At 42.8% G+C, this 57,671-nt stretch carries 47 protein-coding genes and 4 tRNA genes (1 of these 51 running past the window's edge); 24 read left to right on the plus strand and 27 right to left on the minus strand.

Going from position 1 to position 57,671, the window contains the following annotated elements; translation table 11 throughout:
- Positions 1–65 precede the first annotated feature (65 nt).
- The 5 genes from ACT3QR_RS02635 to acs form a co-directional block, all read right to left on the minus strand.
- Positions 66–479, minus strand: a complete 414-nt coding sequence (locus ACT3QR_RS02635; protein ID WP_444519854.1) for an antiterminator Q family protein — start codon at positions 477–479, stop codon at positions 66–68.
- A 106-nt stretch (positions 480–585) separates the two neighbouring features.
- Positions 586–1,593: a hypothetical protein gene (locus ACT3QR_RS02640; RefSeq protein ID WP_444519855.1), complete on the minus strand. Its 1,008-nt coding sequence runs from the start codon at positions 1,591–1,593 to the stop codon at positions 586–588.
- 113 nt (positions 1,594–1,706) lie between these two features.
- Positions 1,707–3,041: a tyrosine-type recombinase/integrase gene (locus ACT3QR_RS02645; RefSeq protein WP_444519856.1), complete on the minus strand. Its 1,335-nt coding sequence runs from the start codon at positions 3,039–3,041 to the stop codon at positions 1,707–1,709.
- 231 nt (positions 3,042–3,272) lie between these two features.
- Positions 3,273–4,475: an NAD(P)/FAD-dependent oxidoreductase gene (locus ACT3QR_RS02650; protein ID WP_444519857.1), complete on the minus strand. Its 1,203-nt coding sequence runs from the start codon at positions 4,473–4,475 to the stop codon at positions 3,273–3,275.
- A 274-nt stretch (positions 4,476–4,749) separates the two neighbouring features.
- Entirely contained in the window at positions 4,750–6,711 is a 1,962-nt protein-coding gene (acs, locus tag ACT3QR_RS02655; RefSeq protein WP_444519858.1) for an acetate--CoA ligase, read from the minus strand.
- Between the two features lie 443 nt (positions 6,712–7,154).
- On the opposite strand from acs, the gene ACT3QR_RS02660 reads away from it, so the two are divergent.
- Together ACT3QR_RS02660 and ACT3QR_RS02665 are read left to right on the plus strand one after the other, a co-directional pair.
- Complete coding sequence (locus ACT3QR_RS02660; protein ID WP_444519859.1) at positions 7,155–8,438, plus strand: NAD(P)/FAD-dependent oxidoreductase; 1,284 nt, start codon at positions 7,155–7,157, stop codon at positions 8,436–8,438.
- Positions 8,439–8,679: 241 nt separating this feature from the next.
- On the plus strand, positions 8,680–9,726 hold the full coding sequence (locus tag ACT3QR_RS02665) for a pirin family protein (RefSeq protein ID WP_444519860.1): 1,047 nt from the start codon (positions 8,680–8,682) through the stop codon (positions 9,724–9,726).
- 85 nt (positions 9,727–9,811) lie between these two features.
- On the opposite strand, the gene ACT3QR_RS02670 is transcribed toward ACT3QR_RS02665, so the two are convergent.
- On the minus strand, positions 9,812–10,915 hold the full coding sequence (locus tag ACT3QR_RS02670; protein WP_444519861.1) for an alkene reductase: 1,104 nt from the start codon (positions 10,913–10,915) through the stop codon (positions 9,812–9,814).
- 244 nt (positions 10,916–11,159) lie between these two features.
- Complete coding sequence (locus ACT3QR_RS02675; RefSeq protein WP_444519862.1) at positions 11,160–12,089, minus strand: DMT family transporter; 930 nt, start codon at positions 12,087–12,089, stop codon at positions 11,160–11,162.
- Positions 12,090–12,694: 605 nt separating this feature from the next.
- Here ACT3QR_RS02675 and ACT3QR_RS02680 point away from each other — a divergent pair.
- A complete protein-coding gene (locus tag ACT3QR_RS02680) occupies positions 12,695–13,108 on the plus strand; it encodes a hypothetical protein (protein WP_444519863.1) in 414 nt (137 codons plus the stop codon).
- 210 nt (positions 13,109–13,318) lie between these two features.
- On the opposite strand, the gene ACT3QR_RS02685 is transcribed toward ACT3QR_RS02680, so the two are convergent.
- Positions 13,319–14,125: a DUF2971 domain-containing protein gene (locus ACT3QR_RS02685; RefSeq protein WP_444519864.1), complete on the minus strand. Its 807-nt coding sequence runs from the start codon at positions 14,123–14,125 to the stop codon at positions 13,319–13,321.
- Between the two features lie 236 nt (positions 14,126–14,361).
- Between ACT3QR_RS02685 and ACT3QR_RS02690 the strand changes: the two genes are divergently transcribed.
- The 3 genes from ACT3QR_RS02690 to ACT3QR_RS02700 all read left to right on the plus strand — a co-directional run bounded on the left by ACT3QR_RS02690 (position 14,362) and on the right by ACT3QR_RS02700 (position 16,888).
- On the plus strand, positions 14,362–15,366 hold the full coding sequence (locus ACT3QR_RS02690) for a lipoate--protein ligase (RefSeq protein WP_444519865.1): 1,005 nt from the start codon (positions 14,362–14,364) through the stop codon (positions 15,364–15,366).
- Positions 15,367–15,575: 209 nt separating this feature from the next.
- Complete coding sequence (locus ACT3QR_RS02695; protein ID WP_444519866.1) at positions 15,576–15,992, plus strand: VOC family protein; 417 nt, start codon at positions 15,576–15,578, stop codon at positions 15,990–15,992.
- A 38-nt stretch (positions 15,993–16,030) separates the two neighbouring features.
- Positions 16,031–16,888: a lysozyme inhibitor LprI family protein gene (locus ACT3QR_RS02700; RefSeq protein ID WP_444519867.1), complete on the plus strand. Its 858-nt coding sequence runs from the start codon at positions 16,031–16,033 to the stop codon at positions 16,886–16,888.
- A gap of 145 nt (positions 16,889–17,033) precedes the next feature.
- Here the strand turns inward: ACT3QR_RS02700 and ACT3QR_RS02705 are convergent, their stop codons facing one another.
- Positions 17,034–19,169 (minus strand): FAD-dependent oxidoreductase, encoded by a 2,136-nt coding sequence (locus ACT3QR_RS02705; protein WP_444519868.1) that lies wholly within the window; start codon positions 19,167–19,169, stop codon positions 17,034–17,036.
- Between the two features lie 390 nt (positions 19,170–19,559).
- On the opposite strand from ACT3QR_RS02705, the gene ACT3QR_RS02710 reads away from it, so the two are divergent.
- Complete coding sequence (locus ACT3QR_RS02710) at positions 19,560–21,224, plus strand: AMP-binding protein (protein ID WP_444519869.1); 1,665 nt, start codon at positions 19,560–19,562, stop codon at positions 21,222–21,224.
- Between the two features lie 108 nt (positions 21,225–21,332).
- Here ACT3QR_RS02710 and ACT3QR_RS02715 read toward each other — a convergent pair whose 3' ends face one another.
- The 4 genes from ACT3QR_RS02715 to hemA all read right to left on the minus strand — a co-directional run bounded on the left by ACT3QR_RS02715 (position 21,333) and on the right by hemA (position 25,432).
- A complete protein-coding gene (locus ACT3QR_RS02715; protein ID WP_444519870.1) occupies positions 21,333–21,752 on the minus strand; it encodes a DUF6691 family protein in 420 nt (139 codons plus the stop codon).
- Between the two features lie 95 nt (positions 21,753–21,847).
- On the minus strand, positions 21,848–22,285 hold the full coding sequence (locus ACT3QR_RS02720; protein ID WP_444519871.1) for a YeeE/YedE family protein: 438 nt from the start codon (positions 22,283–22,285) through the stop codon (positions 21,848–21,850).
- 235 nt (positions 22,286–22,520) lie between these two features.
- The gene (locus tag ACT3QR_RS02725; protein WP_444519872.1) at positions 22,521–23,657 is read right to left on the minus strand and encodes an aminotransferase class V-fold PLP-dependent enzyme; all 1,137 of its coding nucleotides are present in this window, start codon (positions 23,655–23,657) and stop codon (positions 22,521–22,523) included.
- Between the two features lie 365 nt (positions 23,658–24,022).
- Positions 24,023–25,432, minus strand: a complete 1,410-nt coding sequence (gene hemA, locus ACT3QR_RS02730; RefSeq protein WP_444519873.1) for a glutamyl-tRNA reductase — start codon at positions 25,430–25,432, stop codon at positions 24,023–24,025.
- A 549-nt stretch (positions 25,433–25,981) separates the two neighbouring features.
- Between hemA and ACT3QR_RS02735 the strand changes: the two genes are divergently transcribed.
- From ACT3QR_RS02735 to ACT3QR_RS02780, 10 genes are all read left to right on the plus strand, one after another.
- Entirely contained in the window at positions 25,982–27,922 is a 1,941-nt protein-coding gene (locus ACT3QR_RS02735) for a tetratricopeptide repeat protein (protein ID WP_444519874.1), read from the plus strand.
- 192 nt (positions 27,923–28,114) lie between these two features.
- A complete protein-coding gene (lolB, locus tag ACT3QR_RS02740; protein WP_444519875.1) occupies positions 28,115–28,747 on the plus strand; it encodes a lipoprotein insertase outer membrane protein LolB in 633 nt (210 codons plus the stop codon).
- Between the two features lie 82 nt (positions 28,748–28,829).
- Positions 28,830–29,798 (plus strand): 4-(cytidine 5'-diphospho)-2-C-methyl-D-erythritol kinase, encoded by a 969-nt coding sequence (ispE, locus tag ACT3QR_RS02745; protein ID WP_444519876.1) that lies wholly within the window; start codon positions 28,830–28,832, stop codon positions 29,796–29,798.
- Positions 29,799–29,949: 151 nt separating this feature from the next.
- A tRNA-Gln gene (locus ACT3QR_RS02750) sits at positions 29,950–30,025 on the plus strand.
- A gap of 239 nt (positions 30,026–30,264) precedes the next feature.
- Positions 30,265–30,340 (plus strand) — tRNA-Gln (locus tag ACT3QR_RS02755).
- 109 nt (positions 30,341–30,449) lie between these two features.
- Positions 30,450–31,397 (plus strand): ribose-phosphate pyrophosphokinase, encoded by a 948-nt coding sequence (locus tag ACT3QR_RS02760; protein ID WP_444519877.1) that lies wholly within the window; start codon positions 30,450–30,452, stop codon positions 31,395–31,397.
- A gap of 421 nt (positions 31,398–31,818) precedes the next feature.
- On the plus strand, positions 31,819–32,502 hold the full coding sequence (locus ACT3QR_RS02765; protein ID WP_444519878.1) for a 50S ribosomal protein L25/general stress protein Ctc: 684 nt from the start codon (positions 31,819–31,821) through the stop codon (positions 32,500–32,502).
- Between the two features lie 176 nt (positions 32,503–32,678).
- Entirely contained in the window at positions 32,679–33,260 is a 582-nt protein-coding gene (gene pth, locus ACT3QR_RS02770; protein ID WP_444519879.1) for an aminoacyl-tRNA hydrolase, read from the plus strand.
- Positions 33,261–33,359: 99 nt separating this feature from the next.
- On the plus strand, positions 33,360–33,740 hold the full coding sequence (gene panD / locus ACT3QR_RS02775; protein ID WP_010196068.1) for an aspartate 1-decarboxylase: 381 nt from the start codon (positions 33,360–33,362) through the stop codon (positions 33,738–33,740).
- Between the two features lie 188 nt (positions 33,741–33,928).
- Complete coding sequence (locus ACT3QR_RS02780; protein ID WP_444519880.1) at positions 33,929–34,927, plus strand: calcium/sodium antiporter; 999 nt, start codon at positions 33,929–33,931, stop codon at positions 34,925–34,927.
- A 61-nt stretch (positions 34,928–34,988) separates the two neighbouring features.
- Here ACT3QR_RS02780 and ACT3QR_RS02785 read toward each other — a convergent pair whose 3' ends face one another.
- The 3 genes from ACT3QR_RS02785 to ACT3QR_RS02795 form a co-directional block, all read right to left on the minus strand.
- The gene (locus ACT3QR_RS02785; RefSeq protein ID WP_444519881.1) at positions 34,989–35,651 is read right to left on the minus strand and encodes an RDD family protein; all 663 of its coding nucleotides are present in this window, start codon (positions 35,649–35,651) and stop codon (positions 34,989–34,991) included.
- A 244-nt stretch (positions 35,652–35,895) separates the two neighbouring features.
- Positions 35,896–35,972 (minus strand) — tRNA-Arg (locus ACT3QR_RS02790).
- A gap of 181 nt (positions 35,973–36,153) precedes the next feature.
- Positions 36,154–36,243 (minus strand) — tRNA-Ser (locus ACT3QR_RS02795).
- Between the two features lie 351 nt (positions 36,244–36,594).
- On the opposite strand from ACT3QR_RS02795, the gene ACT3QR_RS02800 reads away from it, so the two are divergent.
- Positions 36,595–37,389 (plus strand): hydroxymethylpyrimidine/phosphomethylpyrimidine kinase, encoded by a 795-nt coding sequence (locus tag ACT3QR_RS02800; RefSeq protein ID WP_444519882.1) that lies wholly within the window; start codon positions 36,595–36,597, stop codon positions 37,387–37,389.
- Between the two features lie 108 nt (positions 37,390–37,497).
- Here ACT3QR_RS02800 and ACT3QR_RS02805 read toward each other — a convergent pair whose 3' ends face one another.
- The 5 genes from ACT3QR_RS02805 to ppx form a co-directional block, all read right to left on the minus strand.
- The gene (locus ACT3QR_RS02805) at positions 37,498–38,067 is read right to left on the minus strand and encodes a YggT family protein (protein ID WP_444519883.1); all 570 of its coding nucleotides are present in this window, start codon (positions 38,065–38,067) and stop codon (positions 37,498–37,500) included.
- A 119-nt stretch (positions 38,068–38,186) separates the two neighbouring features.
- Positions 38,187–39,020, minus strand: coding sequence for a pyrroline-5-carboxylate reductase (gene proC, locus ACT3QR_RS02810; RefSeq protein WP_444519884.1), 834 nt, complete (start codon positions 39,018–39,020; stop codon positions 38,187–38,189).
- Between the two features lie 177 nt (positions 39,021–39,197).
- Positions 39,198–40,775, minus strand: a complete 1,578-nt coding sequence (gene tilS, locus ACT3QR_RS02815) for a tRNA lysidine(34) synthetase TilS (RefSeq protein WP_444519885.1) — start codon at positions 40,773–40,775, stop codon at positions 39,198–39,200.
- A gap of 244 nt (positions 40,776–41,019) precedes the next feature.
- On the minus strand, positions 41,020–41,823 hold the full coding sequence (locus ACT3QR_RS02820; protein WP_444519886.1) for an acetyl-CoA carboxylase carboxyltransferase subunit alpha: 804 nt from the start codon (positions 41,821–41,823) through the stop codon (positions 41,020–41,022).
- Between the two features lie 177 nt (positions 41,824–42,000).
- Complete coding sequence (gene ppx / locus ACT3QR_RS02825) at positions 42,001–43,566, minus strand: exopolyphosphatase (protein WP_444519887.1); 1,566 nt, start codon at positions 43,564–43,566, stop codon at positions 42,001–42,003.
- A gap of 459 nt (positions 43,567–44,025) precedes the next feature.
- Between ppx and ACT3QR_RS02830 the strand changes: the two genes are divergently transcribed.
- Positions 44,026–44,361 (plus strand): Mpo1-like protein, encoded by a 336-nt coding sequence (locus tag ACT3QR_RS02830; protein ID WP_444520098.1) that lies wholly within the window; start codon positions 44,026–44,028, stop codon positions 44,359–44,361.
- Positions 44,362–44,481: 120 nt separating this feature from the next.
- On the opposite strand, the gene ACT3QR_RS02835 is transcribed toward ACT3QR_RS02830, so the two are convergent.
- From ACT3QR_RS02835 to ACT3QR_RS02845, 3 genes are all read right to left on the minus strand, one after another.
- Positions 44,482–46,203 (minus strand): AMP-binding protein, encoded by a 1,722-nt coding sequence (locus ACT3QR_RS02835; protein WP_444519888.1) that lies wholly within the window; start codon positions 46,201–46,203, stop codon positions 44,482–44,484.
- A 265-nt stretch (positions 46,204–46,468) separates the two neighbouring features.
- A complete protein-coding gene (hemL, locus tag ACT3QR_RS02840) occupies positions 46,469–47,770 on the minus strand; it encodes a glutamate-1-semialdehyde 2,1-aminomutase (protein WP_444519889.1) in 1,302 nt (433 codons plus the stop codon).
- A gap of 137 nt (positions 47,771–47,907) precedes the next feature.
- A complete protein-coding gene (locus tag ACT3QR_RS02845; protein WP_427566095.1) occupies positions 47,908–48,261 on the minus strand; it encodes a zinc ribbon domain-containing protein YjdM in 354 nt (117 codons plus the stop codon).
- Positions 48,262–48,560: 299 nt separating this feature from the next.
- On the opposite strand from ACT3QR_RS02845, the gene ygfZ reads away from it, so the two are divergent.
- Both ygfZ and ACT3QR_RS02855 read left to right on the plus strand, forming a co-directional pair.
- Positions 48,561–49,313, plus strand: coding sequence for a CAF17-like 4Fe-4S cluster assembly/insertion protein YgfZ (gene ygfZ / locus ACT3QR_RS02850; protein WP_444519890.1), 753 nt, complete (start codon positions 48,561–48,563; stop codon positions 49,311–49,313).
- Between the two features lie 93 nt (positions 49,314–49,406).
- Complete coding sequence (locus ACT3QR_RS02855; protein WP_444519891.1) at positions 49,407–50,732, plus strand: D-amino acid dehydrogenase; 1,326 nt, start codon at positions 49,407–49,409, stop codon at positions 50,730–50,732.
- A 111-nt stretch (positions 50,733–50,843) separates the two neighbouring features.
- Here ACT3QR_RS02855 and ACT3QR_RS02860 read toward each other — a convergent pair whose 3' ends face one another.
- The gene (locus ACT3QR_RS02860) at positions 50,844–53,042 is read right to left on the minus strand and encodes a molybdopterin oxidoreductase family protein (protein WP_444519892.1); all 2,199 of its coding nucleotides are present in this window, start codon (positions 53,040–53,042) and stop codon (positions 50,844–50,846) included.
- Positions 53,043–53,106: 64 nt separating this feature from the next.
- Positions 53,107–53,847 carry a TetR/AcrR family transcriptional regulator gene (locus tag ACT3QR_RS02865; RefSeq protein WP_444519893.1) on the minus strand — a complete coding sequence of 247 codons (741 nt, stop codon included), beginning with the start codon at positions 53,845–53,847 and terminating at the stop codon, positions 53,107–53,109.
- Positions 53,848–54,015: 168 nt separating this feature from the next.
- Here ACT3QR_RS02865 and ACT3QR_RS02870 point away from each other — a divergent pair, with 168 nt between their 5' ends.
- Positions 54,016–55,257, plus strand: coding sequence for an NADH:flavin oxidoreductase/NADH oxidase family protein (locus tag ACT3QR_RS02870; protein ID WP_444519894.1), 1,242 nt, complete (start codon positions 54,016–54,018; stop codon positions 55,255–55,257).
- A gap of 435 nt (positions 55,258–55,692) precedes the next feature.
- The gene (locus ACT3QR_RS02875) at positions 55,693–55,896 is read left to right on the plus strand and encodes a CsbD family protein (RefSeq protein ID WP_444519895.1); all 204 of its coding nucleotides are present in this window, start codon (positions 55,693–55,695) and stop codon (positions 55,894–55,896) included.
- A gap of 523 nt (positions 55,897–56,419) precedes the next feature.
- Here the strand turns inward: ACT3QR_RS02875 and ACT3QR_RS02880 are convergent.
- The gene (locus ACT3QR_RS02880) at positions 56,420–57,127 is read right to left on the minus strand and encodes a ZIP family metal transporter (RefSeq protein WP_444519896.1); all 708 of its coding nucleotides are present in this window, start codon (positions 57,125–57,127) and stop codon (positions 56,420–56,422) included.
- A gap of 503 nt (positions 57,128–57,630) precedes the next feature.
- Here ACT3QR_RS02880 and ACT3QR_RS02885 point away from each other — a divergent pair.
- Positions 57,631–57,671: the beginning of a hypothetical protein gene (locus ACT3QR_RS02885; RefSeq protein WP_444519897.1), read on the plus strand. It continues 334 nt past the right edge of the window; only the first 41 of its 375 coding nucleotides appear in the window; it begins with the start codon at positions 57,631–57,633; its stop codon lies beyond the right edge, outside the window.

Consider the following 57,671-nt stretch of genomic DNA (forward strand, 5'->3'; position numbering starts at 1 on the left):
TTCACTTGGCATTAAAAAAGCCACACTTGTTAAAGTATGGCCGCTTTGTCGTTGGCAGTGTAGTGTCAGTGGCTTAACCTTGTTTGTCCAACTATTAAACCTGCGATAAATCCTTCAGCACGTGCTATATGCTGTACAGCGGTATGCGAGCTTACTTTGCTAACGCTATCTTTACCATACTTGAGCGGCGCTAAGTAATGCTCTGCTATGCCATTGGCACTCATACGGTCAATATATTTTAGCTTTAAAATCTTGCCGTCTAAGGGTTTACATTCGCATAGAATGGTTACTAGTCTTTCTACTTTTAGTGCTTCGTCATCAGTGAGAAACATAGCGGAACGTATTTTGCTTTTCTCTACAACATGTCCACGCATTAGACTAGCCATCGGACTTGAATACCCTAAACCGTTGCCTTCTGCTAACACCCAGTTACCCCATGCTGTCAGCAATTCCTGTACTTCTATGCCTAGATCAATCATACAAAATCCAAAAAAAATACGGATGTAAAATTAGTTAGCTCATTGCTTCACATTTCAATAACTGATGAGTCGCTCCAGTATGTACAACAACTAGAACCATGACACCCTAACGTGAGTTCGAACTTCTCTTGAGGTTATGCGGTTTTTTTCTTTCATTGGCCAGCGCCTCTTTTGCTGCCCCAAAGCGATTTTCTAAAGATGTTTTACCTTGACGGAATATTGCTTCTTCAGTAGCTAACCCAATGATGGCAGCTTCGCTAGGAAATGCTGGTTTGTCTTCTGTTCCTTTTGGCGCTTTCATTATTTCCAACAATATACCTATAGTTGTCTGATAACTTGCGGCAGTATTGTCATCCAGCTCAACCGTAGCATCCATAAGCTGCTTCTTAGCTTTGTCAAACTCCTTATCTAGCTTCTCATAAGCTTGATTCGACACATCTCTAAGACCATCTTCCGGCATCCTAATTTGCACTATTTCTTTCTCTAATTCCTCTATCCTTTGTTTTTGTTCTTCATTTTCATCTTTGAGATTATTGAATTTTTCGTTTGTTGTAGTGCAAACTTTCGGAACATTTATGAGCTCATCAAGTTGTGCTTTTTTAAACCTTAATTCGTCATAACTAATAGAAGATATTGCTTTATTGCGCAAAAAGGCACTATTCATACTACCATCGGGAAGGTACCCTATATCAAAAAACTCGGCACTTGAAAGATAGCCTGTGTCACCACGTTCATATTCATAATTACGGTCATCATCAAATGATAGGTTAGTTTGCTTATAAACTGCCTCAACGGTTACTTTGGTCTTAAAGTGTAAAAACTCACTGTCATTATTATCAGTTAAAACATCTTTTAAAAAGAATACCCCTTTTATGACTTTGACACCATTAGCTAAGTAATATGGGAAAGGACTAACCAACTTTCCGCATACTTCTACAGGTGGTGGTGTGTAAACAGAACGATCTCTATTGTAAATCGTGCAAGATTTATGAAAGAAAACGTCCAACTTTCCAGAAAAATTTAACTCTTTCAAGTTATCAAAATTGTATTTATACCCAGTTTGCTTCTCAAGATATTCAAGCGTTTGACTTATATCTAAATAATCTAAAATCATATTTACACCCTACACCCTTAAGTAAAAATAGGAGCAAGGCGGTGACAGTATAAGGGTGTAAATATCTGTCGTTCGGGAGCAACCCCTAGCCTTGCAAAGTGTTTAGCTGAGCATTAACCCAGCTTTTGTGATTGTTGTTTAAAACTGGTGTGAATGACGTTATCAATCTTGCCAGCCTTAATATTATCTAAGTAGTTTGCCCATTCAGTCATCATGCGCGTTCGTTCAGGTACGGCTTGCATACGGTTATACGCCTTGCCGTACTTGTTAAGCATTTGGTGCCCTAGCTGTATCTCTGTCAGTAGCTCGTCATAACCTAGTCTTTCCATCAGCATTGTTTTTGCACTGGCACGGAACCCATGGGGCGTGTGCACTTCTTTGTAGCCTCTGCCCTCGTAGTTGGCACCAATGCCACCTCTATTCATAGATGGATCGTTTAATACTTTATTGATTGCTTGGGGATCATGATATTGGCCTTTCTTACGGTTGCCGTTATAGAAAACATACTCATAGCCACCCGTTAGTGACTGCATTTGCTCTATGACTGCTATTGCTTGCGGCGCCAGTGGTACAACCAAACTCTCTACCATGTCCTCACGCCTCTGCCCCTTTTGAGGTGTAAAAACCCATTGCTTAGCGTTCAGGTCGATATCTGCCCATCGCATCGCGCATACATCGCCTACACGGGCAAAGGTCAGTGTTAATAACTTGAGTATCGTTTTGTTGTATGCCTGCTTATCGCTTAGCTGGTCAATATCTCTTAGTAAGACAGCAAAGTCCTTGGGGTCTGTCAGTGACGCATGATGCTTGGTGCGTGTGGCCTTCAATGCCTTTGCGCCTGAAAGCTGGGTCACTGGGTTGTACTCAATGAGACCCTTTAACACAGCATGGGCAAAGATACGCTGTGCCATATGCTTAACGCGATTACCTTTGTGAACATAGTTTTTTTGTATGTCACGACATAGTGATAGCACTTGCTGAGTGGTAATTTCACTAACGGGGAATTTGCCAAAAGCAGTAGTTAACGGTTTCAGGTAGCTGTTGATGTTTGTTAAGGTACTGGGTGCCGGTTGGTGGTCAGGGTTGCTGGTTTGCTCGTATAGCCAGTCATCAGCTACGGCTTGGAATGTGTTGTTTATAGCAGCGGCTTGCTTGGTTCGTTCATTATCGCGCTGCGAGATTGGGTCCATCGTATTGGCAAGCATGCTCATATTGTCGTTGTGCATTCGTCTGGCCTGCTCAAGTGACAAGGCGGGGTATTGGCCGAGCGTCATCTCCTTGCGTTTGCCAGTGATTGGGTGCGTGTAGCGGTGCTGAAACTCGATACAACCACCCCTCATGCGTAGTCTTAAACCTTGATACCCACCAATAGTGTGATAGACACGCTTTTGCCCTTGCGCTTCTTTGATAGCTTTCTTTATTTGGGTATCAGTTGTTAACGCTGCCATGATTACACGCCTTTATTATCTATCTATACAGATGAGAGCTTGACCACCACTTTGACCACCAGTAATGTAACTAAATGGTGGTCAGTTGTGATAACGCTAGATAATAGATATTAGCACGTAAACTAGACAATACATAGGTTTAAGCTAACAATAGAGAATATCTGATAATACCGAAAGCACCCCCTCTGTGGGCCTTTTTTTTGCTTACGGTTTGCTAAATATCGAGTTTTCTCACTGCTTAAATATTGCCTTAACGGTATGCTGCGCCATTCGATAGCAGCTTTCAATATTACCTTTAGCACACCAGTCACCACTGACAATCCATTGCTTAGTTTCATCTATCAAGATGCCTAACTCTTCTGTGTCCCTATCTACGATAGTGGCTGCATAGCGCCAACGATGACAATCTGTCTGACTAGGTGTGCTACCTTCGTCCCAGTTTAATGCTTGTTTTGCCGACTGTAATAATTTTTCTTTAACTGACTCCATATCTTCATCGACGTGCGCTTCTGACCAGTCATTACGTGCATGAATAGTGACACTTGGTAGTAACTCATCATGGGCAGGTTTTTGATGCTCAATGAATATCCTATCAAGAACAGGACTATTTACATAAGCGACATCCCATTGTGGTACTAGCTGACCATTTAATGTATCAGGTAGCTTTTTTACATCATCCCAACCAAGCATCAGCGTATAGCAGGCTTGCATTTTTGGCTTGGCAATTTTAGCTTGTTGAGCAAAACCACTATCTGCCATCAGCTCTATTGCTTGACCATTTGGCACTGTGCAAATTATCCAATCAAACCAACCCAGACTGGCGCCAGTTTCGTCGAACAGCTCCGTTTGCTTGCTGTCTTGATTATGAATTTGGTTTTGGGTTTGGTGCTGAGACTGCTGCGGGTTCTGATAGTGTAAATACTGAGCAATCGGTGCGACACGTGTCTTAAATACTATGGTCGTGTGCTGGAGTGCAGCCGCTAGTTCACGGCCCCAACTGGTCATTTTTGGTGTACTGATATGACGTGCATGCACCGCGTCCCATTGTTCCTTGCTTCGGATATTAGGTAATTGGCCACTGTCATCTGGTGGCGTTAACTCGACTACTTCGGCACACCATGGCTGTAGTAATCCGCTATCCAACCAAGGCGTGATAAATTGTCGGAAATCATCAGTCTTCGCAGTAAAGAACTGTGCACCAAATGACCACTGCCAGTTTTTGCCAAGCTTACTATCGCTGCGATAACGGGTCGCTAAACGGCCCACACTACGTGATTTTTCAAATATTGTAATTTGCGGCGGTTTGGATGGCGTGCTTGTTTGATTTGACGCGCGCTCTAATAGTGTTGCTGTGAGCAGTCCCGTTAGACCACCACCGATGATGGCGACTTTTGGAGCAGATATTTCATTTGAGTACAAAGCAGGATCAGTCATGATGACAGTAGACCTTATAAAGTATTTATGAGCCTTTACTCTATTAAATGATGGCCTCCTCTCATATATGTCGAGTAGCTCATCAACTAATAGGGTAGCGATTTTGTCTTGTTAACATTATTGAACCTCCAAAGTGAGCCAATATCAATATCGTCTACGTAAAAAAGCCATGCTATTCTCGATAACATAGCCTTTATTCGACTTTGATGTACAAATACCAATGACTAGTACTGAATCATTATTTTTAATAGCACAGATTTTTTGTTAGGCTGACCTACTCTCCTCGGCCTGCTTTTACCTCTTCAACCAAATCATTAATCACTGAGCTATCGGCCAGCGTAGACAGGTCGCCTAGTCCTACATATTGCCCTGCTGCAAGGTTACGCAAAATACGGCGCATGATTTTCCCTGAGCGCGTTTTTGGTAGTGCATCAACCATATAAATGGCATCTAATGTAGCAATAGGCCCAATCTCAGCACGCACATGACGTTTTAATTCTGCTTTTAGATCGTCGGTCTTTTCTTCGCCCGATTTTAGAATAATGAATGCACAGATACCTGTACCGCGTATCTCATGCGGCATCCCAACGATGGCCGCTTCGGCAGTAGATGGGTGCGCAACCACTGCACTTTCGAACTCTGCTGTACCCAAACGGTGGCCGGAGACATTAAGCACATCATCGACACGGCCAGTAATCCAATAGTGGCCATCTTCATCACGCTGAGCGCCATCCCCTGTAAAATAACGACCAGGATAATCGCTAAAATAAGTCTTTAAAAATCGTGGATGGTCATTATAGATAGTACGCATTTGCCCAGGCCAACCACTACTGATTACCAAGTTGCCTTCTGCGGGGCCTTCTAAAGTCGCACCTTCGCTATCGACGACTTCTGGTTTGACGCCATATAGCGGTGTCATTGCTGCGCCTGGCTTGAGGTCAACTGCACCCGGTATTGGCGCCATTAAGATGCCACCTGTCTCGGTCTGCCACCATGTATCAACGATAGGACATTTACCATCACCGACGACATTGTAGTACCAATCCCATGCTTCTGGATTGATCGGCTCACCAACCGACCCAAGTAAGCGTAGACTTGAACGGTCCGACTCCCGAACGAAAGCATCGCCCTCTTTCATCATTGCGCGAATGGCTGTTGGTGCAGTGTATAAGATAGTCACATCATGCTTATCAATAATATGACCGATACGCGCCCATGTTGGATACTCTGGTACACCTTCAAACATGACAGTTGTCGTACCATTGGCCAGTGGTGCATAGGTTGAGTACGTGTGACCGGTAATCCAGCCCACATCTGCCGTACACCAATAGACATCATCTTCTTTGATATCGAAAACGTCACGGAAAGTTGAGACAGCATAGGTGATATAGCCGCCTGTAGTATGCACGACACCTTTTGGCTTGCCAGTCGAACCAGAGGTATATAATAAGAATAGCGGGTCTTCGGCATTCATGACTTCAGGCTCACAGATATCTGATTGTCCATCGACCAAATTGTGATACCACACATCACGGCGTCCGCTCATCGGTATAGAGTTACCTGTACGATGCACAACGATGACCTTTTCAACACTCTCAGTACCATCCATGTCGAGTGCATGATCGACATTGGCTTTTAGCGGTGTGTGCTTGCCGCCGCGTAAACCTTCATCAGCGGTAATAACAACTTTTGAGCGACTGTCTATCAAGCGATTACCTAGACTCTCAGCAGAGAATCCGCCAAAAACCACTGAATGCACGGCACCAATACGCGCACATGCCAGCATCGATACCATGGCTTCTGGTATCATTGGCATATATAACGTGACGCGGTCACCTTTTCCAACCCCAAGCTTGCGCAATGAGTTACCTAAGCGGCAGACGGCTTCGTGCAATTCTTTAAAAGAGATGATTTTGTGCAATGAAGGATGATCACCTTCCCAGATGATAGCGGGTTTGTACGGGTTTTCTTCGAGGTGACGGTCGAGGCAGTTGACTGAAATATTTAGCTCGCCATCTTCAAACCATTTGATGCGAAAATCATCTAAATCATAATTAACATTACTGACTTTGGTCGGTTTTTTTATCCAGTCGATGAGTTCAGATCGCTTCGCCCAAAAAGCATCAATGGCTTCGGTTGACTCGATAGATTGCTGGTAGTCTGTAAGGTACTTATCAGGTGTAGTATTGGCAGCAGCCATAAACTCGGCTGAAATAGGAAATGATTTCTGAGTCATAGTGTTGGGTCCCTTTTAATTATTATGACCTACACGGATAAACGTCTACGACGCGCCCCATGTAAGCGATAAGAGTCATCTTCCATAATCTGTGACACTCATTGTTAGTTTGACAAATAAGCGAGACGGTTGCAAGACATCAAAACCCAAACATAACAATTTCACTGTACATCTGTATGTTTAGATAATTATATTAAAACGTACGTCACTGTTTATATGAGCAGCGATGATAACGATAATACTGAAATGGCAAATGATTGCGATCACACTGTAACAGCGTATGAATTATGACATTTAATCCTTGTAACCTTGGATGGAATATGGACAATAGCTACACTCAAGATGCCTCTTCATTATTTAATAACAGTAAGTCGTGTGTTTTGATGAAAACCAGCGCTCGGCTTGGTTAACCTTTTTTCACCTCATCGTTTGACGAGACCGCAATGACGAATCAAAGCAAGGCACAACACCATACTCACTACGATGTCATCATCATCGGCGCAGGCGCTTCTGGATTGTACTGTGCACTGACGGCTGGTCGCCGCGGTCGCCGTATATTAGTGTTGGATCATGCTAATAAAGCTGGCAAAAAGATTTTGATGTCGGGTGGAGGTCGCTGTAATTTCACCAATTACTTTGTAGAGCCTGAGCATTTTATCGGTGCTAATCCTCATTTCTGCAAATCAGCGCTGAGTCGCTACCCGAGTTGGGAGTTTATCGGTATGGTAGAGTCGCATAAGATTGCCTACCATGAGCGTGAGCACGGCCAGCTATTTTGCGATGACTCAGCACAAGACATCTTGTCCATGCTCTTAGATGAATGCTCGGCTGTAGGGGTACAAGTAAAGCTGAATGCTCAGATTGATCATGTCAAAACTGCTGCTCATGATAAAGGCGAACGCTTTTATCTAACGACTAGCAAGAAACTCGGTAAAAAAGACATCGCAAACGGTACTCAGTCTTCGCAAACACACTATAGCTGTGAGTCTTTAGTTGTCGCTACTGGTGGCCTGTCTATCCCAACTATGGGAGCAAGTGGTATCGGCTATGAGTTGGCACAGCAGTTTGGCCACACCCTCGTACCTACTGATGCCAGTCTTGTACCATTTACTTTCACTGACAAAACAGGTGAGCTTATCCGCGCCCTGGCTGGTATCAGTTTGCCAGTTATTGCCAGTAACGAGCGTATTTCTTTTAAATTACCTGTCCTATTTACCCATCGTGGTCTCTCTGGCCCTGCCATGCTACAGCTCTCTAACTATTGGCAGACTGGCGAAACCATCAGTATCAATCTACTGCCTGAGATAGACGTCACTGAGATGCTACTTGCTCGCAAAAAATCACATCCACGCCAGCTGATCCGTACGGTGTTGGCAGAAAACACAGATAACGCATTACCCAAAAAGCTGTTAGCAGCGCTTCAGACGCATCTGTGGGAAGAAATCAAAGATACCGAGCTTGCCAATATTAAAGACGAGCGACTTACAGAACTTGGCGCTACGCTAAATGGCTGGCAGCTTAAGCCTTCTGGTACAGAAGGCTATCGTACTGCTGAAGTCACGCGCGGCGGTGTCACAACCGACGAGGTATCATCAAAAACGATGCAAAGCAACTTGCAAGATGGCTTGTACTTTATCGGTGAGGTACTCGATGTAACTGGCTGGCTTGGCGGCTATAATTTCCAATGGGCGTGGGCAAGTGGTTTTGTCAGTGGTGAAGTCGTCTAACAACTCCATTGACCTAATTACTTATGGCGATAATAGTAGCTTTAATGGTCATCAGCATTTAAATAATTGACCAGTATTCAAATAGTTGCTGGCAGTATGACTGATGATAACTGAGTGACCTTAGATAGCCGTTTTAGAAATCAATGAGAATAAACACAACATAAGTCTATTTTCATAGTAGAATTGATGTAAGGCATTCATCCTATTAATAGTAATGCCACTTAGATTTATGAGGTAATCCATGCGACCAATCAAACATATTCATGGTGATAAAAAGCCGCATTGGGTAGGTGACGGTTTTTTTGTAAAAACTCTCATCAATCATCTCGAGGATAATCCTGATTTTAACTATAGCCACACTGATCCCTTTTTATTATTTGACTATGGTAAGCCTACAACATTTTCACCCAATCCTGATTATAAACTGCATCCGCACGGCATCGGACTGCATCCACATAAAGGCTTTGAGACTGTCACCATCGCATATTCAGGTGAGATTAGTCATGCAGACTCGACAGGTGGGCGCAGTGATATATTAGAAGGTGATGTGCAGTGGATGACGGCTGGTCGCGGTATTCTACACGAAGAGTTTCACTCTGAAGCCTTTGGGCAGCGCGGCGGTGTTTTTAGTATGGTGCAATTGTGGGTCAACCTACCAAGCGCTCATAAGCTAACCGACCCGAAATATCAATCTATCAAACGTGCTGATGTGCCTATCGTCGATTTGATAGATAATAGCGACGCTGGCTATCAAAACATTGCTCATCAAGGCACTGCTTATCAAAACGCTGTTTATCAAGACACTGACTGTCAAAATAGTGACGAGCAAACTGTCATTGGTCACGCTGCTATTATTGCCGGTGACTGGCATGGTATACCTGGAGCAGCAACGACTTTTACGCCAGTCAATATGTGGGATATCGAGCTGCATACAGCAGGCACAACCACGCTACAAGTGCCGAAAACGCACAACACTCTACTGCTAGTACAAGAAGGTCAAGCATTAGTCAACGGTACAGCTGCCAGTGCAGGGAGTTTGATAGAATTTTCAGCGCCTATCCAAGATCATGTAGATACTCAAACTGAACATTCATCCTTACCTGCTACCGATACTATTGAATTGACCTACCCTGCAACTACCGATGAAGACACGCCTATCAAATTGCTACTGCTAAGCGGTGAGCCAATCGGCGAACCAGTCGCAGGTCACGGCCCCTTTGTTATGAATACTCAAGAAGAACTACGTCAAACCTTCCGAGACTATCAAATAGGTAATTTTGGCAAATAACTAAAATTTATGCATAAAAAGGCCGCTCAACTATTACTAGTTAAGCGGCCTTTTTATATTGCGTTATCTAGCTAAAAACTAACTATTACGCTTGGTCTAAAAATGGATAGTCGGTGTAACCTTCAGCACCACCACCATAGAAAGACTCTGGATGCTGCTCATTGAGCGGCGCGCCTTGTTGAATACGCTCAGGCAAATCAGGATTGGCGATATAGTCGCGACCAAAGGCGACAGCATCAATATAGCCCGCTTTTACGTTTTGCTCTGCTTTTTCGGCAGTATAGCCACCAGCTGCGATGATTAATTGATCAAAAGCAGCACGTACGCGCTTACGGAAGTCGTCGCTATAAGGCGTGCCACCTGCCCAATCTGGCTCTGACAGATGCAGATACATGATTCCGCGTTTGTTGATCTGCTCGATCATCCAGATATTTTCGTCTTCGTTATAACCAGCCTCTACATTGTTAAACGTACCAAGTGGTGAAATACGAATACCGACATGATCTGCATCCCAAGCGTCTACGCACGCATCGATAACATCAAGCGTCAAACGCGCACGGTTTTCGCGGCTACCACCGTATTCGTCATCACGCTGGTTGGTTTGCTCAACCCAAAATTGATGTAATAGGTAACCGTGAGCACCATGGATTTCTACGCCATCAAAACCCGCTTCTTTAGCATTCTTAGTTGCTTGACTGAAGTCAGCGATAACTTGTTTGATTTCTTCAAGCGTGGCTGGACGTGGCGGCGTTGCATCTACACGAATAGCTTGGTTGTCGCTGTCACGTAGTGAGGTACGCACACCAACATCAACATTAGAAGCAGAAATCGGCGCTTTACCATCTGGCTGTACACTCTCGTGAGAGACTAGGCCAGTGTGCCATAGCTGTACGACGATTTTGCCACCTTTAGCATGGACATTGTCTACGATGGTTTTCCATGCAGTGATTTGGTCTTTGGTATGAACGCCTGGCGCGCCAGCATAGCCTTTCGCTTGGAAAGACACTTGCGTCGCCTCAGTAATCACCAAGCCAGAGCTTGCGCGCTGTGAGTAATATTCGCTTGCAAGTGCTGTTGGTACATCACTTGGTTCAATCGAACGCAGACGCGTCAATGGTGCCATAATGATGCGATTTTTTAGGGTTTGGGTACCCATCTTGACGGTTTCAAATAAATTATCGTGTGCCATAAAAAGCCCTGTTTATTGTTTTAAACCTTACTATCAGGTTTACTATTATTGGTAATAAATAGCACTTATATTAGTAGGCAGCACTTAGCTATAGTTCTATAGTTTGCGAAGTACGCTACTCATAAGCCGAGTTCTTTATAAGGGGCAGATCTGATTATTCCAAATAATATTTACAAACAGAAACACTAATATTTAGATATTCGAATCTTTGTGATTCAAGGCTACGAAGACAGTTTACCGTAGCTTAAACGCTCGTCGCCCGAGTGGATTTTTTTGGCTGTAGCATTTTTTTAATAGACAACTCTAATGACAAATACGTGCCAAACAATATCACCATTGAGCCAATGATGGCCTGAATATTTAGAGCTTCATCAAGGAGTAGATAGCCTAAAATAATAGCAAAAATCGGAATGACTAAAGTAATACTGGTGGCGCGCGTCGGCCCAATATTCTTAATCAGCTGGTTCATAAAGATAAGGGCAATGGCTGTCGAAAACACACCGATACAGATCACGGATACCCATGCCTTTATGCTGATATCTTTACCATAAGGAAATTCATTAAACGCCACAGGCAGCATAATGATGCTACCGATAATAAGCGAGCCTGCCGTGATGGCGACTGGCGATACCTCATAAAGATAATTTTTGGTGATGTTAGCCCCAAGCGCATAACCCACACAAGCCAACAGTGCGTAGCCCATCGGCAACAACCCTTCGACCACTCCTTTGCCTGGCTCGCCGCCACCAAATAAGCTTTCACTCATCAATATAATCACCCCAATCACCCCAATGACCAAACCGAGTGCTTGTTTTTTTGATAGCCTATCATTGAAGAAGATTCTAGCGATAAAACCGCTCATCATCGGTACAGAGGCATTTAGTACGGCTAGCACGCCTGCGTTCACTGACTGCGCGGAAAACGAAAACAACACAAAAGGTAGTGCTGCTGAAAACAGTCCCACAAGCGCTAACATTTTCCAATGTTCTTTGATGCCGACTCTGTTTTTCTTATTGAGTAAGACAAACACCAACATGACCAAGCCGGCAAATATCACACGCAAACTAGCAAATGCCAATGAGCCAAACTCAGGCACGCCAATACGATAAAAGACGAAAGAGAGTGACCACATAAAAGAGAGTGTCACAAAGATGATGAGGTCACGGTTGGTCATTGGGTAATCCTATTAAGCACTTAGACTGCGTTTGCCAACTCGTGTCGGTCATGAGCGTCTGATACGTTGTAAAAATTATCATATGATTAAAAACTCATGATGATAACTTTTTAATGGTTTGATGGGTAATTTTTTATAGAATTTAGATTAAATTTTTACTCATCCGTTGAGTTTTTTCGGAATAATATGAACCTTTCTATCTTTTCTAAAACCTACAAAGTTGGACAAATTGCTGCTATTGAGCACCGTATAGCAAGCAGTGATTATCCTATAGCTCTTGTACTTTAGCCTATTCCAGTGCCTTTCTATGCACATACTAAAGAACTCCAAAGTCATCCTTGAGTAAGTCATCAAATCAATATCTATAAAAACAGATTCACAGTCATGTTAAATTCTCCTAATAGCACTACTCTACGACAGCTGATCTTAATAATACTGATATTAAAGTAGCCTTTATAAGTCAATTCAATTTTTACTTAAAATATATTAGTTGATATTTGTTTACTATTTTTCTACTATCTAAAAGGTATTGGTTAGTACTTGGCAATACAAAAAATAGAGGGCAAACATCATTAGTAGAATTTAACAATTATTGAGGAATGATTATGAAAAGGATAGCGTTATTTATCGGTATGATATCAGTTGCAACGGCAGGTTTTTGCGGGGTTGGTCAGTTCTCAGGTGAGACCACTTGCTATATTTATAAACAAGATAAACTGCAAAAAAAGCTAAACTGTCAGTATGAGGGCGCTGAGGGTGCAGCGATGAGTTATAGTTTTAGGCAGGTCTCCTATAACCTGCCAGGATTTGGCAAAATGGCAACCTCTACCAGTGCAAACTATAATGACCGTAATGAAGTGACTGGGTGGACGACCACCGTCAATGACGAGCCCGCTATCATCAGATATCGCCTGCCAACCAATCAGCGTATCGTCAGTGATGCCTATGCGCAGTCTGGTAAAGCAGTTATGCAATGTTATCTCAGCACCAAATCGCAGTGGGAAATCTGCGCTGAATAGAGCTGAATATTCTTTGGGTTTGGGTCATATCTCTGCAAACTCACTTATAGCTACGATGCTTGAGATTGCCATTTAACATTAATAGATAATCAGTGGCAATCAAACACAGAGGCAATTCTTATTTTTTTGGAAAAGAACCTAATAGGTTGAATTGAGACACGTTGACATGGGTTCAATTATACTATTGATATATTCACTATAACTGCCTAGTCAATTGCTAATTCTCTTCTTCAAATCCCAAGAATTCATGTCACATTCACAGTAGTAAACCTCAATACCTTGTTCTTTCCAGCCCTGAATTAGGAGTGCGTACTCATCTTGTGAGACTATCGCCGCTCTCGATATGTTTCTATATATATTTTTACCTAAATATACTTCTTTTATTGAGCTTTTGGGGATAGAAAAACAGTACAGTGGTCGACCTGCTATTGTGATTTTATTGAAGTCTCCAAAAACCCCTTCCCCGCTATGATAACTAGCTTTTAGGCTTTTAACTTCTTTTACTACTCTCACCTCTTCTTCGTAAGCCCAGTCTAATGATTTATATAAAAAAGCTCTTTTTGCAAGATTAAACATATTTCCTTCAAACGCTATATTTTGACCAATTTTCATCAACCTATCATTACTTATTATATCTAAGTCATTTTGTGGTTTGGTTTTTGTATATATGACCTCTCCAAGCTGATATGGAATCAAATTATTTGAAAGGCAGTTGAGGTTAGCTTCATCAACATCAATTCCAACGACTACTCCTTGATGAGAATCTCCATAATGAGCCCACATCAAAGAATTCAACGGTTGTCTAGTCAAGGATAAAACAGCATAGCCTCGAGAAAACCTATTTCTACAAGCGTTTTGAGCAATTTTGGGACTTATAAAAGAACGTGGCTGTTCTTTAAAGCCGAAAGCAGTACATTCGAACGGGTCGTTGAAATCTTCTAAATGAGTAAAGCCAATAGATGAGGTTTCAATGGCTTTCTTTGCCCCTGACAGTGATATATATTTATATAGGATCATATATTTTCTTCTATGCTAAAAGTGAAATGCTTTTGCAAGCTTAACCTTTTGTGTTGATTAGGTCTTGTGTATAACCTGTTTTTCTCAAACACTTTATTAATAAATTCAATTTCTTCTAAGCCTAAAACTACCTTCCTTATCATACAGCCATTGAATTACAACCCTGCATCGGTAAGAATGGTGCTATCTATTTATAAAACCTGCTCACCAACCCCGTTTATTAAAGAGTCAAATACATGAAACTGCGCATCCTAAAATCTGCCGTGACTAACCCTTGGTTTAATCTTGCCACCGAGGATTGGATATTTAACACACTCAACCCCGACTCGCATACTCTATTTTTATGGCGTAACTCTGAGACCGTGGTTATTGGACGCTCACAAAATCCATGGGTAGAGTGCAAAACCGATAAAATGAAAGCAGACGATGTGTTTTTGGCGCGGCGTCAGAGCGGTGGCGGCGCAGTATTCCATGATTTGGGTAATACCAACTTTACCTTTTTATCTCCTAAAGACGATTACGACCAAGAAGCAAACTTCACCATCATCATTAACGCGCTTAAAAAATTAGGCATCGAAGCCACGCTATCTGGACGTAACGACATGCAGGTCGGCGACCGCAAAATATCCGGCAGTGCCTTTAAGCACGCAGCCGATCGCAGCTTTCATCATGGGACATTACTGGTCAATGCCAATATGCAAAAGCTTGGCGACTATCTAAACCCGCATCCACTCAAGCTTAAAGCCAAAGGCATCAAATCTGTACGTGCACGCGTCGCAAACTTGGTAGAATTTAATGAGACTATCAATCATCAAATCTTGTCTGATGCGATTATCGAGGCATTTTGTGAGTACCATGGAGAGACTGCACAGGTTGAGCAGTTGGATGAAGCCAGCCTTGCCAAGCAGCCAACGTTAAATACCTACTATCAGCAAATGGCAGACTGGGATTGGCGCTTTGGTAAAACGCCTGAGTTTACTCATCATATCGAGACGCGCTTTGATTGGGGCATAATGGATGTGCACATGGATGTGAAACAAGCCATAATTCGCGAAGTTGTCATCTTCTCTGATGCGCTAAATCTTGAGCTCATCGACCTGCTCAAAGATACACTGACTGGCGTTAAATATAGTAAGCCTGAGATTAAGAACAAACTCGATGAACTGGCTAACTCGCAACCTCCATTAGCAGCGCAAATTAGTGATTTTGAAAAATGGTTAATTGGTGAGATGGAAGGTTAAATTTTGCGACGTCAGATTTACTCTAGCAAATATTGCAAGGTATGCCGCTTACACTGCTTGATAAAAACTTACTGATACAAATGCGCTTTATATAGTGAATAGTGTTGATGTCATACATACTCCATTTGAGATTTTGTATATTAATGATGCATAACCAGCACCTTGCCACTACTCCATTTTTTAAGATTCATCAATACTAAGGTATTTTTATGAAGTATTTACATGCAATGATTAGAACCAACAAACTAGAAGAAACGTTATCTTTCTATTGTGACCTCATGGGCTTACAACTACTAAGAAAAAGAGACTCTGAGTCAGGAAGGTTCAGTTTATACTTTTTAGCAACGCATGAGGGTGCGCCAGAGATTGAGGTGACACACAACTGGGATGAAAGAGAATATACCAATGGCGATAATTTTGGGCACTTTGCCTTTAGAGTCGATAACATATACGCGCAGTGCGACACCTTTATACAGGCAGGGATTGAGATATTAAGACCGCCTAGAGATGGCCATATGGCTTTTGTTAAAGACCCCAATAATATCTCAATTGAGCTGCTACAAGATGGCGAAGACTTAGAACCTATTGAGCCTTGGATTTCGATGGAAAATATTGGCAGTTGGTAGGTGAATGAGGCTGGCTGGGCTAGGATGGATGGACTGATTTGTTTTTTGCAGAAAGTGATGGTGACACGTATATTACCGTTATAGCTTTCTTAAAATACAATCAAGCTCTAAAAAATGAGGGTAATATGAAAAGGTTATGCGTCACTACAATCAATATTTTAGGCGCTTGCCTGCTCTCCACTCATGCAAATGCAGCAAGTTTCGATTGCAATAAAGCAAATACTTGGATAGAAAAAACTATTTGCACGAACACTGAGTTGTCTGATCTTGACGAAGCTATGGCAAAAAAATATAGAGAAGATATCAACAATGCAGCTAACAACGAAGACAGTGAAGTCTACAAAAACAATGTGATTATAGATCAGAAATTATGGCTAACTTTTCAGCGCAATACTTGTAAAGATACCGAATGCCTCATCCGTGAGTATACAGAATACATCGAAGAGCAAACCAATTACGGTGTGGCTTGGAATTTTTCAGATGAATTAAGTTCTTCTGACTTACCGAGTAAAAGTGCCTTTGGAGAATTTTCTAAGAACTTCCAGCTTTCAATCTATAACGTAGATGGTAAGCGCAAAAATACTTTGCAAGACGCAAAAAATACTTTATCGATCAATGAGGTTAATAACAAACCTTATCTTTCTGTGATTGAAAGTGATTTGATTTTTACTAACTATCATAGTTGTAGTATTGGAGATAGTATCGCAAAGTGGTCACAAAACCACTGGGTCATTAACGATAGTAATCAGACAGATGAAACCCTAGAACTACGATTATATCCGGCAGCTTATAAAGGCAAATATCAATTACTATTAAGAGATATTGACAATCAATTTAGGTGGGGGCGTTGCGGAGTGCGTGGTTATTTTGATGGTATTGTATTAGAGCGTGAATAAGTGAACAAAATCTCTCGATTCTCTCAGAACAAACATAAGCTGAACTGAATATCCAATGTAATAAGTCAAATTTTCATTCTAAATAAAAAAAGACAGCAAGAGATATCCTCTCGCCGTCCATTATTTAACGCTAATGCTAAACAGTCTAGATCTGAGCAGCGACTTCAGCACCATCACGAATCGCACGTTTGGCATCTAGTTCAGCTGCCAGTTTTGCACCGCCGATTAGATGGTATTGCGCGTCTGGTGCATCACCCACATTTGGCATCAGCTCAACGACTGATTCTTGACCGGCACAGACAACGACGCTATCAACGCGTAATAACTGGCTTTGACCTTGTGGGTTAGTCACCCAGATACCTTCGTTGGTAATTTTGTCATATTGTACGCCAGCGACTTGGATCACGCCGTGAGATTTGATATGCGCCCGATGTACCCAGCCTGAGGTTTTGTTCAGGCCACTACCCAAACGGCCTTTGCTACGCTGCATTAAATATACTTGGCGAATCGGTTTGATTGCGTGTGGTCTGACCAGTCCACCATCACTTTGGTAGTTAGTATCATTGGTCACGCCCCATTCTTCGCGCCACTCGCTAATTGACTGCGGCTCAGGACGATAGCTTGGATCTTTTAGTCCTTCAGGGCCGATTTCGTCCAGCGATTTGCCATGATTGGCTGTGAGATACTCACTTACATCAAATCCAATACCACCAGCGCCGATGACTGCGACTGTGTTACCTACTGCTTTTTCGCCAGACAGTAGTTCAGCATAGCTCATGACTTGTGGCAGCTCAGCCCCTTCTAGCTTACCTTCTAGACTTCTCGGTATGACACCCGTTGCTACGATGACGTGATGGAACTTAGCTTTTTCCAGCATGTCTTTATCGACTTTAGTGTTCAGTTTGATCTCAACACCCAAATGCTCAAGCTCATTAATATAGTAGCGAATAGTCTCAAAGAACTCCTCTTTACCAGGGATAACTTTGGCGTAGTTAAACTGACCACCTAGCACATCTTTTGCTTCAAACAAAGTCACGTCATGACCACGTAAAGCAGCCACATGAGCGGCTGACATACCAGCGACACCGCCACCGATGACAGCCACTTTTTTCGGTTTTTTGGTCTTCTTATAGACCAATTCAGTCTCATAACAGGCTTGCGGATTGACTAAGCAAGTTGAGCGTTTGTTTTCGAACGTATGGTCGAGACAGGCTTGGTTACAAGCGATACAGGTATTGATGCGATCTGTCTGTCCATTTTTGGCTTTATTGACCCAATGTGCATCCGCCAAGAATGGACGCGCCATCTGAATCATGTCAGCTTGACCAGTCGCGACGATTTCTTCTGCTGTTTCTGGCATGTTGATACGGTTGGCCGCCATCATTGGGATACTAATGTGCTTTTTGATTTCAGCGGTGAAATCAACGAAAGCCGCTCGTGGTACGCTCGTCACGATAGTCGGGACACGCGCTTCATGCCAGCCGATACCAGTGTTCATGATGGTCACGCCCGCTTCTTCTAGCGCCTTCGCCACGGTGATGACTTCATCCATGACGTTACCGTCTTTGACCAAATCAATCACTGATAAGCGGAATAGAATAATAAAATCTTCGCCAGTCGCTTCGCGAACGGCTTTGACCACATCGACGGCGAACTTCATACGACCATGAATGTCACCACCATAAACGTCTTTACGCTTATTCACATGGCTTGATAAAAACTGATTAAGCAGATAACCCTCAGAGCCCATGATTTCGACGCCATCATAGCCTGCTTGCTTGGCAAGTTTCGCTGAGCGAGCATAGTCTTTTACCGTCTGCTCGATGTTTTTGATGCTCATCTTGCGTGGTTTAAACGGTGAGATTGGTGATTTGATTGGGCTAGAGGATACGGCAAACGGATGATAGCCATAGCGACCACTGTGCAATATTTGCATAATGATTTTACTGTCATGCTTATGCACAGCACGGGTAACGCGCTGATGATTAATCACATCTGCTTTGTTATTCATCGTTCCGCCAGCAGGCAACAACCAACCTTCACGGTTAGGCGAGATACCGCCAGTAATCATCATTGCCACGCCGCCCTTGGCACGTTCTGCAAAATACGCTGCCAGCTTGCCGTAATTATAAAAACGATCTTCAAGCCCAGTATGCATCGAGCCCATAACCATACGGTTTTTTAGCGTAGTAAAGCCCAAATCTAGCGGCTCAAATAAATGCGGATAGTGTTCATTGGTGCTAGCGGTTTGGATCGTATTGGCACTGTGGCTGGCAGACATATCATTTTCCTTATGAATAGTTTTTGAGACAGCTTCTTAAAAGCAGCTTTTTAGAAATAGTGGTGCTACGGGATTTAGCATCATCGATATCGTAACACACCGCTATTATTGTCAGCTATGCAGACAAGCGACTGATGAGTGAGCACTATATTAATTGCTATCACGAGCGGTACGGTGTAACAGGCTTTACTGCAGTATATGGTTAAGCAAACACCACAAAACCCAGCCAATTTTTGAGGTAGATTGTATACCGTTAGCTTAATAACATTTAGAGATTAGACTAAGATATAAATCGATAAATATCGACTTATACTTATAATTTCTATGCTAGATTACTGTACTAAGCTAATGTATTGACGAATTTTAGAAATACGATAAAGGACTATCATCATGACAGATTTTCATACAGGTCTTGGCAAAAACGCCGCCAATCATCAACCACTTACCCCTATTGATTTTATCATTCGCAGCGCTCAAGTTTATCCTAATAAGACTGCCATCATTTATGACGACCTAGAACACAATAGCCTCACTCAGACATGGCAGCAGACCTATACTCGCTGCCGCCAGCTGGCTGATGGTCTACGCAAACTGGGCATCGATAAAAATGACACGGTCGCCGTGATGTTGCCGAACACGCCAGCGATGGTCGAGTGCGCCTTTGGTATTCCTATGTCAGGCGGCGTAATCTGTACCTTGAACACGCGACTTGATATCAATGCACTCACTTTTTGTTTGCAGCATTCAGAAGCAAAGGTCTTAATCTTAGACAGTGAGTTTGCTGAACATGCTGAGATTATCGATGAGACTTTTCCAGACTTAATTGTCATTCATTCAACGGACAAAGCTGTCGATGTCGATCGCTTTGGACACATGAGTTATGAAGCATTAGTAGCCAGTTCAGACAGTTTGGATAACTGGGAGATGCCATTGGATGAATGGGATGCCATTGCGCTGAATTACACCTCTGGTACGACAGGCAAACCCAAAGGCGTGGTCTATCACCATCGCGGCGCAACCCTTAACGCTGTCTCTAATATTTTAGATTGGGACATGCCAAAACATCCCATGTATCTATGGACGCTGCCACTTTTTCACTGTAATGGCTGGTGCTTTCCTTGGACCATCGCCGAGCGTGCTGGAGTCAACGTATGCTTGCGAAAGATTGATGCTGACTTGATATTGCAGCTGATTGCCAAGCATCAAGTTACCCACTACTGTTCTGCACCAGTCGTGCACAATATGATTGCTGGCGGCAAACCAGAGTATAAAGAAGCCATCACCCATACAGTCAAAGGCTGGGTCGCTGGTGCACCGCCCTCTGAGACCATGTTGGCAGCGATGGAGGCGATAGGTTTTTATATCTCGCATGTTTACGGTCTCACTGAAGTATATGGGCCAGTGACGGTCTGCGCTGAACAAGAAGCATGGAACGAGCTTGATGTGGCCACACGCGCCCAAATGAAATCACGTCAAGGTATGACTTCTCATTTGATGGCAGGGTTTGAAGTGTTTAAGCAAGGTACGACTGAACCTGTTGCCGCTGATGGAGAAGAGATGGGTGAGCTGGCGCTACGTGGCAATATGGTAATGAAAGGCTATCTAAAAAGCCGCAAGGCTACCGAAGAAGCATTCGCTGATGGTTGGTTCCGAACAGGTGATTTAGGTATCAAGTATCCTGATGGCTATATCAAAATCATGGACAGACTGAAAGATATCATCATCTCAGGCGGTGAGAATATTTCTAGTATCGAGGTAGAAAACGTCTTATATAAACTACCTGCGATTGAGAGCTGTGCTGTCGTCGCCGCGCCACATGACAAATGGGGTGAAGTGCCCGTTGCCTTTATCGAGATTCACGCTGGTAGCACCTTGCAACGTGAGACGGTGATGGAGCACTGCAGTCAACACCTAGCAGGTTTTAAAGTGCCAAAATATATTATCTTTGCCGAAATACCGAAAACCAGTACCGGTAAAGTGCAAAAGTTTGAGCTACGCCAAGCGGCTAAATCATTGGCACACGAAACGCCGAAAGTAACCGCCAGTGCCAAATAAAGCGGCGATTTAGTAAGTCTTATCATCAATTACCATCCATCAAAAAAGTCAGCTATATGTAGCTGACTTTTTTTTGAGCACTCTTCTATTTATAGAGAGCCAATCATATCAGCCAAGCTTTGGCTCAAGCCACTGATAAATTAGCATTCCTATAATCATAGCAGGAATAAACACATATGCTTGCCACTGGCCCGTACCGAGCAATACAATTCCCGGTCCCGGGCAAATACCAACCAGCCCCCAGCCGATACCGAATAACATTGCACCAATAAGCAGCTTTTTATTAATGAAGGTTTTGCTTGGCATATCAATCGGTGTGCCAATCCAGCTGCTCTGTTGACGCTTTGCCAATCGCACACCAAAAAATGCAGCTATCAGACCACCGCCCATCACTAGTGCAAGGGAGATATCCCATTTGCCAAATACGTCCAAAAACCCTTGTACTTTCACAGGATCAGTCATACCTGACACCAGTAGTCCAAGTCCAAACAGCAATCCTGCCAGTAATCCGATTATATTTTTTAGCATCGTCGTATCTCGCTATTATCTTCTATTAACCATTATATGTCGTTCGCGCGGTAGCCCGACTATCAGTCTTCATTTAGCAATCTATCATGAATGAGCTATAGCAAGCCCAGTACGTGACGACCGATATAAACGGTCACAATCCCAAACAGCATAAAGGTGACGGTCGCTGCTAATGACCGTGGAGACAGGCGTGCATTACCACAAATACCATGTCCACTCGTACATCCTGAACCTAAACGCGTGCCAAAGCCGACCAGTAGCCCTGCACCAATCAATAATGGCAAAGAGGTACTAACAGCTACTTCAGGTAACGGTCTTGCCAACTGATATAGCAGCGGTGAGATGACCAAGCCCAGTATAAATAGCACTTGCCACATCTCTACACGCTTGGGTTTTAGCAAGCTTGAAAAAATACCACTGATGCCTGCTATACGACCGATACCTAGCAGTAAGATAACCGTCGCTACGCCTAACATTAGACCCCCAACTAAGGAAATCGGCGTAAATACTTGCCAGTCTATTTGTATAATCATAATGGACTACCTAATTAAGTTCATTGAATACGTACTTAAGTATTAAATTATAAAAATACATTATATTATAAAATATAATAAAAGGGTAAAAAAATACTGAACCTAGCATGACACTAGTGATTCAGTATTTTTTATAACTGTAAAGACTGTACTGCAGAGGCTTTAAAAAGGAAGCTGAAGAATACTTAATAAACTATCACATCAATATCTTTATCAGCCCTCTTAATTGCTATGATTACTGGCTCAGCACTTTATCAAGCGCCGCTTCAAAACGTTCTACTGTGCCATCAATATCAGTCAATTTATCCAAACCAAACAGACCTAAACGGAAGGTTTTAAAGTTATCAGGCTCACCTACTTTTAATGGCACGCCAGCAGCGATTTGCACACCAATTTCAGCGAACGCACTACCCTTATGTATGTCATCACGATCGGTATAAGAAACGACAACGCCAGGCGCTTTATAACCTTCAGCAGCAACGCTCTCAACTCCTTTGGCTTCTAGTACTTCACGGATACGTTTACCAAGTGTCCACTGCGCGTCACACAATTTATCAAAACCGATTGTTTTGGCTTCATTCACAGCATCGCGGAACTGACGCAAGCTATCTGTTGGCATAGTCGCATGGTACGCATGGCCGCCATTTTCGTAAGCACGCATGATGTTTAGCCATTGTTTTAGATCGATACTAAAGCTATCAGATTCAGTGCTGTCTACTTTTTTGATAGCAGCATCGCTGAGCATGACCAATCCAGCGCTCGGTGTACTGCTCCAGCCTTTTTGTGGTGCGCTAATCAGCACATCAACACCCAATGTTTTCATATCTAACCATATGCAGCCTGAAGCGATACAGTCAATGACTAATAACCCACCAACGCTATGTACAGCTTCGCCCAACGCTTTGATATAGTCGTCTGATAAGATAATACCCGATGAGGTTTCGACATGCGGCGCAAATACGACTGCTGGCTTTTCTTCTTTAATTTTGGCAACAGCCGTATCGATATCGACTGGTGCAAACGGCTTCGGCGACTCACTATCATCGGCACGGTTAGCCGTGAGTACTGTAGATGATTTGGCGATTTTGCCTTTTTCTAAGATTTGCGTCCAACGATAGCTGAACCAACCATTACGAATGATTAGGCAGTCTTCGTCATTTGCCAACTGACGAGCAACTGCTTCCATGCCATAAGTGCCAGAACCAGGAACGATCACCACTGCGTCAGCGTTATACACAGATTTTAGGTCACTAGATAGGTCGTTCATCACTTGCTGAAAGGCTTTTGACATATGGTTCAGCGCGCGATCGGTGTAAACCACTGAATACTCTAATAAGCCGTTTGGATCGATATCTTGACGTAATGCAGGCATTGAACACTCCTAGTGTATGGTTAGATAATATGCAGCATTGATTAGATAGCACTATAATCAAATGCTATTATTTGTGATGGTGAGGTCTTGCGCTGTCTAGAATTTTCTTGTTTTGAAACAAACAACGAACACTGATGAAGTTTACTAACATTAAGTTAATATATTTATAGTCATATTACGAGCAAACACCAGCACATATCCTGACCTAAGCCATCTATGAGAGTTCGATATTAGCACTGATACTGAAGGTTGACAACGATACGCTCAGGCAACGATATGACTTGTGCTATCGAGCGTTTATTGGTATAGATTTACTGATATAGATTGATTGATAAGTTTTGATTTATAAAGTCATGATAAAAACATCAATGCCCGCGATGAGCATCCTGTAACCCTGACACCACAAAGTCTAGCAGTTCACTATCGCCTTCGCGTGCGGCTTTGCGCATCAGTTTTGAAGGTGCATGGGTCAGTGTTTGAGTCAGACGTCGTGATAGCTCAGTGATGATATCTTCTGGACTGACATCGTCTTGTTGCAGTTTGGCAATAGACTCATGCAGCAATTTATCGACTTGACCCTGAGTACACGCGCGGTACTGCTGAATGTCTTTGCCGACTTGGCGAACCTGAAAACGGCGATCTATTTCAACAACCAGTTGACTCACTAGCAGCTCAGCGTCAACTGCGGCTTGGCGACGTTGCTCAATATTACCTGCAATGACATGCTGCAAGTCATCGACAGAATACAGATAAACATCATCAATCCGGCTAATGGCCGAATCGATATCGCGCGGTACGGCCAAATCTATCATAAGCATCGGTTGATAACGACGACGCTTTAGCGCTTGTATGGTCATTGTCTTATCGATCAACAAATCCATACTGCCACTACAACTGCTGACAATATCGGCTTCTGCCAATACTTGCGGTAATTCTTGTAAGGGTCTAACGTCTACGCGGCGATTAGGGCCACGTAGCTCAGCCGCTAACGCTTCGGCGCGTTCGGGGTTACGGTTACAGATAATAACCCGCCCTACCCCTAGCCCTGCGATATGGGTGGCAACTAAGCGATTCATCTCGCCTGCTGCAACGACCAATAAAGTACGACTGGGTAAATCATCAAATATCTGTGTGACCAATTTGGCCGCGGCAAAGCTGAGCGATACAGCTTGTGCACCAACCTGTGTCTCGTTACGCACTCGTTTGGCAGCAGCGAATACTTGATCGATAATCCAGCCTAGCTGATTACTGAGTACTTTTTGGTCTTGAGCCAGATGCACAGAGTTTTTAATTTGACCAAGAATCTGCGGCTCACCCAGTATCATAGAGTCGAGACCAGCAGCTACTCTCAACCAATGGGTCAATGCATGAGTATCACGATGCACATAGAGATAAGGATCAATATCAACAAGTGGCAATTGCTTAAAATCAGCTAACCACGCTTTGATTTTGGTAATATGCGCACTAAATGCAGCAGATGAAATATTCATGCTACTACTAAAAGCATTGTTGGATATCTGTCCTGCAGCTTTGACATCCTGCATATTGGGTGACTGTAAATTAGATGACTGGCTATTAGCGTGCTGAGATGTTGATGTTTGCGGCACTAGCGCATAGATTTCAGTGCGGTTACAAGTAGAGACAATCACGCTACCATCAGTAAAGGCTTCTATTTGGTTGAGTGCGACATTTACATCGTCACCCACAAGTGCCAAGCGCTCTCGCAGAGCGACTGGTGCAGTTTTGTGATTGACCCCAATGACCACTAATCTCATTATCGATAGACCATAAACATGACGCTCAGTTGCCCTTTACGCTATCTTATTTTTTTAAAAGACAGTTTTTGACGACAGCGCTAAAAAGGAAGACCCTAAAAACCGCCTATTATATCATTATTGCAGGCTTTAATTAACACTCACCCATCTATGATAACCATATCTCTGTATCTGGTCGAAAATGTAACAAATCAACTACTCATACGATTTATAAAATCAATAGCTAAATTTTGATCTATCATCAACAATACGACGTTAAATCACTCGCTTACTCTATCTTAACTTGTTATATTTCTATAATATTCAGTTCAACATACACATCTATTTTTAATCATATTCAGTATCGTTCTTTGGCGATATAACTGTTATCAGTAGCATGTTCTTAAAATCAGACATACCAATACCTAAGTAACACGGATGCTATTGTTTATATCATCCGTCTACTCTTATAATGTTTGTCATGGATACATATGTCAGTATCTAACTTACAATGATTAAAACAAACTTGCCTTATCTGTGTAGGTAAACCACGGGCGAATACGGCTATCTATGATTTTTTTTGGCTCATTACCTCGGTCACCACATTCCTATAGCGAATACTCTAGCTTGCGTGCTTTATTGCATGTCGCTATTGAGCGCCTACGTCAACGGTATAAACTAGCATTGTCTCTAGCTGTGTGCCTGTGTTTGACGACACCTGTTCATGCCAGTCACCCTGACACATTGTTGGAAGCACAGATTCCTAAAGTGTCTGTTACTACTGATAATAAGGTAGCTGATAACAAAGCAAATATTAATAGTGCTGAGACTGAGACACCTTATAACGAAGATACACTTACCATAGAGAACGTAAAAAACATTAATAGCTTAGCGCCAGCCAGCCTATGGCAGACTGAACTTAGCGAACCAAGTTTATATGCTCTATTAGATGCCGAGTTTGCTGCCGATCGCGATGACAAACAGCGTGCAGTTGCTATTTATAAACAGCAGTCTTTTAAAGAAGATGCCACAGCAGTGTTTGAGAGAGCGCTTAGTCTGTCTTTGCGTAATGAAAGAGTTGAAGACTCATTGCAATTTGCCAAGACATGGCAGGACCAAAACCCTGACCACGTGCCTGCTTGGTTTTATGTTGCGCATTTGGCCTTACGCGCCCATGACTATATATTAGCGGGTGAAACTCTAAACCGTATCTTACGTTATGATCCACGTGCGGACCTAAGCGAAATCCTTATAGGTATCTATCCAAATAACGATGACGACAAACGTGAGCTTCTCGCCGCATTGCAGCCACTAGATAGCGAGCAAAATGCTTCATTGTCGGTATTAAAAGCAGGTTTACTCTATCAATTTAATGAACCTGAGGTCGCTATCGTTCATATCAATCGAGCACTAGAGCGTCAGCCAGACTATGTCCCTTTTATTACATTAAAAGCAGATATATTGCGCAAAATCGTGACCGCAGAGACTGTCGTCAATTATGTCAGTCAGGCTCGCTTGCGTAATCCTGATAGCAAAAGCTTATATCTGTACGAAATTCGCTATCTATTAGATTTAAAACAAAGCGAGCAAGCTTGGGAATTATTACTTGAGGCGCATAGCCGTTTCAATGATGATTCTGAGATTACTCTACTCGCAGCCTTAGTGAGCTTGGATATTGAAGAGTACGCTAGTGCTGATGCGCTACTCAATATGCTTGCTAAGAGTCCAGCTTATCTTGATCAAGCCTATTATTATCTGGGTATCAGTGCTGAGCGTCAGCAGTTATACGATCAAGCTAAATACTATCTCAATAGTGTTATGCAAGAGGATTTGGTGTTAGAGGCACGTAGAAAAGTAGTGGCGTTTGAATTGCTTGATAACAATGTTGATGCTGCAGTGACGACTTTAGAGAAGCTGCGTAAAGACTTCACTGTTTTCGCGCCTGATACTTTTGTTATGCAAGCCGATATCTTATGGCAACAAAATGAGTCTGATGAAGCGCTGCGTCTCCTAACACGTGCCGCTCGTAAATATCCTGATAATGAGATGCTACTCTTTGCGCGAGCTCAACTTTTAGATGATAAAGAAGACTATGTCGTTAAACGCACTTTACTCAACCATCTGCAGGCATTAGATCCTAGCAACTTGTCCTATCAATTGAGCTATGCACAGTTGCTACTGGCAAATGAACGCAGCTCAGAGCAAGGTCTGGCGTTAGCGACAGCGATTATTCAGATTCGCTACGATGACCCACGTTATGATAACGACCTACATCTACAAGCACTAAATGTGTTGGCAAGTAATGCGCTGGCTAAAGAAAACTATCAGCAGGTCATCGACTACCTACAGACACCTTATGATGTGCTACCGACCTTACGTTCAGGCTCGCTCTTGCTGCGCGCCTATCAAGGCTTAGGCGATAATAATAAAGTTGAGACGTTGCTCGCCGACTTACAGCAGCGCTTCTCGTTTGGACAGCATAATATCAATGATCGCATACAGCTGTATTGATGGTAGTTATTTTGGAGCTGCGATTTGGGCTTTGTTATTATAGAGACATGATGAGTAACAAGGTTCTCATAAATAACGAAGCATTTATAAATTACAAGGTCGTTATAAGAAGCTAACAGCCGTGCATAACCGAGCAACAAATAACGCTTAAGCTACTGTCTTTGTTTATATTTCTATTTTTGAGGAACTATTATGTCAGCATCAATCGCTTCTTATAAACCAAATAAATTGGCTCTGTTTACTGCTATAACTGCAGCGATAGTCATCACCTCTGGTTGCCAATCATTAAAAACAGCCAACGCGACCAACCAGCCAACGTCTACTGTACAAGGTCAAGACGCTGATCAACCCAAAAAGCTAGAGAGCTTTAATATCACGGGTAAAATTGGGGTAACAACACCTGCGAAAGACTCGACAGGCACCCAAGGTGGTAGTGCGTTTTATGCGTGGGGGCAACAAAACGACCGATTTGCCATTGAGCTCATTGGCGCACTCGGTATTGGTAAAACCAACATCGAATACAATGGTCAAACTGCCACGTTAGTCAGCGAAAAGACAGGCACATTGATCGCTGACGATCCCGAAACTTTGCTAAAGAAAGCAACTGGTTGGCAAGCACCCATCTCACAAATGCCTTATTGGATTTCTGGTCGCCCAGCACCTTCAGACAGTGCACCACAATTAGATGATCAGAGCCGCTTAGTTAGCTCAGTCAATGGTGAGTGGACAGCCAGTTTCACCTATAAAGGTACTGACAAGCTGCCAAATAAAATTAGCGCCGTACAGCCTCAAGGCAATAAAGTGGTGATGACCATTAATCACTAAACTGTCCTTTATTAATATCGGTAATTGCTCATCAGTGTTAGCTAAGATAGCTGTTTATGACTGTACCTTACGATGAAAAAATATGACTGCATCATCTGCTTCTACGATTACCCGTTTATCACCTGCAAAACTCAATTTGTTTTTGCACATCACTGGCAAACGTGACGATGGCTATCATGATTTGCAAACGGTCTTTCGCCTGCTCGACTGGGGCGATTACTTGCATTTTTCGGTCAGCGTTAACGCCGTGACTTCTACGGTTGATAACGATTCAGATGCAGATCGACTTTGTCATCAGCTACTGATGCTAGATGGTGCAGAAACTATCACTGCTAGTATAGAAGATAATTTAATATTCAAAGCAGCACGCGCACTACTAGCGTCTGCCATACAGTCAAACCCTTTACCTGAGCAGTTAGCACAAGTGCATATCACTTTAGATAAGAATTTGCCGATGGGTGCAGGATTGGGCGGTGGCTCATCTAATGCAGCAACGACTATGCTTGTGCTCAATGAGATTTGGCAGCTTAATTTTACTTCTGATGAGCTTATAAAGATTGGCGCGACTGTAGGTGCCGATGTGCCTATATTTATCTTTGGTCAAGACGCTATTGCCATGGGAATCGGTGAGGAATTAACGACAATTGACCTTCCAGACCAGCAATATTTAGTACTGACGCCTGACGCTCATGTAAATACTGCCAAGCTGTTCGCGCATCCAAAACTACAGCGAGATATCACGCCCCTGTCGATTGATACTATTCGAAGCAAATACGCTGATTATGTGCAAACGCTCATTGCATCCTATCATAATGTCTTTGCGCCAGTCGTCACGAGCCTTGCTCCTGCTGTTGCAGATGCTTTGAGTTATTTACAGGGGTTGGAGGAAAAAGCAATGGGCACAGCGCGCATGACTGGCTCTGGTAGTGCAGTGTTTTTGCCATTGGATGCAAGCGTTACCACTGATAAAAAGCTGTTGGCAAAATGGATTGAAGATGCGCCTTGTTCGGGGTATATCGTTGGAAACTTAAAAAAGACATATGACCTTTAAATTTCTTATTATCTAAACAATGACAACGGTATGATTGCCTATCATAGTTTGTTAAAATATCGCGAGCATCAACCTATAATGAATAAATACCAGAAAAAGCTGCAAATGACTTGCAAAATCTGAAAATTTACTTATAATAGGTCGCCACAATAGGGGTATAGCCAAGTTGGTAAGGCATCAGGTTTTGATCCTGACATCCGTTGGTTCGAGTCCAGCTACCCCTGCCATTTTTTAGTACGAAGCGTTAGAGATACATTGAGCATAAGCGGTTTATAGACAGCCACTTATCTTATTGTCATTGACAACGTTATCCCAGTTTCGGTATAGTTCGCAATGGACACCGCTAGGGAAAAGTTATGTTTTAAACGGTTTATCCGTTTTTAGATAACTGACAGGTCGTGACAACATGCTAAAAACAGCTCGTTAGTTGTTATTAGCTATCGATTGTTCACAATCTAGACATTACAGGGGTATAGCCAAGTTGGTAAGGCATCAGGTTTTGATCCTGACATCCGTTGGTTCGAGTCCAGCTACCCCTGCCATTTTTTACTGTAATAGTATACTTCAACACCTTCACCACTCTTTTCTTAATTTGAGCAGTTTGTCACTGCTTAGCGGTCGCTGCTTGAGTCAATCAATAGGACTTCTGTCATGCCTTATTTGGCGATTTTTACGGGTAATGCCCACCCAGAATTAGCAAAAACCGTAGCCGATCATCTTCACATACCTCTTGGTAAAGCTGACATCACGCGTTTTTCTGATGGCGAAATTGCCGTGGAAATCAAAGAACACGTACGTGGTAAAGATGTGTTTATCATGCAGCCTACTTGTGCACCGACCAACGACAACTTGATGGAAATCATGATGATGGCTGACGCTTTGCGTCGCTCTAGTGCTGGCCGTATCACAGCTGTCATGCCGTATTTTGGTTATGCTCGTCAGGATCGTCGTCCACGCTCAGCTCGTGTACCTATCTCGGCTAAAGTGGTCGCTGACATGCTAAATATCGTCAGTATCGATCGCGTAATGACTGTTGATTTGCACTCAGATCAGATTCAGGGCTTCTTCGATATCCCTGTAGACAACATCTACGGCACACCTGTATTGCTAAACGACCTACAAAAGCAAGACTATGACAATATCATGGTTGTTTCGCCTGACGTAGGCGGTGTGGTTCGTGCACGTGCGATGGCCAAGCAATTAGGCGATACCGACATGGCAATTATCGATAAACGCCGTGCTCGTGCCAATGAGTCACAAGTCATGCACATCATTGGTGATGTTCGTGACCGTGATTGTGTTATTGTTGATGATATGGTTGATACTGCAGGTACATTGTGTAAAGCCGCCGAAGCCTTGAAAGAAAATGGTGCCCGTCGCGTCTTAGCTTATATCACACACCCTGTCCTATCAGGTAACGCACTGAAAAACATCAGCGAATCTGCATTGGATGAAGTGGTTGTTACGGATACGATTCCATTATCAGTCGAAGCTCAAGCTTGTAGCAAAATTCGTCAGGTAAGTATTGCACCGATGCTTGCTGAGAGCTTACGTCGTATCAATAATGAAGAATCTATTAGTGCAATGTTTGACGCCTAATTTGATACGGTTATTTTTTAAACAGCCGTTGCGGTAATTTTGAATAGCAATGACTGTAGTAAGACATCTTAGATAGTTAAAAAATAGAGCGTCAAGTATTCTTACTTGGCGCTTTGTTTTGTGTAGGCATTTTGCGTAGGTCTTTATTATTGCTACAGAATCACGTATAATGCGCGCCTGTGCTGACCTTTTAGTGGTTTTTATTAGGCTAGCGCTATCAAAAGTGCTGATCATGCTTAAAAGCTACCATCGCTATAGTAATTATCATAGCGAGCGCTACTATAAGCAAATGGCTAAGTTTACACATTGCGAGTTTTATTCGTGACCACAATATTAGCTATCATCACGTATTAGTGGATTGGTCGCAAATCCACTTTTTTATGACCAGACACTTCATCATTTTTTTTATAGGATTATATCCATGAGCATTAATCATTTTGAACTAAACGCCGTTGATCGTGCTGCTGAACTACAAGGTAAAGGTGCGAGCCGCCGCCTACGTAAGCAGAACTTAGTTCCTGCTATCATCTATGGTGGTAACGAAGAGCCAACAGCTATCTCTATCAAGCTTAACGAACTAGTAAAATCACTAGAGTTTGAAGCGTTTTTCTCACACGTCTTGACTATCAATGTTGACGGTGAAGAGCATCAAGCAGTTATCAAAGACTTGCAACGCCATCCAGCTAAAGGCTTCCCAATGCATGCTGATTTCCAGCGCATTGTAAAAGGTCAGAAAATCCACATGAACGTTCCTGTTCATTTCACTGGTCGTGAAGATGCGCCTGGTACTGCTGCTGCTGGTGTACTATCTACGCTAGTATCTGATATCGAAATCGTTTGCATTCCATCACTACTTCCTGAATACCTAGAAGTAGATGTATCTGGCATGGAAATTGGTGATTTGTTCCGTCTATCAGACATCAAACTTCCTGAAGGCGTAGTAATTCATGAGCTTGAGCTAGAAGATGGCCATGACCGTACTATCGTTAACATGCAGCCACCAACAGTAGAAGAAGTTGATGAAGATGCTGACGACGTTGATGCTGATGAAGTACCAGCAACTGAGCAAAACGACGGTACTGAAGAAAACAAAGACAGCGAGTAATATACCATCGGTACGTTGCATCTGATTTGATGTCACGTATCGACATACTCGTTTAGTCAATAAGACAGCAGGTGATGAATATCTCCTGCTGTTTTTGTAAGTAAGGTTTGAAAATAAACTGTCTATCAGTATCTCAAACCCTACCCCTATTTATCAAACTCAAGCAAGGTGTTTTTATGGCCATAAAGCTTATTGTCGGTCTTGGTAATCCTGGTCAGCAGTATATGTTTACGCGTCATAATGCAGGATTTTGGTTTGTCCATCATTTGGCTCAGCAGTTTAATATCACGCTCTCCCCTGATAAAAAATTTCATGGAGTGACAGGGCGTGGGCAGATTCATGGGTCTGATGTGCGTTTACTTATGCCGCTGACGTTTATGAATAAATCTGGTCAGTCAGTGGTGCCTATGGTAAATTTCTACGGCATCAAAAATGATGAATTGTTGATTGCTCATGATGAGCTCGATATTCCAGCTGGTAGTATCAAACTCAAAACAGACGGTGGACATGGTGGTCACAACGGCCTACGTGATATCACGCCGCATATTGGCAATGATTTTCATCGCCTGCGTGTGGGTATCGGCCATCCTGGTCACAAGTCTAAAGTTAGTGGACACGTTCTCTCGAAAGCATCTCCTAATGAGCAGATTGCGATTGATAGCGCGTTGACAGCTGCTTTTGAAGCACTCCCATTATTGTTAGATGGTGATATCGAAAAAGCACGTTCACAAATTAATGGCTTTAAATTACCAGAATAATATGATGGTCAATTATAACCACCTTTTATTTTGGTAGTTTTATCCCCATTAACCTTTTGATTTAGTTAATTAATATCAGTTACGCCAAGGAACCAACCTATGCTACTTAATATGCTTAAATGCAAATTACACCGTGCCCGTGTTACCCATGCCGAGCTTCACTATGAAGGCTCTTGCGGTATCGACGGTGATCTATTAGATCTTGCTGGTCTACGCGAAAACGAATCTATTGATATCTATAACGTGACCAACGGTAAGCGCTTTCGCACCTATGCTATCCGTGCTGAGGCGGGCTCTGGTATTATCTCATTAAATGGTGCTGCGGCTCATATGGCAGATTTGGGCGATATCGTTATCATTTGTGCTTACGCACACTTTGATGAAGTTGAAGCGTCAACGTATCAGCCAAAACTCGTCTATTGCAACGAAGACAACACCGTAAAAGACACTGCAAACATTATTCCTGTGCAAGTTGCTTAATATGACAGGATAATGGGTTTTTGGATTAATCAGTGATAATTACAAATTAAGTCTTTGAATTAATTGTTATTATTACCAAAAACCACCCTGCTACTATGAAAGCTGAATCACAATGAAGATTCAGCTTTTTTTATGCCATTCTTATCTATCAAATTCACATTTTTCATCATATACAAGGAAACATACTGATGTGGTTGGCCGCGCTTGCAATACTGATAGGGTTAGCAATTTTAGTTTGGAGTGCCGATGTTTTTATTGATGGAGCGACAGCACTAGCAAAGAAGTTTAGTGTGCCCAGCTTCCTAATTGGTGTTTTAATACTAGGTATAGGCACGTCAGCGCCTGAGATGGTGGTATCGGTACTAGCAGCGCTAGAAGGCAGCCCTGAGCTGGCCCTAGGCAACGCTTATGGCTCAAATATCATCAATATCGCATTGGTACTCGGTGCAACTGTATTAATTAGCCCTATTATCATCCGTAAAGGCATCGTAAAGCGCGACCTACCTCTACTACTGCTAATTACTGTCATCGCCGCTTGGCAGTTACGTGATGGGACATTGAGCCAAGCTGATGGTATCGTACTATTAGTATTATTGGTCGCCGTCTTAGGGCTACAGATCATAATGAGTATACGTGAAGGCTATCATGAGCACGAAGACGATGTGGTCGTGGCTAATGCTGACTCAGAGCTCTCAGAAAACTTGGAGAGTTTAGAACCAAGCGTAACGCGTGGTCTTGTGAGCTTATTTATCGGTATGCTGATGCTAGTAGTCAGCTCACGCGCTATCGTTTGGGGCGCTGTCGAGTTGGCGACGCTATGGGGATTGAGTGAGTTAATCATTGGTCTAACGATTGTCGCAGTTGGAACATCATTGCCTGAGCTGGTATCGAGCTTATCAGCAGCCCGTAAAGGCGAGCATGATATGGCGCTTGGCAATATCATCGGCTCTAATATTTTTAATACTTTAGCAGTTGTCGGTTTGGCAACCGTTATCGCTCCTATTGCCGCTGACCCAGTCATTCTATCGCGTGATGTGATGGCAATGGGACTATTGACGATATTGCTGGTTGCACTGTGCGTGTTTGCCTTTGCAACAAAACGTCAATTCGGTCGTACGTCAGGTGCCACATTGGTACTGTTTTTTGTGGGCTATACCGCATGGCTGATTCAAAGCGTTAGTATGTAACTGTGTGAGTTGAGCCAGTTAGGTAATGATACAGCTGTATGATTACCTAACTAAGATCAGACTACGATTTTTTCTTACGATTTTTAAAACCGCGCCATAGCCCTTCATGTGCCACTTTCGGCATTTTTAGGGTAATGGTGTTGGATAGCATGTCTTGTACTGCCAGACCGCGAGGGTTGAACAGACAGAACACATAGTTGAATACCAAACCAAGAAATGCACTGGCCAATAAGGCGGCGCGTGATCCATCAATAAGACTGCCAATAATGCCGAAAATCAGCGGCATCAAACAAGCAGCCAAAATACGCTTAAACGACTGTCCCCACGTTAGCCACTGACCCGCATCATTGATCGTTTTTAATCGCCACGTCTGCATCCCCAATGTCTGACCACCGCGGCGCCAGAATATCCCATAGAATGCTACCAGTGTCAGTACAAACGACGGCGTCATGATGACATTCTGATACCAAAGCGGCAGCGACTGTGCTTGTGAGGACTCAGTACCCGTCTCCATAGTCAACAGCGTACCAACTACAGTTAGTATCGTTCCTACCAAAAATAATAACGCTAAAATCAGCATACCATCATACAGAATCGCCACGACACGAATCATAGGCTTAGCGATGGTCGGTTCTTCGTTAGGATCTGTCTGTACAGGCGTACTCGGTTGAGATTTTGATTTATGAGTCGTTTTTGACGGGCGTTTAGATGGACTTTTTGACATGGTACAAGCTCATAGCAAGCAGTGAATAGTAACGCTATTGTACCGTAAATGGTGGGGCTATCGTACATTATCCTAGATGACTATCCAATATCATGAATGACTATCCAATCATAGTAAACATAAGAGCTGGTCGTAGAATAGATAAGTAGAAGGGTAAAAGCTATAGACATAAAAAAACCGCCAATTGTCATAAGACAGGCGATTATTTTAATAATTTTTAGCTTATATTAAGCTATTATGCAAATGGTGCGCCTGGAGAGATTCGAACTCCCGACCCCTTAGTTCGTAGCCAAGTGCTCTATCCAACTGAGCTACAGGCGCGTATTTTGCACTTTATCCACTGCGAAGATAATATCTTTTACAGTAAATTAGGTTGGTCATTATATAGATAATATCGCTTGTGTCAACATATTTTTTAATTAAAACAAATTATTTTTTGAATTAATTATTAAAATGTTTAACGCAGAATATTGCGTTACTACTCTAATAACAACTGAATAAATGGCGGTGAAGGAGGGATTCGAACCCTCGATACGCTTACACGTATGGTTCCTTAGCAGGGAACTGGTTTCAGCCACTCACCCACTTCACCTAACGATTCAAGACATTTATAAAATTTCTATAAACATAGTATTGATGCTAACAATACGTCTCATGTCGTGGGCGAGTATTATAACAAAGCCAAAACGAATTGCAAGCGTTGTCTACAGATTTAATGCGGCTTTTATCAAAATTATAGATACAAGCACTTATATTGCATTTTTATATGGGAAATTGCGTCATATTATTGCTAAATATAGTGATCAAACTGCTTATTAAGTTTAGGCCTACTCGTTCTGACGTCTTATACCCAATCCACAAATATGAGACTATGATAGATTTTTTAGTAGTAGGTGGCTATAGTATTTATCACTTACTTTAAAATCTCTCAAAAGGAGCTGTTATGCGACCTGTCGTACTATGTTTTTCAGGATTGGATCCTTCAGGTGGTGCTGGATTACAAGCGGATATCGAGGCAATCGGACAGTCAGGGTCACATGCAGCCATCGCGTGTACGGCAGTCACTATCCAAAGCTCACAGCAGGTATTTAGCTTTGATGCTTGTGCGGCATCATTGGTAAAATCTCAAGCTACTGCAGTCCTTGATGACTTGCCTGTTAGTGCTATCAAATCAGGCATGCTCGGTACCACTGATAACATTGCGATGTTGACTTATCTATTTGCTGATCAAGTTATCGATAATAATACGCCATTTGTCTTAGACCCTGTATTGGTCGCCAATAGCGGTGGTAGTTTGGGCGATGAAAAGACGCTAGTTAGCGCATTCAAGAAACTACTGCCCTATGCTACCTTAGTCACCCCAAATACTCATGAGCTACGTGCCCTAAGCGGAGAGCAAGACTTACATGCTGGTGCACAAAAGCTATGCGCTCAAGGTGCTCATGCTGTACTGGTAAAAACCTCACATGATTTTGATAGTGGTGACATAGAGCAATACTTATATATACAGGGCGAAATGGTCCATAAAAGTACCTTGCCGCGCTTAGATGGTGAGTTCCATGGCTCAGGATGTTCTCTTGCTAGCTTTATCGCTGGACGCTTGGCAATGGGCGATGCTCTTATCGATGCTGTGCAAGCGGCAGATAGTTGGATTGCCCAAACATTGCGGGCAGCTGATACACCGCATCCTGATGATGCGCAAGCTCAACTCATACCCAATCGCTTTGTTCGTTTTTAGCATATCTAACAAGCTATAGCTTACCTAAGTAGCAGATGCAAAAAAGGCGCTCTATATTTTTATAAAGCGCCTTTTTTGTGACAGTGTTTAATTTTGACTCTATTAGGCTTAACCCAACGTTGGTAACACACTCGCAGTCAAACCACCGATGAATATCTCTAATAAATAAAATGCGAAGAAAGCAACCATTGGTGATAAGTCGAGCATACCGAAATTCGGGGTAATGCGACGAAATGGCTCTAGTATTGGCTCTGCTAAGCTCATAATAATACCAATAATCGGATGCTCAGATCGGGTAAACACCACAATCCAGCTAACGATAATAGAACCAATCACCAAATAGCGACACATGCGTAAAAAGTCTAGCAATAGGCTAGTGGTACCCGTAAAAAATAGCGGTACAGGCGCAATACCTTTATGCGTCAAGGCTGCCTTTCCAGAAATATCAATCAGACGAATCAAAAACATCAGCACGATAGCAGCAATACTAATACGGCCCTGTGCAACAGTCGGAAAAATACGCCCAAATACGTCGACAATATGCGTCGCTTTATAAGCAGGCGCAATCATCGGATTGCTTGCACCCATTCCCGCAAACTGCAACATAAAACGAATAAACACCAGCATCATAGCGAATGTGGTGACCAGATCAAAAATTTGAAATAACATGTTGTTCATGAAGTGCTACTCAATGTGACATTATTAACAGATTCTAGGATGACAAATGTCATTATCAGATGCTGATGATTACATAAGGTGTGTCGTCAGTTATCACTCACAGCACACCTTGTCAGTGTTTACTTACTCATCTCTTCACTTAACGCTTGGCTACGATCATAGCAAGCTTGCATGGCCTCAGAGATTTGACGACCAATCTCATTGGCTTGCATTGACTCAACCGCTGCCTGAGTCGTACCGTTCGGTGAAGTCACTTTACGACGCAGTTCAGCTGGTGCATCATCACTGTTCATCGCCATTTTTGCAGCACCCAACATAGTCTGCATAGCAAGCGCTGAAGCTTGCTCTTTATCTAGCCCTAGTGTAACTGCTCCATCGACCATCGATTCAATGAAGTAAAACATATACGCTGGTGCTGAACCTGATACGGCTGTGACTGCATGCATATGCTCTTCATCATCGACCCACATGACCAAACCTGATGCTTCCATAACGGCCGTTGCTAGCTGCTTCTGTTCTGCTGAGATATTGTCTGTACCATAAAGGCCCGTCGCGCCCATCTGAATCATAGAAGGCGTGTTTGGCATTGCACGGACGATATTGCTATAGCCGCCTAGCATGTTTGACAAAAGATCAGTCGACAAGCCTGCCGCTACTGAAATGACCAATTGAGTGTCTAGTACGTCAGCAAAAGCACTTACCACCACTTTCATCATCTGTGGTTTGACTGCTAGCACCACGATATCAGCACCGATCACAGCAGATTTTGGATCAGCCATTGGATCAACAGTATTTAGACCTTTGGTGGCTAACTGCTCACGTACATCGCTGCTAGGATCGGCGACCGTGATTAGATTTGGCTGGATGTCACAACCCACAAGTCCACTAATGAGCGCCTGTGCCATGTTTCCGCCACCAATAAAACTGATTTTTTTATTATCTAATACCGACATACTTGTCTCCTAGTCACAAAATTCAAAGGTATTCAACTTAACATACTGATATATAAAACGACACTCAGTTTATCATACTGCTACTACCGCCGTTTGATAAATTCGAAATGTCACATCTGAAATCAATCTGATAAAAATCAATGAGTCAGTAAACAAATATCAAAATTTTGATACTTTCTATTTTGGACTGAGCTCGCTTTTAATGTACTCAGCCAATTGATTGCTTTTAACATGGCTATCCATCTGCTCAGAACTCAAAAGCCAGCTTTCAAATGGCGATACTAGTAATAGAGGAATATCAGCTTGCATGTCACTTCCATCTTCGAAGTCGTTTATAAAAGCGATGCTGACCACCATTAAGCTGTCTCGTAGCCATAATGGAATCCCAAGCGTTTGATACAGCTTCTTACCTGCTTGTGGGCGCGTAGCCATCTCAGTTTTTAACCGTTTCTTACGGTCTAGCGGCGCTACTTTTAATACTGCATGGTGTGCTATACCGTCCGCCCTGTTTTCTAGTAATTGTTTCAGCGCATCTGCTTTTACTTGCAATTTCCAAATATAACGATCGCTACTACGTACGATGAGTGAGATTGGACTATTATCAGCTGAATGAATAAATAAATTATTAGATAAAGTCAGTTTAGATAATGGTAGCACCTGCTCGATCAGCGGTACGTTGAGCCAAGATAGCCACTCGCTGCTCAGACGATAGAGCTTCTGACGATAGCGACGAACGGTATAGGATTGCTTGCGACCTTGCCAAAACAGTTCCGTTTGATGATTTTGATCATCACGTTGGCTTAGAGTTAGCACATCATCGACGAGTTGTTTAGCAGGGGGCAACGGCTCATCTTGACCGAGCCAGTAATGTAATAATTGACGTTGACGATACAGTGGTAGTTTGTGTAACTCATCAATATTTAGGACTTGCTGAGCAGATGATAACTGTAATGAAGTAACTGCTGTCTGCTTCAAATCTGTAGCGGCTTGAGCGCTGACACTTGACTGTGCTTCACTCAATAGCTGCGCACTTCGAGCAATATTGTCAATGGCATTGGGGTTATACGTAGCCAGTACTGGCATAATATCGCGGCGTAAACCGCTACGTACGTTATCGCCGCTGTCATTAGTAGGATCATCTATATAGGGCAACTCTAAGCGCTTGGCGTAGGCGCTGATAGTGGCGCGTCTGACAGTGAGCCAAGGTCGCCACAGCACATTGCGCCGATCACCTTGCGTTTGCACTCGCCATGTATGCATACCAGACAGGCCATTAACCCCAGCGCCTTGAATCAAGCGCATTAGCACCGTTTCGGCTTGGTCATCGGCGTGATGCGCTAATAGCAATACATCGTCTTGGTTGATATGAGTTCGCATGATGTTATAACGGGCTAGCCGCGCGGCTTGTTCATCATGTCCATTCACTTGTGCCTGTAAAATGCGACAAGGTATCTGCTGCGCTTGCGCCCATTTAGCAACATGCTTGGCCCAATGCTGACTATCCGATTGTAGCCCATGATCGACATGTAACATCTGCGGCAAACATAGTAATCGCCTTTGTCGGTAGAGCTGCACACACAGCGCCGCAAGCGCTAATGAATCACGCCCACCACTACACGCCAGCCAAAGACGACGAGCATGCAACTGATCACTATACTCAGACATACTACTCAACAATGCGGTTGCTAGTGTCTCATCAACTGGCAAATCGGCAATTGATTTAATAGGGTGTGAAATGATTGCACTGCTGGTCATAACTAACCTTAATCATTAGGTGATAACATATCCATTACTGTGCCGATGTGTGAGCACCTGCATTAATTATTGCCTTGCGTTAAAAGTTTTATATTAAGAGCTTTACGCAGTAACAGCCATAAAAAAACGCGCCATTAAATGACACGTTTTTATTTTAGCATTAAGACTTAGACTCTAATATGAAAAACCTATCATTAATAATAGCGACTTAACAATTTAACAATAAAGGCGCCGTAGCAACTAATTAAGCAGGCAACATCACTTCTGAATTAAAAGACTTTAGCTTTGCGTAGCGTAGCTCACAACGTTCTTGAGGGTTTAGATCTTTGATTTCATCGAGCTGTTCAGTAATTAATGCTTTTAAGGCATTCATCACAGGTTGTGGCTGCACATGTGCGCCCTCACCCTCTTCGATAACAGCATCGATCAAACCCAATTCATAAAGGTTAATAGCGTTTAGTTTCAGCGCTTCACTAGCATCCTGCGCTTTTTCAGCGGTTTTCCACAGGATAGAGGCACAGCCTTCTGGCGAGATCACTGAGTAAATACTGTTTTGTAGCATATTTACTTTATCACCGACACCAATTGCCAATGCGCCACCTGAACCGCCTTCACCAATGATAGTCACAATCACAGGCACTTTCAGGCTAGAGAATACAGCGATGCTCTCTGCAATCGCTTGCGCTTGTCCGCGCTCTTCTGCACCAATACCAGGATAAGCACCTTGGGTATCCACAAAGGTCATCACCGGTATATTAAAACGCTCAGCCATTTTGACCAAACGAATTACTTTACGATAGCCCTCAGGATTGGCCATACCAAAGTTATGAGCAATACGCTCACGGGTGCTACGACCACGATGCTGACCAATTACCATCACAGGCTGACCATCAAAACGCGCAAGACCGCCTAAAATGGCCTTGTCATCGGCAAAAGCACGGTCGCCATGCAACTCGTCAAATTCGGTAAAAAGCTGATTAACATAGTCCATAAATAATGGACGCTTGGCGTGTCGTGCAAGCTGCACACTATCCCAGACAGTGCTCATAGACGCTTCCCTTTAATAATTATACTTAATGTATTTATGTTTAAGAATAATATCGTTATCCGTATTCAGATAATGAAAGTACAGTTGTAAACTCAATAGGAGCTATAGTAGCACATCTTATATGGCATGACATTATCGACAACGCCGCTTTTGTTACGTTAATCTTTAACTCGATACTTACAATGGTAACTGTTCAACCTCTTGTGTCTCAGCCTCTTGAGCTTCAATCACACTAAGCTGTATGCCCCATTTGGCAAACTGGTCAATCTCAGTACGCAAATCTGCGAGCAAGAACGCGTAATGCTCACTACTATCGGCTAAAGTTATTTGCCAGCTGTTTTCAGCGACTACCTTTAATTCTAACTCTGGTAGCACATAATCACTGCGACTATGATGCGCCAGTACAGCGAGACGCAACAGCAAACAGAGATAAACCAACTGATCGCCACCAATCTGACAGGTCTGATCTAACATATCGGCTTTGAGCTTGCGACGATGATTAAGCATCAGCTGCGCCATACGTTTTTGATCAACTTGCGAGAATCCTGGGATATCAGAATACTCAAGCAAATACGCACTGTGTTTATGATAGCTACTATGACTGATCGCTAGCCCTATCTCATGCAAAAAGGCAGCACGTCTTAGCAAGTCGCAATCATCATTGGTTAGTGTCAGCTTGTCTTTTACTTGTTCAAATAAATGGCGACTGGTTTTTACCACTTGTTTGGCTTGCTTTTTGTCCCCTGAATAGCGCTTAATTAGTGCCAATACACTACGGTCACGCACATCTTCGCTAGCAAAACGGCCAAGCATATCGTACATAACGCCTTCACGTAACGCGCCATCTGAGTAAGTAATGGTTTCAACGCCCAACACTTTCATCACCGCGCGCAGTACTGCCACGCCAGCAGGAAATACCGCTTTACGATGTTCTTTGACGCCTTCTAAATCGATGTCATCAATATTGCCAATCTTAATCAGCAATTTCTCTAATTTTTTGACGCCTTTATAAGTAATGCGTTCTTGCTCATCGGCCCAACCTTTAGATACGAGGACGTTACGCACTGCTTTGATTGTGCCGCTTGAGCCAACCACACTGCTCCAGCCCGTCTTTTGATAACGACCATTGATGGCTAAGACTTCTTTGCGCGCTCCTGAAATCGCGCTACTAAAAGCTTCTTTAGTAATCAGGCCGTCAGCGAAGAATTTCTGCGTAAAAGAAACACAGCCCATCTGTAAGCTTTCAGTCAATAATGGGTTGAACTCTTGACCAATAATGAACTCTGTCGAACCGCCACCAATATCCATAACCAAGCGTTTGTCACTACTCTCATTAGTGTGCGACACACCTAAATAAATCAATCGCGCCTCTTCGCGGCCAGCAATAATCTCAATAGGTTTTGGTAAAATTTTATTGGCATGGGAAATAAAGTCATTGGCGTTTTTGGCTTGACGCAACGCATTGGTCGCGACCACACGAATGCGCTCTGGTGGTACTGAGTCCAAGCGCGCTACAAAGCGACTCAAACAATCGAGACCACGCTGCTCGGCGGCTGCACTTAGAATATTATTTTCATCTAAGCCTGCAGCGAGCTGTACCTTTTCAGACATCGAAACTACTTTTCGCACTTCCCCATGGTCAAGACGAGCAATAGCTAAATGGAAACTGTTGGAACCAATATCGATGGCTGCCATCATTTCATCATCGCCAATTGGCGGATTCGTAAGGTAGTCAATAGGCATAGGACAAGTCGTCACCGTGTTAGAGAGAGTGGATAGTTTACCAAAATCACGTACTAGATAGTTATAAAATCACATGTATAGAAAAAAGTAGTAACCACAAAAATCAGGGCAATTTCGTCATTAAAGCATTTATACCAACCACTCGCAAGCAATGCAAAACTGTAGCGGAAACATCAGGAAGTAACCTATGAGCTGACAGGCATCACCTCAGCATCTAGCGCTTGTGTTACTCATATCGGTTTGCTACATTGAAAGCTATCAATATCATCATAAAAAACCGTTATTTACAGAATTTTCACCCGTATAGCTGATCTCATAAACCATTAACTATTTGGTTGAAAATATCTATGATTGATGGCTCTTAAACTCACCAGCAAGGAAGCTAGTCACATGAATCAGACCACCACAAAAGACGCTACCCAAAATACTGAAACCCCTATCAGTAGCGCTAAAAAAGACATGATAAAAACTGAAACATCGCCCAAACAGGCATTTTATGATTTTTACTTAGATGAGCATCAAAATATAGCTTGCCGACGATTGCATTTCGCAGGCAGTAGTTTTGGCTTATTAGGACTGGCAAAGTCTGTCAAAACTGGCTCAGCTAAGCATTTGGTAAAAGGCATTGCCGCTGGATATGCCTGTGCATGGGTTGGACATTTTTTCTTTGAAAAGAACAAACCCGCTTCTTTTAAATTTCCATTGAAAAGCTTTATCAGCGATTTTCGTATGTATAGCGATGTGCTACGAGGCAATCTAAGCTTGCGAGATCGTAAATTTGATAAAGCGCGATAAAAATTAACCATCATATAAGTTAAATAAACAAAAACAGGGCTGCTAAAAATAGCAGCCCTGTTTTTGTTTATTTTAAGAATTATCTCGATGTCACTCTTATAAGTGAAATACACTGCTAATTTATCGCAGTTCTTTACGCAAAATTTTGCCGACTGCCGTCTTAGGGAGCTCATCGATAAACTCATAAGACTGTGGACGCTTATAACCAGTTAGACGCTTGCTCGCAAAGTCTTGTAGCTCTTCTACGGTGAGATTCGCATCTTTTTTGACTACAAATGCTTTTGGTACTTCTCCGCTATGGTCGTCTGCTACCCCGATTACAGCGACTTCTAGCACTTTAGGATGTTCGGTCAGCGCAGCCTCTACTTCATTGGGATATACGTTAAACCCTGACACCAATATCATGTCCTTTTTGCGGTCAACAAGTGTCAAAAAACCTTCGTCATTTATAACACCAATATCACCTGATCTAAAGTAACCATCTGAAGTAAAAGTATCCGCATTATCTCGCTGCCAATAATCGCGCATGACCTGTGGCCCTTTTATACAGACCTCACCCGGTGTACCTGTTGAGCACGTGTTCCCATTTTCATCAATGATATGAATATCTGTCAAAGCAAGCGGCAATCCAACGCTGCCATTGAACTCTGTAATACCGGACGGGTTAAAAGAAATAACGGGTGCCGTCTCAGACATTCCATAGCCTTCACTAATAATCATGCCAGTGACTTGCTGCCATTGATCAGAGACCGCTTTGATAATCGCTGTGCCGCCTCCGATAGATAAGGCTAAACGACTAAAATCTAGACTAGCGAATTTTGGATGATGCAGCATACCAATGAATAATGTATTCACTGAAGGGATAACGTGAGGTTGGTGCTGTTCAATAGTATTTACTAAACCATCGATATCGCGTGGGTTGGTGACCAAGACATCTTCCCAGCCACCATAAAGACCAAGCAAGCCGCAGACCGTAAATGAAAAAATATGATAAAGCGGTAAAGGATTGAGTATTTTAATCTGCTCGCTACGATTGGCTTCAATTGTTGTACCAAACATCGCATAGCACTGGCAGACATTGGCCATGACATTGTAATGAGTCAGCATAGCGCCTTTTGGCTTGCCAGTCGTACCGCCTGTATATTGCAGTAAAGCCAAATCTTCTCGTTCGATCGTAACGGCTTTGAAATCTTCTGTATCGTACGTCTTCATAATATGCGCAAACGTTACATTGTGCTTTGATGACTCAGTTGTCGATTCAGTCGAGGCATGTGTTTGCTCATCTATGTTCGAGGATTGTACTGAGCCAATCTGACTAAGCAAGGCAATATCGTTATCAGCAACACTAGGATCTATAGAACATCTGACTACCCACTTTAACTGTGCTTTGACTGTATCATCTAATTGCTCATAGGCAGTGCTCATGCCATCTAGCACGATTAGACCACAGGCTTGAGCATCAGTGAGCTGATGTGCCAATTCGTATTGGGTATACATGGGATTGACATTGACCAGTACCACACCTGCACGTAGGCAACCCAATAGCACTACGGCATACTGTAATATATTTGGCAGTTGTACCGCAATGCGATCGCCCTTTTCAACACCTTGCGCTTGTAAAAAAGCAGCGAAACGTCGACTGGCAATATCTAGCTGCCCAAAAGTGAGCGTCGCCGTACCCATACTAAAAGCTGGTAGCTCACTATGTTGTTCAATCTTTGGTTGCAGTAAGTCAATAAGATTTTGCTTATCTTCCAATACATCTAAATTGTTAACTAGGCCGTATTGGTCGTAAGTGGCTTGCCATAGTGGCGTGGTACTGCTAGAAGTGCTGGTATTCATTCGTTTGCATCCTTGCTTGATTGTCCGAGTTTATCTCAGAATATCATAACTTATTGTCTATTTTTCGGACGCCCAGGCAAGAACTGTATAAGCATCAGTCACGTTAACCGTTATACAAACAATCTTCGAAAATACTTTATCTCATTTCTAATATGACTATAAATAAGATCTCAATAAACAAAAAAAACCAGCAAAGATCACAAAAGGATCTTGCTGGTTTTTTAGACTGCGACTTTTCAACGAGCTAATAGCTTAAATGACTAAATTATGCTTTTGCCATTTCTGCAAATATCTCATCAGCTGCTTTGATTGACGCATCAATATCTTCATCACTATGTTTGATAGACATAAAGCCCGCTTCATAAGCTGACGGTGCCAAGTAAATACCGCGATCTAGCATACCGTGGAAGAAAGTATTGAATACGTCCATATCGCACTCTGTCACGTCATCGAAGTTCTTTGGTGTTTCGGTTGCGCTATCTTTAACGAAGAACATGCCAAACATGCCGCCAAGCTTATTGGTACGTAGATGAATACCATGTTTGTCAGCTGCTGCTTGGAAACCGTCTACTAGGCGATCAACTTTCGCTGCTAACTCGTCGTAGAAACCCTCTGCGGTTAAGTCTTCAAACATGGCGATACCAGCACGCATCGCTAGCGGGTTGCCTGATAGTGTACCAGCTTGATAGACACCGCCAAGTGGTGCGATGCAAGACATAACTTCTTTTTTACCACCGAAAGCACCAACGGGTAGACCTGCACCAATGATTTTACCAAAGCAAGTCAAGTCAGGAGTAATACCGAAATGTGCTTGTGCGCCGCCCAGACCAACACGGAAGCCTGTCATCACTTCATCAAAAATCAATACTGCGCCATTAGCCGTACACTCTGCACGCAACGTATCATGAAACTCTTGTGCTGGGATGACCATGTTCATGTTACCAGCGATAGGTTCTAAGATAACGCAGGCAATTTCTTCACCCCATTTCTCAAAGCAGTCCTTAATCGCTTGCGGATCATTATAAGGAATCGTAATGGTATGCTTAGCAAAGTCAGCTGGAACACCTTTTGACGTTGGCTCACCAATATCAAGCATGCCAGATCCCGCTTTTACGAGCAGGCTATCTGAATGACCATGATAGCAACCTTCAAACTTAACGATTTTGTCACGCTGAGTATAACCACGTGCTAAGCGAATTGCGCTCATGGTCGCCTCGGTACCAGAGCTGGTCATACGAATCATCTCAACGCTCGGTACGATGTCACAAATCTTGTCAGCAACCGTAGTTTCAAACGGCGTTGGTGTACCAAAGCTCAAACCATCATCTGCCGCTTTTTTTACCGCGTCGATGACTTTTGGATGTGCATGACCCAGAATCATTGGACCCCAAGAGCCAACATAATCGATATAGGCGTTGTCTTCAGTGTCATAAATCTTGCTGCCATTGGCACGATGCATAAAGATTGGTGTACCACCAACCCCTGCAAAGGCGCGAACTGGCGAGTTGACGCCACCTGGGATATGTTTACGGGCTTGCGCGAACAGTTGTTCGTTCTTTGTACTCATAATTATTCTCTACTTGTAGGTTATATGTTTTATAAACGCTATATTTGATAAACTTTATATCTTATAGCTGATGTATTTTTATACTGTCGTTTATTTTATATTTGTTTATTATCAAATCTTTCAAGCAAGTTTTGCTATTAAGCTTTTTTGACGACAGACGACTTAAGCTTCATTGGGCCATAGCCATCAAGCTTGCAGTCAATATCATGACCGTCAGTCGCATCTGGTAACAGGCGAATACTTTTCGCTTTTGTCCCTACTTTAATCACAATTGAAGAGCCTTTGACTTTTAGGTCCTTAATCACAGTCACCGCATCACCATCCTGCAGTTCATTGCCAACGGCATCACGTATAACTGCATCTTGCTCTTCAGCTAGTGCTGCATCAGTCTCAGCCGCAGTCCATTCATGAGCACACATAGGACATACTAGTAACGCACCATCTTCATACGTATATTCAGCATCACATTTAGGGCAATTTGGTAAGCTCATTATTTCCTCGGCAGCCGTTGTATATTAAGTTCATTGTAGAGCTGATATTGTACCGTAACTCATCATCTTTAACCAATTTGTACGGTTGAAAATCAAACGCTATGCCCAATTTAACACTTAACTCATCGCTTATTGGTGACGTTTTTTATGGCAGGGTTTTTTGTGGTACTCTTCTTAGCCTCATTTAAATTTATGTGCATAAATACTGTCAATGATAAAAGCGACCATATAAATTTTTATCACTTCGATTTACCCACTATATTATTAATAAGTAAGCTCTTATCAGAAGGATAATAACAATGACTCAGTCTTCAAATCTAGCAGCCGTACCGCAGTTTTCACAATTAACTATCCAAGGCGAGGACGCCGAAAAATTCTTGCAAGGGCAATTAACTTGTGACGTTACCAAGCTCGGGCTCAGCTATCAGGCAGCCGCCATCGGTAACCTAAAAGGCCGTATTGAGTTTGGTATCTGGATCAAAAAACAGGCCGAAAAATATTATGATGTGGTTATTAGTGCTGATTGTGCTGACTCTCTACAAGCACATCTTAATAAGTACGGAGCGTTTTCTAAATTTAAAACCAGTGCACCAGCAGCAATTTATCCTTGCGTGCTAGCAGATGAGCCAACTTTTAGTCATAAAGATGACCATAATACCGATGAAGATACACAGGCTTGGATGGCGTGCAGCCTAGCCACTGGTAATTATTGGATCGTGGCCGCGACTCAAGGTGAGTTCCAACCACAAGAGCTGCGTCTACATCAGCGCGGCGGTATGGACTATGATAAAGGCTGCTACTTAGGTCAAGAAGTCATCGCTCGCATCTACTTTAAATCTGCGCCCAAAGCATTTTTACACTATGTGCAAGGCACCGGTGAAGCACCAAGCGCAGGTGACAAGATCGATAAAATCCAAGTGGTCAATGCGATGAAAAATGACGATGGCTTCACCGCTTTGGTCGTGGCACGTCCTGAACAGTTGGCAGAAAGCGAATTGAGCATATTGGACTTGCCAGCTGCACTACAAGTAGATGTTGCGCGCCCTAAGTAAAAATAGAAATCGAATCAAGCAAGTGACGTAGCAAAGGTGGTGGTAGTTTAATATAGAGCTACCGTCATAATTAACATGAGCATAGAGAATCCTATGGCACATATTGCGGTACTCGGAGCAGGCGTGGTGGGCGTGACCACCGCATGGTATCTACGTCAAGCAGGTTATGATGTGACTGTGATTGAGCGTGAGTCAGCAGCAGGTATGCAGACATCATTTGCCAATGGCGGTCAAATATCTGTTTCACACGCCACGCCTTGGGCCAACCCTGCGACCCCAATGAAAGCGCTCAAATGGCTGTTTAAAGAAGACGCTCCTCTCCTCTACCGATTGCGGGCAGATAAAGCGCAGCTCAAATGGGCCATGCAATTTCTGCAAGAGTGTCGCGCCGATAGAGCCGATGCCAATCTCGTACAAATGGTGCGCTTAGGTCTATATTCCAGAGATACTTTACAACAGCTGCGCGCGGATATCGGTATCGACTACGAGCAACAAACACGCGGTATTATGCATTTTTATACCAATCAGGCAGAGTTTGATGCCGCTATCGAGCCAACTGAACGCATGCAAGCCCTCGGTTGTGAGCGCCATGTGATTGATATCAATAACGCTGTCAATTTAGAACCAGCACTTTATCCAATTGCGCATAAGCTCACTGGAGCGACCTATACCAGTCGTGATGAGTCTGGCAATGCACATTTATTTACCCAACGTTTGGCGCAGCGCTGTATCGATACTGGTGTACAGTTTTTATATGATACCGAGATTTTAGCACTCAACACTGATGCTGGCTCTGCCCGTCCGCATGTACATAGCATTACCATCCGTCCAAAAGGTGAAAACGCGCAGACCTTTACGGCCGATAGCCATGTGGTCGCGCTTGGTAGCTATAGCGTACCTCTACTAAAACCATTGGGCATCCATGTGCCTATTTTTCCAGCAAAAGGTTACTCCGCTACATATACGGTGAATCCGCGTGCGCCGCACTTAGCACCCTTTGTCAGTCTGATTGATGACGAATTCAAACTGGTCACTTCACGACTGGGTGACAAATTGCGAGTTGCTGGTACAGCAGAGTTCAATGGCTATAACCTAGACTTAAATACCACACGCTGTGAGGCCATTACTCGCCGTGTGCAGCAGTTATTTCCAAAAGGCATTATTGCAAACTCTGTGCAATATTGGACAGGACTACGCCCAATGACCCCATCAAACGTACCCCTGATTGGTCGCGCACACTGTGGCCAAGTCAAGCACGGTAGTCATAACGCTTCAGCCACTTTTGACAATTTATGGCTCAACACTGGTCATGGTACATTGGGATGGACACATTCTTGCGGCTCTGCAAAGGCCCTGAGCTTATTAATCCAAGGTGAGACCCCTAACGTGGATTTTGATTTCGTGGGTATGAGTATCTAATTCGCTAAGATCGATAATAGGTATAGCAACATGCTCTAAGAGTATCTATAAAAAAGAAGGCGCTCATTTTATATGAACGCCTTCTTTTTTTTCTCAAAAATTAATTTACCTTTATGCTAGTGTACCTTCCGCTATAGTCTCTGTAGCAGCAGATACACTATCTGCACTCATATCCAATGCTTCTAGTTGTACAGGTACACCATTGACTGCAGCGTTACCACTCAATTGGTCAATTAACGTCTCATCGGTCAAATCGTTAACGCTAACACCTGCATGCGCTTGGGCAATCTTTTGTTTAACCCCTTTGCGTCCGTGACCAAAACCATGCGGGATACTGACCACGCCTGGCATCAGCTCATCAGTCACTTCTGCTGCAATGACGACGCTACCCACTCGAGAAGTCACTCTGACATCTTGACCATCTACAATGCCATGTTGCGCTGCCGTTTGCGGATGCAGCATCAACGTACAGCGAGACTTACCTTTTACCAAACGATGGCTATTGTGCAACCATGAGTTATTACTACGTACATGACGACGACCAATTAGCAAAATCTCATCACTGTTGTACTGTTGCACCATTTCTCTAACACGAACCAAATCTGACTGATAAAAATCAACATGAAGATGAATTTGTTTGTCGGCGTGCTTAATAGCCTCTGGCAACATACGGTGCAATGGACCCAAATCGATACCATGCGGATTTTCGACAAGTGCTTCAAATGTCACGTCTTTATGAGGTCCATATTTTAGACCTTGCTCTAACAAAAATTTAGGACCAAATGCTTTTGTCGCGGCACGCTCCTTTTGTGTTGCTTCTGGCGCATCTTTGTCTAAGCGGTCTGCCAGCTCTAGATAAATTTCCCAGTCATGTTTGGTATCGTCTGTTTTGTCAAACAAAACAGGAGAGTATTTGGCGACATTATGCACAGCAAAACCGTTAAAAGTAATGTCATAATGATCACGCTCTAATGGTGATACAGGTGGCAAAATGATATTGGCATGGCGGCTGGTCTCAGTCACAAAGTAATCCAGTGAAACCATAAACTCTAGTTGTGATAATGCCTCATCCAGCTTTTCACCGTTTGGCGTCGCAAGGACAGGGTTGCCTGCAACTGTCACAAAACCTTTTAGTTGGCCTTCCCCTTCCACCAGCATCTCATCTGCCATTGCTACTACTGGATACTCACCATTAAAATCAGGCAAGTTGCTCACGCGGCTATGACGCTTACCCAGATAGCCTGGGCCTGAACTATTCACAACATCGACAGCAGGATTCGGGAACATCAACCCGCCCACTTCATCTAAACGACCCGTGACGATATTAATGACCATAGATAAATACTGGCTAAGTAAACCAAATTCTTGTACTGAAATACCCATACGGCCATAACAAACTGAGCTTTCTGCTTCACAAAACTCTTTGACGATACGTTTGATTTCAGCTGCGGTAATGCCCGTGATGTCTGCTACTGACTCAGGCGTATATTGTTCAGCGAACAAAGCAAGTCGATCTATCTCTGGTGCCAAGGCAGCCACTCTGCTATCGAGCTTCGCATAGCCTTGCGTATAGATTTCATTGAGCATAGCCAATAGTAGCAACACGTCCGTCGCTGGACGAATAAAATGGTGTTCACTTGCGATGTCTGCGGTTTCGGTACGTCTTGGATCAACTACCACCACCTTACCATCACGAGCCTTAATATCTTTTAGCTTTTGACGCATGTTTGGCGCAGTCATGATACTGCCGTTAGAAGCCAACGGATTACCACCGATGATAAGCATGTATTGTGTGTTGTTTACATCAGGAACTGGAATACGTAGCATATGACCAAATAGATGCATGCTAATAATATGATGTGGCAACTGGTCAATGGAGGTGGCAGAAAAACGACTACGCGTCTTTAAGCTGTTAAGCAGATGTTTGATGGTCAACATACCACCCATGTTGTGTACGTTAGGATTACCCAAGTAGACACCCAACGCATTTTGGCCGTACTTTTGCTGTATGGACTGAATACCTGCAGTAACTTTATCCAACGCCTTTGGCCAACTAATAGATTTCCAACCATCTGCCGTTCTCTCTACAGGCTGACGTAAACGGTCAGGATCTTCATGCAAGTCTTGCAGAGCGGTGGCTTTCGGACAAATATAACCTTGTGAAAAGGGGTCATTTTTATCCCCTTTGATCGACAAGACTTTTTCGCCATCATGTTTTATTTCGACACCGCACATTGCCTCGCACAATGTACACGTTCTAAAATGCGTTTGCGTTTCGCCTAACCTTGGTGCAGCCGTGGTTGTGGCCATAGTGACTCTCCCTGTTGTGTTTTTTAATTCTAGATTTCATGACAATAAACTTTACTTATTATCACTACTGACCAGTATTGCTTCCGTGCAAAAAATTGGCGAACAGTGCATCAAAGCTGATACTCAATGTGGCAATCGCTTGTTGTCTTGAGTAACGCTGCTGATGACAGCCCAATATCAACTCATGTACTTGTGCCGCCGCCATGTCAACGCATAGATTGACAGCACTGCGCTCGCAAGAACGATTGGATAACTGCAATCCTTGAATAAATATCTCTGTCCATTCTTCTTGTATTTCAGTAATTAAATTGCCCAGTCCATTGTTTAGTGAAGACTGGCTTTCTATACTGTCACTAAACCTAGGACGATCTTCAAGCAAGTGCTGAAACAGCGCGATATTCTCAAATGCAGAATCAAAAATCATAATCAGACATTGTCGACATTGCTGATTAAACTGATCTTTACTCAAGACATCATAATCTTTGAGCATATTGACCCATGCCAGTCGCATCGGTGACAGATAGTTGTCTTTTAGTTGGGCACTCAATTCATTCTGTAGCGCTTCTAAACTCTCAAAATGATTGTAAAAACTCGGCTGTGCAATACCTGCACCTTTGGCAATTTTATTCATACTCATGCCTTGAGCACCTTCCAAGCTGTATAATCGCAAGGCACTTTTTAACAACGCACGCCGAGTCTTGGCCTTCGCCAACTCACGTTTGGACTCTACCGGGACTGTCAAATTTTGCGTCAATACATTCAATGCAGAGATGTTCCTATTCAATAGATAATTAAATCGACACACCAGTAATTTACCTTAGGTGCTATTGTGCCAAAAAAATGTGATGATGACGTTCAATTACCGACAGCTATCATCTTAACTATAAGGTTATAGTCATTTAAACCATATGTCTATAGCCAAACCCATAGTAGAACTCGTGCTTCACAAAACAATAATTTTTAGGCAGCTATCATGACTTCACCTGTTTTTTCCCCTTTAACGCTGCCTTGTGGCGCCATATTACCCAACCGCTTAGCCAAAGCTGCTATGGAAGAAAACATGGCTGATGCTGGTCAAACCCCTGGCCCTACTCTACTCCGTCTGTATAAAAACTGGGCAGAAGGTGGGACAGGTCTGTTAATCACTGGAAACGTGATGATCGATGGCCGTGCTATGACAGGACCTGGTGGTGTCGTATTAGACAAACACAGTGAGATAGCACCTTTTGAAGCATGGGCAAATGCTGCCAAACACAACAACACGCAGGTTTGGATGCAGCTTAACCATCCTGGCCGTCAAGTGTATGCTGCCATGGGCGGTGATGTGCTGTCCCCTTCAGATGTGGCTGTCGACTTGGGCAAGCACTCTCATCTATTTGGCAAACCACGTGCGATGACAGGGCAGGATATCGAGCAACTGATACAGCGGTTCGCTGATAGCGCAGTAAAAGTAGAACAAGCTGGCTTCGATGGTGTGCAAGTTCATGCAGCCCACGGCTATCTAATTTCTCAATTTTTATCACCGCTTACCAATAGACGTAAAGATGAATACGGCGGTCCAATCGAAAACCGTATGCGACTGTTGATTGAAGTAATCAAAGCCATTCGCGCTCAAGTTGCGCCTACCTTTGCAGTTGCTGTGAAAATAAACTCAGCAGATTTTCAGCGTGGAGGGTTTGATGCAGATGATGCCAAAGTGGTTGTTTTAGCGATGAATGAATTAGCGGTAGATTTGGTTGAGCTATCAGGTGGCAGCTATGAAAGCCCAGCCATGCAAGGCAGTACAGCAGATGGTCGCACGTTGCAACGAGAAGCGTACTTTTTAGACTTTGCAAAAGAGATTGCTCAAGTCGCTACCATGCCTATCATGACGACAGGTGGCGTTAGACGTTTGGCTGTTGCGGAAGAAGTATTATCTCAAGGAATCGACATGGTCGGTATGGGAACAGCCTTGGCCATGAGTCCTTCTCTACCAAATGACTGGAAGAGTGATAATACACTTAGTGCTTATAACCCTGTGGTACGCTGGAAGGATAAGACCTTAAGTGCGGTTGCTACAATGGCCGTCATCAAACGACAACTACAACGTATGGGCCAAGGAAAATCGCCCAAACCAAATGACTCACCAATTTTCTCATTAATTTCTGATCGTATACGAATAAAAAAACTGACTAAGCGCTATCATTACTACTTAAATAAATATTCAGTGAGATGAATTTTAAATGATTTAAAAAGCAATAAAAAAGCAGATACTCAAAAATTGAGTATCTGCTTTTTTATTACTCTAAATAATTTTTATAATATAATATATTTTCTTAATATTTATATAAAAACAACTAGCTAAAGGAAATTACTATCACATATAGCAAACGCGTTTTACGTGGTACTACTATAGTAGCTCTATATATAACACTTAGTAAACGCTCACTATAATTAAGTAACACTATAAACATAGCATATACAGACAGCTAGATTAAAAAATCCTATATTTAATATCACAAGGAATTGAGAACTAATTAATCATCCTTGCGTAATACGAACAGAATAAAAATTAAATAGTATTGCTATTAGTTGATATTGCGAAATAGAAACTAAGATAATTATTAAGAAATAAACCACACGCAACAAGTTCAACAAAAGGAATAATATAATGAACGAACATACTCTAAAAGGCGAATGGAACCAAATGAAAGGTTCAGTTAAACAGAAATGGGCCGAACTGACAGATGATGATCTCACTCACATCGAAGGTAGCCGCGATAAACTCGTAGGCCGCGTACAAGAACGCTATGGTCATAGCAAAGAAGATGCAGAGCGTGAAGTAGACGATTGGCGTGTAGAAAACAAATACTAATAGGCTTGTTTCACACTTGCCTCACTGAATAGAATAAAAAGCCGCATAACAATATATGCGGCTTTTTTATATTAAATTTATATTTTAGCGATGAACTGTCAGAGACAGTAAATAAGTTACTATCCTCCAGACACGATAAAACCGCATAGCAATTAATTGTTATGCGGTTTTATTGTTAACCATCCATGTTACCTATCACGACTGCTTTTCATGCATCCTTGCACAAATATTCAGTATATTGTGATACTGGGCATCCTGCCCTTTTCACTATAGCCTCAGTATTAACTGTTGCTATCAGCAAAGGTTATGTGTCCTTACTTCAATCGCTATTGTCATCCTGACGCTAGCTATCGAATCATTATCCTTAATGCGGTCAACTCAATCCTTGAGTCACATTCCCTAATGCCGTGTGACTATAATGCCCATTTCTCACTTCTATGTTAAGTCGCGTAAACGTCATTGCGTGTAAGCATATGCTTACACGCGTTTAAATAATAGAGTAACTCACCTTTCTTTCAGGTTTCTAAATAATCATCTCACCCATAATACCTACCAAAAAACCTAATGATGCACCCAGTGATGGCAAATAATTATTGTCGAGCTTACTCTCAGGAATAATGTCTTGTATCAATAAATACAAGATTCCTCCACTCGCAAATGTCATCAGATACGCAGTAATATCAGGATGCTGACTGAGAAAAAAATGTCCGATTAATGCAGATATAACCCCAAAAAAGCTCAACCCAAAAAATATGACTAGTGTCTTTCGCACACTAAAACCACTGCGTACTAAGTCGCGAAACGAATTAAAAGATTCAGGTAGATTCTGTAAACCAATAAAAACTGCCAACAATAAGGCCATTTGTGGTTCGATAGCAAACACAGCACCCAAAGCAATAGACTCTGGCACAAAATCCATCATCATCGCAAGCAAAGTTGCTTGCTGACTACCTGATGATGCTAGCTTTCGATCTATTAGCATAAACAAGATAGCGCCCAATGAAAATGATCCCATCACTCCCCAAACACCCAGTTCATCCATACCTTTAGGTACCAATACCAATGCTAGTGCAGACAAAATGATACCTGCACCAAAAGACATTAATGTATGAACCAACTGTGACTTAACTGGACTGTCTTTAATATGATGGTCAAACATGTTTGCTAGTAGTCCACCTATAAATACCGTGACACCTGCAAATCCTGAAAACAAAATGAGTTTGAGTGGCATTTTTTTCCTCATTGTTATTTGAGTATTTTATAAACTGATTACTTCTATCTGCCATCGCTCGACAGCTGATCTTTGAGCCAAGGATTCCTCTCTGACGTTTTTACTCATTTACAACTTCTTAACGTAAATGACATCTACCGCAAGGTTTTATACTCTATTATGAATAATGTAAGGAAATATTTCGAAGAATATTCTGCCCAAAGTATTTATCAGTTGGGATCTAATCAGATGTCGAAGTAATAGCGTTTTAATATGTAACGCCTAATTAATATCATTATAAGGTACGACATCACGAAGATAATAAAACGCTTCTATATCAAGACAACTGCGCCTAAAACTTTTGTCTTTACATCTTGTCCAGCTATAAAACACCATGCTATAAACAAAGTTATATCTATGGGCTATCGTGTTTAAAATAATAATTTTGGCGAACGAGCGTAGCCTTTTAAAAATTAATACTCAACGTGGTTTAGAAAAATGCCAAATATTATTAGGAAATCATTATGAAAAATTTATCATTTTCAACATTAAAAGCGGTAACGAC

It is taken from the genome of Psychrobacter sp. AOP7-B1-25, from assembly GCF_052376195.1.
Classification (GTDB): Bacteria; Pseudomonadota; Gammaproteobacteria; order Pseudomonadales; family Moraxellaceae; genus Psychrobacter.

Excerpts from the sequence above, each read along its gene's own strand:
- ACT3QR_RS02635 (WP_444519854.1), bottom strand. The coding sequence starts at position 479 with ATGATTGATCTAGGCATAGAAGTACAGGAATTGCTGACAGCATGGGGT.
- ACT3QR_RS02720 (WP_444519871.1), bottom strand. The coding sequence starts at position 22,285 with ATGATTATACAAATAGACTGGCAAGTATTTACGCCGATTTCCTTAGTT.
- ygfZ (WP_444519890.1), top strand. The coding sequence starts at position 48,561 with ATGACTCAGTCTTCAAATCTAGCAGCCGTACCGCAGTTTTCACAATTA.
- ACT3QR_RS02725 (WP_444519872.1), bottom strand. The coding sequence starts at position 23,657 with ATGCCTGCATTACGTCAAGATATCGATCCAAACGGCTTATTAGAGTAT.
- ACT3QR_RS02860 (WP_444519892.1), bottom strand. The coding sequence starts at position 53,042 with ATGGCCACAACCACGGCTGCACCAAGGTTAGGCGAAACGCAAACGCAT.
- ACT3QR_RS02715 (WP_444519870.1), bottom strand. The coding sequence starts at position 21,752 with ATGCTAAAAAATATAATCGGATTACTGGCAGGATTGCTGTTTGGACTT.
- ACT3QR_RS02875 (WP_444519895.1), top strand. The coding sequence starts at position 55,693 with ATGAACGAACATACTCTAAAAGGCGAATGGAACCAAATGAAAGGTTCA.
- ACT3QR_RS02820 (WP_444519886.1), bottom strand. The coding sequence starts at position 41,823 with ATGAGCACTGTCTGGGATAGTGTGCAGCTTGCACGACACGCCAAGCGT.
- ACT3QR_RS02685 (WP_444519864.1), bottom strand. The coding sequence starts at position 14,125 with ATGATCCTATATAAATATATATCACTGTCAGGGGCAAAGAAAGCCATT.
- ACT3QR_RS02855 (WP_444519891.1), top strand. The coding sequence starts at position 49,407 with ATGGCACATATTGCGGTACTCGGAGCAGGCGTGGTGGGCGTGACCACC.
- ACT3QR_RS02665 (WP_444519860.1), top strand. The coding sequence starts at position 8,680 with ATGCGACCAATCAAACATATTCATGGTGATAAAAAGCCGCATTGGGTA.
- ACT3QR_RS02780 (WP_444519880.1), top strand. The coding sequence starts at position 33,929 with ATGTGGTTGGCCGCGCTTGCAATACTGATAGGGTTAGCAATTTTAGTT.
- tilS (WP_444519885.1), bottom strand. The coding sequence starts at position 40,775 with ATGACCAGCAGTGCAATCATTTCACACCCTATTAAATCAATTGCCGAT.
- pth (WP_444519879.1), top strand. The coding sequence starts at position 32,679 with ATGGCCATAAAGCTTATTGTCGGTCTTGGTAATCCTGGTCAGCAGTAT.
- ACT3QR_RS02845 (WP_427566095.1), bottom strand. The coding sequence starts at position 48,261 with ATGAGCTTACCAAATTGCCCTAAATGTGATGCTGAATATACGTATGAA.
- lolB (WP_444519875.1), top strand. The coding sequence starts at position 28,115 with ATGTCAGCATCAATCGCTTCTTATAAACCAAATAAATTGGCTCTGTTT.
- ACT3QR_RS02870 (WP_444519894.1), top strand. The coding sequence starts at position 54,016 with ATGACTTCACCTGTTTTTTCCCCTTTAACGCTGCCTTGTGGCGCCATA.
- ACT3QR_RS02645 (WP_444519856.1), bottom strand. The coding sequence starts at position 3,041 with ATGGCAGCGTTAACAACTGATACCCAAATAAAGAAAGCTATCAAAGAA.
- ACT3QR_RS02710 (WP_444519869.1), top strand. The coding sequence starts at position 19,560 with ATGACAGATTTTCATACAGGTCTTGGCAAAAACGCCGCCAATCATCAA.
- ACT3QR_RS02735 (WP_444519874.1), top strand. The coding sequence starts at position 25,982 with ATGATTTTTTTTGGCTCATTACCTCGGTCACCACATTCCTATAGCGAA.
- ACT3QR_RS02680 (WP_444519863.1), top strand. The coding sequence starts at position 12,695 with ATGAAAAGGATAGCGTTATTTATCGGTATGATATCAGTTGCAACGGCA.
- ACT3QR_RS02670 (WP_444519861.1), bottom strand. The coding sequence starts at position 10,915 with ATGGCACACGATAATTTATTTGAAACCGTCAAGATGGGTACCCAAACC.
- hemA (WP_444519873.1), bottom strand. The coding sequence starts at position 25,432 with ATGAGATTAGTGGTCATTGGGGTCAATCACAAAACTGCACCAGTCGCT.
- ACT3QR_RS02760 (WP_444519877.1), top strand. The coding sequence starts at position 30,450 with ATGCCTTATTTGGCGATTTTTACGGGTAATGCCCACCCAGAATTAGCA.
- ACT3QR_RS02695 (WP_444519866.1), top strand. The coding sequence starts at position 15,576 with ATGAAGTATTTACATGCAATGATTAGAACCAACAAACTAGAAGAAACG.
- ACT3QR_RS02660 (WP_444519859.1), top strand. The coding sequence starts at position 7,155 with ATGACGAATCAAAGCAAGGCACAACACCATACTCACTACGATGTCATC.
- ACT3QR_RS02675 (WP_444519862.1), bottom strand. The coding sequence starts at position 12,089 with ATGACCAACCGTGACCTCATCATCTTTGTGACACTCTCTTTTATGTGG.
- ispE (WP_444519876.1), top strand. The coding sequence starts at position 28,830 with ATGACTGCATCATCTGCTTCTACGATTACCCGTTTATCACCTGCAAAA.
- ACT3QR_RS02690 (WP_444519865.1), top strand. The coding sequence starts at position 14,362 with ATGAAACTGCGCATCCTAAAATCTGCCGTGACTAACCCTTGGTTTAAT.
- ACT3QR_RS02805 (WP_444519883.1), bottom strand. The coding sequence starts at position 38,067 with ATGAACAACATGTTATTTCAAATTTTTGATCTGGTCACCACATTCGCT.
- ACT3QR_RS02640 (WP_444519855.1), bottom strand. The coding sequence starts at position 1,593 with ATGATTTTAGATTATTTAGATATAAGTCAAACGCTTGAATATCTTGAG.
- acs (WP_444519858.1), bottom strand. The coding sequence starts at position 6,711 with ATGACTCAGAAATCATTTCCTATTTCAGCCGAGTTTATGGCTGCTGCC.
- hemL (WP_444519889.1), bottom strand. The coding sequence starts at position 47,770 with ATGAGTACAAAGAACGAACAACTGTTCGCGCAAGCCCGTAAACATATC.
- ACT3QR_RS02650 (WP_444519857.1), bottom strand. The coding sequence starts at position 4,475 with ATGACTGATCCTGCTTTGTACTCAAATGAAATATCTGCTCCAAAAGTC.
- ACT3QR_RS02835 (WP_444519888.1), bottom strand. The coding sequence starts at position 46,203 with ATGAATACCAGCACTTCTAGCAGTACCACGCCACTATGGCAAGCCACT.
- ACT3QR_RS02880 (WP_444519896.1), bottom strand. The coding sequence starts at position 57,127 with ATGCCACTCAAACTCATTTTGTTTTCAGGATTTGCAGGTGTCACGGTA.
- panD (WP_010196068.1), top strand. The coding sequence starts at position 33,360 with ATGCTACTTAATATGCTTAAATGCAAATTACACCGTGCCCGTGTTACC.
- ACT3QR_RS02800 (WP_444519882.1), top strand. The coding sequence starts at position 36,595 with ATGCGACCTGTCGTACTATGTTTTTCAGGATTGGATCCTTCAGGTGGT.
- ACT3QR_RS02785 (WP_444519881.1), bottom strand. The coding sequence starts at position 35,651 with ATGTCAAAAAGTCCATCTAAACGCCCGTCAAAAACGACTCATAAATCA.
- ACT3QR_RS02830 (WP_444520098.1), top strand. The coding sequence starts at position 44,026 with ATGATAAAAACTGAAACATCGCCCAAACAGGCATTTTATGATTTTTAC.
- ACT3QR_RS02705 (WP_444519868.1), bottom strand. The coding sequence starts at position 19,169 with ATGTCTGCCAGCCACAGTGCCAATACGATCCAAACCGCTAGCACCAAT.
- ACT3QR_RS02765 (WP_444519878.1), top strand. The coding sequence starts at position 31,819 with ATGAGCATTAATCATTTTGAACTAAACGCCGTTGATCGTGCTGCTGAA.
- ppx (WP_444519887.1), bottom strand. The coding sequence starts at position 43,566 with ATGCCTATTGACTACCTTACGAATCCGCCAATTGGCGATGATGAAATG.
- proC (WP_444519884.1), bottom strand. The coding sequence starts at position 39,020 with ATGTCGGTATTAGATAATAAAAAAATCAGTTTTATTGGTGGCGGAAAC.